The following is a 48,247-nucleotide window of genomic DNA, read 5'->3' on the forward strand; positions in this document are numbered from 1 at the left end:
CTATTTTTATCCATATACCAACAGATAAATGACATATCTTTATAACAATCCCCTTGCCCTACCGTAAAAATTGTTAGCGTACCAAATTTACTTTTTGAAGGGCGCATCGCCTGTAGATTATAAGCACTTGTACCATCTTCACCCCCTGTACTATATACAAACAAACACTCCTTAAAAGGGATGGTGATATTTTTTTTCCATAAAACCCCTGTCATAGTGATCAACCCATCTTTACGATTTAAAATATTTTCCTTCTTAGGTTTGGTAAAATAATAAATCGTAAAAAAAGCTAAAGAAATACAACATAAAATATAAGCATACAAACCAAAACCATCAAAAGTATCATCAGAAAACAAGCCGCTAACAACCAAAAACAAAGATATCCCCCCTCCTAAGAATGGAGTAATATTACCCTCAATAGGCATATTAAAAAAGTTATCATCCGCATACCAATTTTTTTTATAATCTGCTTTATCAGCATCAAGAATATCAATATCTTTTCTAAGATTACCAGGTTTTTCAATAATTTTTTTTTCTACCCGATGATAATGTTTCTTTAATTTCTCAGCATTTTTATACCCTGTATGGGTGACAGGTCTGGTAAAATCTAGTTCCATGTTTTGCTATCTTGTAAGGTGTATAATGGTGCTAATTTAACATCTTTATTTTGTATAAAACGGGTAAACAAAATCCCTTTTCGTTTTACTCGGATCAAGGCACCCAACCAACGTTCTTCCCCCTTAAGCGAATACGGAAAATACATATAGGCAGAGGCATCTAGTGCCAAACGAGTAGTAAACAATATTTCTGATCTGGTGGTAATTAATGCCATTGAATCTGTATCTATAGTAAACCTAATCTGTACTGCCTCCTTCCCCCAGGTATTGGTTACTGTTTGTACATCACGTTCTGGGGTAAGCTCATGGGGTTTCCTTCGCCAATCCCTTTGGGGTATAAAAATATTCGATATCCTACCTGATCAGGATCACTAAAGAGTTGTAAATAGGTCATGGTCACCTTAAAATAGCATACCGTTTCCTCACTTACAGTAAATTGATCCATCCCATAATAAATAGTCTCATGCTCAATACGATCTGGGGCTATAGGGGCAAACTCCATTTTTTTGCATACAATAGCATCCATCAAAGCTACTTCTGCTTCTATAGGATTCATAAGCGTATCTCTATAATCATCATCGGTCAGCGCATATCGATTATCCAGTACACGCTGTATATATACCATAGGGGATTCTCCTGCTTGTTTAGGAAACTTTTTTGTATCACTAAGCAAAAAGTTGCTAAAAAACTCTTCCAGCTCACTATCTGTCAACAAAGAAGCGATGACCAATAAGCCCACTCCCACCCCTGCGGCAATCCACCCTACAGGCCCTGCCAAAGCCCAGGTAGAGAAATAAGACAGTGACATTGCTGTAGAAACCCCAAAAGCAGTACCCGCAAAGGCTAGAGCCACCCCAGCATCTACATCTCCTTTATCCATCGCCTCTACACTCTCCCAAAAACACATTCCTGCTGTAAATGCACCGCCTACAATACTTAATCGAGAAGCCCATCTTGTATATGGAGCAAGAGCTTCTCTAGTTACTCCTCGAAAAGTTTTTTCTGCTTTTATAACATTTACCAGCGCTTCAGAAAGTTTGACCGAAGCCCCTACAAAATTAATTCTTGATTTCCAACTTCCTTTCTGAAATAAATTATATCCTGCTGCACTAAAATTAATCAACTCTAATCCTGCAAACACCCCGTTAAAGGCGCGCCCATTGATCATTTTTGCAATTTTTACATTGGGTTTATTGGCTTCTATCTCTGCACTGGTAACCATTTTGCGCACTCGTGCCTTTATCTTATTTTGTTGATCCCCACGATGTACGCTTTCTACAATTTCTATATTTTCTATATTTTCTTCACCCACCAGAGCGCGTAGTATTTCTAGTTCTCGCTTGGTGTTTTTAAAACCTGGTTTACGCCGTAACAAATTGCCTTTTTTTGTTCCAGAGTAATTAAATTTTCCTTTTAGGCGGGTATGTTGTGATTTTTGTACATAATCGGTATCTATTTCTACCCCCATTTCGTGTAGTTTCATACGCATCTCCCCATCTCGTACCTCAAACATTTTTTCGCCATACAGAGTAAGGTTTTCATTTATTTTTGCTACTACAAAGTTTTGTTTGTCGGGAATCTCCTTAAACATAGTGCGCCCTACCTTTTTTACGACAAAGGCTTGTCTGGCATGGTGTTTTAATTTCTTTTTATATACTTTGGCAGCCTTATGACTTATACTACGTGATTTATCTATTACCTCAGTTATATTTAATAATGGCGTAAGCAATGCATATAGCGGGTCTAGGGTTGTATAACCAGATGCTGTACTGGTTACAGGGGTATTGGTAAATTGGTCTTGAAACTTACAATTCATTAACTCATATCCCCAATCTATCCATTTATCAGTGGTTTTATACTCTTTTTTAACAAGCATAAATCTATCAAAATCATAGGTATTGGTCATCAACCCCTCTAGTATATCCAGCAATAACCCTCGCCCATCTAGAGTGCGCTCTGCTATATTATGCAGGTAGTCTTCGAGCATATTTTTGAGTCCTTTACTTTTTATATACACTCCCATATCTTCTTTATACTCTCCTACTTCTGCCCTCAATGCGGTACGCTCTTTGACCCCCAGTATGCCTTCTATTTTTTGGTAATCAAGCCCATAGCCTATAGCACTGGTTACTGGTAGAGTGTGGGTAGTGTGTTTACCATAAAAGGTTTGGTTTTTGGGGCGGGGGTCTAGCCCATAGCGATCAAAGAGATGAGCTCCCGGCGATCCGCCATCGTATGTTTTGATAGACTCAGGGTCATTATATACCAGTTGATGGCAAGTAATTGCCAATGATACCAAGGCTTGGTATTCTTTATCGGGTTTTGGCCCCTCAAAACATCCTTCGCTCATTCGGGTATAGGCATCTGCTACCGTTTCACCTGTTTGTATAGCATCTATCAGCGCTTTAAACTCCAATATTTTTTTAGACAACCCCTCATTGATATCTATGGCACAGCCTATAGGGTCTTCTAGAGTGATAAACATATCGGTCATCACCTCAGGCTCTTGGTGATTAGGATTGGTATCGCGGTTTTCTGCTCTTTGCTCTTCTTGCTGTTGTATGGCATTGATTTTTCTTTGCAAATGGCTACAACGTTTTTTGTTGTCTGATGAGAAATAGGCAGTAATACAGCTATAGGGGTCGTAATCGTCTGTACCTTCTACTGCTCCCAGCTCAAAACCATTTGCCGTGATTTGGGTCATACGATCCTTGCGTTTTTGCAGATCTGCTACCAGAGAGTCATAGTACGCTTGGGTCCATTGCACGGTAGAATAAGCCGCCCAAACCACTGCCCCATAAGTTGCCTCATAATACCCATTGGTATTGGTATGGCCATCTGGTGTACGCACATCAGGAAATCCCTCTGGCCCAGATTGCCAGGAGATCGATTTAAAATTGCCATCGCCATCTACCGCAAACTCTATAGGCGTATCGGGCATGCTCTCATCTATAATATATACATACCCAGGATTTATACCAGTTCTTACCGTACTGTAATGTTTCAGTTTGGGGCTGGTTATAATCACTTCTTGCAAAAGGATATTGCCGTTTTCGTCTTTTTGGGTGGCAGTCGCCTCGGTCTGCATACTAGCTTGCAGGTGGCTCTGTCGGGGCTCATTGAGTAATTTGCCATCCCGCAGAAAATGTAATTTTATAGCAGGAGCCTCTTTGCCCTCTATAGTCAGCATTTGGTTACTATAATCAAAGGTTCTTCCCTCGGCCTCTATTTCCAAAATCAATCGTCTTGTTCTGCTCATACCCTATGCCTGTTGTGTTTCTTTGTTCCAGTCTTCTCCTGTTTCTAGTAATTGCAGTGTGGCAGTACCATCTGCCTGTACTGTTCCTGAGTATACCAATTTGTTTTGCACCCCATCGATTTCTTTTCCATCTTTTTCAGACACATTTACCTTGATAGTTTTACCAGGAGCTATATTCTCGGTCAATACATAAATGGCCGCTTTCTGGCCATAGTGTAACGTATCTATCTTGTTGGTGGCATGCTCATCCATCCAATAACACTCTACTACTTTTGGGGCTTTGTCATTACCCAGCATCGCCCCGGGCATAATCATTGCAATTTGCTTAAACTCTTCTATCGTACTGCCCATTGTATTGATCTGCATAGGCTGTAAAATGGTAACTTTGCCCCCCGTAACACAACTACACTCAGAGTCTTGATACAAGAATTTTTTACCCCCCATAGATGCTTTTTGCGAAGTCTTGGTCCACGGTTGTAGCCCTGGTATACATGGCAAATACCCGCCATTGGTGGGTTTAAGCTTGCATTGCCCAAAGGTTTGTGGTACTTGCACATCTCTATCGGTCGCCTTAAACTTGCCTTGTATTTTTACTTTTTGATTTTCGGTAACCAATAATTTTGCGGGAGTAAACCCCTGGTCGCATGTTACCAATGCCCCATCTAGTACATAGATTTTACTACTCATCGTTGGCTAATTAATTGTTGCTAAAATTACACAAAATTTTGAAACAAAAAAACTAAAGTCTTCCTACACACTATTTTACAAAAAAAAGTATCTTTACCACTTCCTACCCATACAAGCGTTTTTTATAGAACCTTACCCATTTCTTATATAAAACGCTATACAGTATATCATATATCCTTTTTCTAGGCATACGCAAGCATTGATAAAAGATGCTCGGCACTCTATAAGGAATACTCAGGCATCGTGAAGCAATGCTCGAGCATCGTGAAGCAATACTCGGGCAACGTGAAGCAACGCTTGAGCATCATGAAGCAACGCTTGAGCATCATGAAGCAACGCTTGAGCATCATGAAGCAATGCTTGAACATCGTGAAGCAATGCTTGGGCATCGTGAAGCAACGCTTGGGCAACATGAAGCAATGCTTGGGCAACATGAAGCAATGCTTGGGCAACATGAAGCAATGCTTGGGCAATCATAAGATGTATATACTGTAGTATCGTTGATTTTTGAATATTATCTAAAACCATAAAACAATACGTATATGACAAGGTACACCGCATCAGAAGCAGCAATTTTAGAACAATACAGGGTAGCTCTACAAAATGTAAAAGACCATCCTGAGATCGCAGAAGAAATGGCAGAACTAAACTATGATGATGCCAAAATAGAAGAAGGCAAACTACTCTTGGATCAAACCAGAACGGCCTATGACTATAACAAACAAGAGGATGATGAAACGCTGGAAGCCTCTGCTGTTTTTAAAAAAGAAAAAGAAACCCTAGAGTTACAATACAGAAAACACCGCAAAAAGGCCAAAGTGGTATTTCGCAAAGACCTCGAAACCTTAAAAAAACTACACCTTACAGGTAGCAAACCCAAAGCCTACAATAATTGGATCGAGACGATTCGTAAGTTTTATAGCACCACAGATCAGGAAACCCTTACTCAACTGGCAAGTTTAAGAATCACAACAGAAGATATCACCGCAGGAATAGAGCAGATAGCAAAAGTAGAAACCGCCCGCACCGCTTATTTATTAGAAATCGGAGAATCACAAGACGCAACCAAACAAAAAGATGCCGCTTTTACCAAGATGGAAGATTGGATGCAAGAATTTTATGCCATTGCCAATATTGCTCTAGAAGACAAACCCCAACTGATAGAAGCATTGGGCAGAAAAAGAAAAAGCTAATTACAAAACGGTATCAATATAAAATGATACCATAATCCTGAATACCGAATACCGAACACTCAATACCAAATAAGTGACGCTATTCGGTATTCTTATACATGTAAAAAGGAATTTTCGAATATCAACCAAAGAACATCGAACACCCAATACTGAATATAGAAGTCAGAACCAAAAACTAAAGTACCTGCCATCCTCCCAGCGTAGGCAAAAAACCATATACAAGAAGGAATGTAAAACCGCAAAATTCTAAATGTAAAATGTAAAAGTAATTTTGAATAGCGAACACCCAATACTGAACACTGAATGTTGAAGTTTCTCAATACTCAATACTAAATATAGAAGTTAGAACCAAAAACTAAAGTACCTGCTGTCCTCCCAGCGTAGGCAAAAACCATATACAAGAAGGAATGTAAAACCGCAAAATTCTAAATGTAAAATGTAAAATGTAAAAGTAATTTTGAATAGTGAACACCCAATACTGAACACTGAATGTTGAAGTTTCTCAATACTCAATACTAAATATAGAAGTTAGAACCAAAAACTAAAGCACCTGCTGTCCTCCCAGCGTAGGCAAAAAACCATATACAGGAAGGAATGTAAAACCGCAAAATTCTAAATGTAAAATGTAAAAGTAATTTTGAATAGCGAACAAGGAGTGTCGAATATCGAATACCCAATACTAAATATAGAAGTTAGAACCAAAAACGAAAGTACCTGCTGTCCTCCCAGCGTAGGCAAAAAACCATATACAGGAAGGAATGTAAAACCGCAAAATTCTAAATGTAAAAGTAATTTTGAATAGTGAACACCCAATACTAACTACTAACTACTCATTACTCATTACTCATTACTCAATACTAACTACTAAATATAGAAGTCAGAACCAAAAACATAAAGTACCTGCTGTCCTCCCAGCGTAGGCTGGGAACCATATACAAGAGGGAATGTAAGACTGCAAAATTCTAAATGTAAAAGTAATTTTGAATATTGAACACCCAATACTAACTACTCAATACTCAATACTACATAAACTAACCATCGCGCAACAATTTCAAAATACAACAGTTTTTCTAGTAAGTGATTTGCAGTGATACCATATACATGGTAAGTTTTATTATAGCAAACTCAAAATGTAACTGGTATTAAACAATCATTAGGTACAATTTTCGTTAATTTGCATACAAATTTGAAACCCTTTGAAAAATAATTTCTTCTATATACTAGTATTCGTTTTAGGCACTCTAGCCACTTATGGGCAAGAAGCAAAACAAATCAAAGTACAATCTGATCGTACGATCAAGGATCAAAATCGATTTCCTGGAGCCACCATTCTTGCCAAAGTAGACAAGCAAGTATATATGATGCATGAGGGAATAGAAATCTGGTGTGATCAAGCCATTCACTATGGCGAAGATAAGTTTGTAAAAGCCCTGGGGAATGTAAAAATGAAACAGGGAGACACCATTACTATGACCAGTAAATATGCAGAGTATAATGGTAACACACAATTCGCCTATGCCCGTGATGATGTATTTATGGAAACCCCCTCTAATACACTACGCACAGACACCTTATTTTTTGATCGCGTAAGACAACAAGCATATTATCGTAGTGGTGGTACAGTCAAAGATTCATCAAATACACTGACCAGTAAAATCGGACGCTATTTTATGGATCGAAAACAATACTCCTTTAATACCAAGGTAAAAATTGTAAATCCCGAGAATACCGTAGACTCTGATCGACTGGATTATTATTCAGAAAACGGGCACACCTATCTATATGGCCCCTCTACCGTAAAAGGAAAAGAAAGTACCCTCTACTGTGAACGTGGATTTTATGACACCAAAGCCAAAACAGGATATGCCATAAAAAATGCAAGAATCGATTATGACAAACGTACCGTTTTTGGCGACAGTATCTTCTATAATAGTGCCAATCAATTTGCCTCTGCAACCAATAATATAAGAGTACTAGACACTGCAAATAACTCAGTGATTACAGGGCATTATGCAGAGGTTTTTAAAGAAAGAGATTCTGTATTTATTACCAAAAGAGCGCTGGCGGCTACACTACAAGAAAAAGATTCTATCTATATTCACAGTGACACCCTTATGGTAACTGGTAAACCCGAACATAGGATTATGAATGGTTTTTATGATGTAAGAATCTACAAAAGCAATATGAGTGGTAAGAGTGATTCTATCAATGTAGATCAGGTTACAGGATATACCAAGATGATAGGCTCTCCCATTATCTGGGCACAGAGAAATCAAATGACTGGCGATACCATAAAAATTATATCAGATACCAAAACAGATAAACTAGACTCTCTTGTTGTCTATCAAAATGCATTTCTGGCACAAGAAGACACCCTAAAAGCAGGCTACAATCAGGTAAAAGGCCAATCGCTCTATGGACTATTCAAGGATAACGAGATTTATCAAGTAGACATTGATAAAAACACAGAAACCATCTTTTATCAACGAGAAAGTGAAGGAGACCTAAAACTTATCGGGATCAACAAAGTGCTTTCTAGCTCTATACGATTACTCCTCAATGATAGAGAGATAGAAGATGTATACTATTATCAAAACGTAGACGGAGTTCTATATAGAGAGATCGATCTGCCAGAAAATGCGCGTGAGCTATCAGGTTTTCATTGGCGGGGGGAAGAGCGTATAAATAGTAAAGCAGACCTGTTTAGAGGTGAAACACCGCCAAAACTAACTAAAATCAAAGGAATACCACTGCCAAAAGACGAAGCCGATTTCTTTGATGAAGAAACCGTAAAACGATTAGAAGAAAACAAAACAGAAGGCTCCAGACTACTAGAGCAAGAGCTCAAAGATGCAGAACTCAAAGAAACCAACGAGCAACTAGACTCTATACCCATACAACAACCAAACAAAGAAGAACTTTCTACCGATGCAAAGAAAACACCAAAAAAGACAGCTCAAGTAGACCTTGATCTTATGCGTACTGCAAAGCAACGAGACAGCGTAACGGTGACCACATTGCAATACCCAGAAGAAAAAGTAAAAGACAGTATCAAGATAAAATAATACGATCATAGGTAGGCTTCTACAAGATAGTATCAAATTATAACACTAACAAACAGGCTATATACCGCGTTGAAACAAGATTTTTTTACATATCAGGCACAGACCACACCGCACCCACTGGCACTAGAAATTTCGCACGCTACAGGAAGCTATATCTATACCACAGATAACAAAAAATATTTAGACTTTATTGCTGGAGTATCTGCCTGTAGTCTGGGGCACAGGCACCCCAGAGTAGTACGTGCTATAAAAGATCAGTTAGACAAATACCTGCACGTTATGGTATATGGTGAATATGCACAACAAACCCCCGTAGCACTCACCAAGCTATTAGCCGCACACCTGCCCGATCCTTTAGAAAAAACATACCTTACCAACTCAGGCACCGAAGCCATAGAAGGTGCCATCAAACTGGCTAGAAGAGTCACAGGACGTAGCGAGATTATTGCCGCAAAACTAGCCTATCACGGTAATACCATGGGATCTATGAGTGTAATGGGTTATGAAGAGCGCAAACAAGCATTCAGACCACTACTACCTGGTATTGGTTTTATACGCTTTAATCAAGAAGAAGACCTGCAACAGATAACCACCAAAACCGCCGCTGTTATCCTAGAAACCATACAAGGAGGCGCTGGTTTTATAGTACCAAAAGACGGATACCTAAAAAAAGTAAAACAACAATGCCAAAAAGTAGGAGCATTACTTATTCTAGATGAGATACAACCAGGTTTTGGCAGAACTGGTAAATTGTTTGGTTTTGAAAACTATGAGGTAGTACCCGATATCGTAGCAATGGGCAAAGGAATGGGAGGCGGTCTCCCTATAGGTGCATTTACAGCGGCTACTGCCATGATGGATCAACTGCAAGATCACCCAAAACTTGGGCATATCACTACCTTTGGCGGCAATCCCGTTATTGCGTCTGCCGCTTTGGCAACATTACAAGAAATCACAGAAAGTGACGTAATGACAGCCACCCTGCAAAAAGAAAAACTTTTTAGATCATTATTAGTACACCCCCTAATAAAAGAAATACGAGGATTAGGACTCATGCTTGCCATTATCACTCCTAGTCCAGAGATAACCAATCAACTTATTTTAAAATGCCAAGACTACGGGTTACTCTTATTCTGGTTGCTGTTTGAACCCGCTGCTATACGCATCACACCACCACTTACCATATCTGAAAAAGAAATAAAAGAAGGTTGTGACATCATTCTTAAAGTACTCAATGAGATACAATTATCAGAAAACACACCCCAATAAATTGATCTTTAATTAAAAAAATGTATCTTTAATACACTTCTTTTCACATATCAATTATAGATATTCGGCTTTCTTCAAAAGAAAAACTATACCATTATAAACCATGATGGTACGTATTTTGTTAATTAGTTTGTTAAAAACAATATAGGTATACAAGTATCACGATACGATATCATTTGTAATTTTAATACTGAGGAAATCAATAATGCGAAAATAAATTAAGTATTGTAATAAGTAAACCCGTTTTACCTACTAGAACCTTGTTATAAAGGTTGAAAAAGTAATACCACAGGTTGAATACGATTCTTGCTTAAGACAATAAAGAAGTGCTTTTATTGTTTTATGTATGATTTATCTAGCATCTATAATCAACGTGTATGAAATTTAACCACGAAGAAGAAAATAATTTCTCTATAACTCGATATGAGTCTATGCTGAGATCTAATGATGTTAAGTTTTTTGATTCTGATGAATTTGAGTCCATTATTCATCATTATCTAGAAAACGGAAAAATTGCTAAAGCTAAAAAAGCAATTTCTCTGGGGCTTTCTCAGCACCCTTCATCTGTCAATCTAAAACTTCTACAGGTTGAAGTACTGGTTTTTGAAAACCGCCTAGATAAAGCCGATAACCTCTTGGCACAACTACATGCCATAGAACCCGAAAACGAAGAAATATATATACAAAAAGCAAATATTCTTTCTAAACAAAATAAACATATCAAAGCTATCGAATTATTGATGATGGCACTAGAATATACAAATGACGAAGCAGATGTATATTCTCTTATAGGCATGGAATATCTTTTTATGGATGATTTTGAAAATGCCAAAATCAATTTTATGAAATGCCTTGAGACCGATAATCAAGATTATTCTGCATTATACAATATCATATACTGCTTTGATTTTCTAGAACAGCATGAAGAAGCGATAGAATATCTAAATATATTTTTAGATAAAAATCCGTACTGTGAAGTTGCATGGCATCAGGTAGGAAAACAATATTTTGATATCAAAGACTATAAAAAAGCACTTGCCGCATTTGATTTTGCAATCATAAGTGATGAGTATTTTATAGGCGCTTATCTAGAAAAAGGAAAAGTACTAGAAAAACTAAAACGCTATGCCGAAGCTATAGAAAACTATAAAATAACACTGGAGCTAGACGACCCCACTTCCTTTGCTTTACTTAGAATAGGAAAATCCTATGAAAAATTGAATAGTGATGATCTGGCAATCCAGTATTATTCTAAAACAGTGCATGAAGACCCTTTACTAGACAAAGGATGGATCGCTATTACCGATTTCTATATGCGTAAACGCAATTACCAAAAAGCACTCTATTATATCAATAAAGCCATAAATATTGATAGTGAGAATGTATTGTACTGGAAACGATATGCAAAAATCAATAACAGACTTTCATTTTATGAAGAAGCCGAAAGAGGCTACAGAAAAGCTATTGAATTAGGTAACTATGAGTTAGAAACTTGGCTAAACAGATCAGATATCCTTAGGTTTCTAGGAGAATCAAATGCTGCTATACAGTGCCTATATCAAGCAATTGAGTTTTATCCTAGTAATGCAGAAGTACATTTTAGAATAGCTGGTTTGCATTTTGAAGGATTAGACTATGATAAAGGAGAAGAACACCTGAGAAAAGCGTTAAAAATCGATTATGAATACCACATAGTTCTAGAAGAACTATTTGAGCAAGTATTTAATCGTGCACTGGTAAAAAATATTATTTCAGAGTATAAATAATAGCTACTCTCTAAATGAATCCCCCCCCCTAACCTGAATTGAATTATGTTCTGATTCAGACAAAAAGAAATAATTGTGGTCAATAATTTCTTTTGGGGAGATCCGCCTAGAAAAAGACTCCTTTTTTCTAATAGATTTACATTACAAAAATCCATACATTTGTTTTGATCATTAATATCAAAACATCACACATGCAAAGAAAGCTTAAGGATTACCTTATCATTGCAATAAAGGGAATAGCTATGGGGGCGGCAGATGTGGTTCCTGGAGTTTCAGGAGGAACGATTGCATTTATATCAGGAATCTATGAAGAATTGATAGAAACCATTAACAATCTCGATTTAGGTTTTTTCTCGCTCTGGAAAAAAGAAGGATTTTCTACTGCATGGAAACATTATAATCTGTCCTTTTTATCAGCTCTTTTTTTAGGAATATTGATCAGTATCCTCTCTCTTGCCAAGCTTATAAAATGGCTTTTACACCACGAACCACTATTACTTTGGGCATTTTTCTTTGGACTGGTACTTGCCAGCATTGTCTATATAGGTAAACAAATAAACTCTTGGAAACCAAAAACGATCCTAGGCATTCTTCTAGCTGCAATAGTATCCTATTATATCACCATTGCAGAACCACTAGCCTCACCAGATAGCAATTGGTATCTTTTATTTTGTGGTTTTATAGCAATCATAGCCATGATACTTCCTGGAGTATCTGGCGCATTTATCTTGCTTATTCTGGGAGCATACCAAACCGCTATCGACCTAATAAATCAATTACGCAACGGGATTGTAAATTTAGATGTTGATTTATTGTGGGGGGCCATCTCCAAAATAATGATTATGGGCGTTGGTGCATTAATCGGTTTGAAACTATTCTCTAAAGCATTGAACTGGATGTTTAAACATCATAATAATATGACATTGGCAATACTTACAGGCTTTATGATAGGTTCTCTTAATAAACTATGGCCATGGAAAAAAGTACTGTCCTGGAGAACAAATTCTGAAGGAATCGAAGTTCCTTTTATCGAAAAAAGTATTCTCCCCTCTCAATATGAAAATGACCCACGAATACTATGGGTTTTACTCTTTATAGCTATTGGCTTTTTATTAATCCTGATACTAGAACGTCTTTCTGTAAAAAAAACAAATTAACCCCTGCCAATGCCGCACAGTACCCGTACCCTCACCGATAAATTTTTCCTTATTATTAAAGGGCTAGCCATGGGAGCAGCCAATAAAGTTCCTGGAGTTTCTGGAGGGGTCGTTGCTTTTGTTGCTGGATTTTATGAAGAGTTTATCTATTCGCTTCAAAAAATTAATTTCAAAGCTTTTAAATTATTTATCAATTTTAGATTCAGAAGCTTTTGGAGATATATCAATGGACGATTTCTAGGGCTTCTTATTTTAGGAATGCTGATTAGCTATTTTAGTGTTTCTAAAATTCTGGATTACCTGATTATTCATTTCGAGCTATATGTTTGGGCTGCTTTTTTTGGAATGATTATCGGTTCTATATACTATATAGTAAAAGATTTTGATGATTGGAGTAAAAGAAACATATGCCTCATCATTATCGGTACTATAATCGGTGTTGGAATCAGCTTACTAGATCCTGCCAAAGAAAATGACAATCTATGGTTTGTCTTTGTTTGCGGTATTATTGGAGTCTCTGGTATGACACTTCCTGGATTATCAGGTTCTTTTATTCTTATCTTATTAGGCAATTATGTCCTTTTACTGGTAGATTCTGTAAATGCCTTATATGATACTATGGCAGATCTTATACGTTGGGATTTTTCTTTTGTAGCAAATTCTCAAAGAGTTAGGTTACTTAAAGTTCTGGTTGTTTTTAGCCTAGGCTCATTAACTGGTTTGGTAACACTTTCGCACTTTTTGGGATATGTACTAAAACATTATAAAAATGCCACCTTTGCAGCAATAATAGGCTTTATCACAGGATCACTGGGTGTTGTATGGCCCTGGAAACACAAAATATATAAAACCGATACTCTAGGAACCACACTATTTGATGGACTGGGCAATCCTATCTTGGATAATTATGATCGCTATTTCCCTGACATTACCTCTATAGAAACCTATTTGGCCATTTTCTATATTTTTATAGGTATAGCCATTATTCTAGGATTAGAATGGTACGGTAAACAAACACAAAAAACTTCAAAATGAAAAAAATATACGGATTATTAGGTAGAAACATTGGCTACTCTTTTTCTAGAGGTTTTTTTTCTGAAAAATTTAAGTCTGAAAGCTTAGATTGTGAATATACCAACTTTGATATTCCACAAATAACAGAGATCACAGAAGTTATCAAAGACACAAAAATACAAGGTCTTAATGTTACCATACCTTACAAACAAGAAATCATTGAATATCTGGATAGTCTTGATCCTATTGCCAAAGAAATTGGTGCCATCAATGTTATTAAATTTGACAAAGAAAAAGGCCTCATAGGGTACAATAGTGATTATTATGGGTTTACAGAATCACTAAAACCTTTGCTTAATAATACGGTGAAAAAAGCATTGATCCTAGGTACTGGCGGGGCATCAAAAGCAATTGCTTATGCATTACAACAGCTACACATTGAATATACATTTGTATCTAGAAACTCAGGCCATAATAAGCTTAGTTATAAAGATCTTGATAGCCTTATTATGGCAGATCACACATTGATTATAAACTGCACCCCATTAGGAACACACCCCAATATCCTTGATTGCCCTGATATTCCTTATCAATACATTACTAATGACCATGTATTATATGATTTGATTTACAACCCTCCTGAAACCACCTTTATGCAGAAAGGGAAAGAAAAAGGAGCTACTGTCGCTAATGGACTACAAATGTTAAAACTACAAGCAGAAAAAGCTTGGGAAATCTGGAACACCTAATTTTAGTGGGTTTTGTATTAAAATTCTTACTTAAATCAAAAGAAAGTAATCTTAAAACCCATCAATAACTTTGAGTTTTTCTAATATGTTAGTATCTTAGTCAGGCTATTATGCTCAGAAAATAAAAAAGCTCACACAATGTCAACACGCGATAACCTGTCTCAGACAGATGGAAACGAAGAGAACAAAACCAAAGTTTTAGATATAAACTCTGAGGTTGAAAATCTAGAAACGACTACACAAGAAACAGCACAGCAGCAATCAGATAGTACGCTTGCTACTGTAGAAACATTAAAAAAGTCTGATCAAGAAACTCCTGTTGAAGTAGTGAACCCACAAATTACCGATGCTGAACAAACATCTTCTGAAAATGAAGAAAATGACGCCAATCCATCTACCGTTGCAACAACAGATGCTTCTAAAGAAACGACAGCCCATAAAGAAGAATCTACAAACGAAACTGCATCAACAAACAAAGATCAGATTCAAGATCAAATGGATGAAGCGGTAGCAGAACATAGTGAAGATGAAACGACTATGGAACGCCACAATATAGAAAAAAAGGATTACCATGCCTTGACCAAAGAAGAACTGATCAAAGAACTACAAAACTTGATCAAGAATGAAAAAATTCAGGCAATAAAAGAGCATGTTGATGAAATTAAAAATGAATTTAATGCCAAATTCAACGAAGAAGTAGAACAGAAAAAAGAAGAGTTCTTAGCAGATGGAGGTGATATTATTGACTTTTATTACTCTACACCTATAAAGAAGGAATTCAATTCTGCTTATTTTGATTACAAAGAAAAACGTAATGCTTATTATCAAAATCTGAAAAAAGATCATCAAGATAATCTAAAAAGAAGACTCGAATTAATAGAAGAATTAAAAGGATTACTGAATGTGGATGAAAACATCAATACCACATATAATCATTTTAAAAGTATACAAGAAAGGTGGCGTAATGCAGGGCCTATTCCTAGAGACAAATATAATACTGTCTGGAATACCTACCACCACCATACAGAAAATTTTTATGATTTCTTACATCTCAATAGAGAGTTTAGAGACTTAGATTTCAAACATAATCTTGAACAAAAACTCAAAATCATCGAAAGAGCTACAGAACTAGCTCAAGAAACAGATGTAAATAGATCATTTAGAGAACTACAATTACTCCACAAAATGTGGAAAGAGGACTTAGGACCTGTTGGAAAAGAATTTAGAGAACCTATCTGGGAAAAGTTTAGTGCTTTGACCAAACAGATTCATGAAAATAGACAAAACTACTTTAAAGATTTAGATAAAGTATATGAAAAAAATCTAGAGGTAAAACGTGAGATCATCACAAAAATCATTGGTGTTAGTATAGATCACCCAAAAAACCATAACGGATGGCAGCAAAAAATTAAAGAAATTGAAGCACTAAGAGATGATTTTTTTAAAGCAGGAAAAGTTCCTTCTAATGTAAATGAACAAACTTGGAGCGATTTTAAAACCGCTGTAAGAGATTTTAATCGTAACAAAAATACATTCTATAAAGGCCTTAAAAAAGATCAGTTTAACAATCTAAGTAAAAAGATGGAACTGATTCAGATAGCTGAAGACAATAAGGATAGTGATGATTATGAGGTGACCACCCCATTGATGAAAAAAATTCAATCGGACTGGAAAAAAATCGGGCATGTTCCTCGTAAAGATAGTGACCGCATATGGAAACGTTTTAAAGATGCTTGTAATGCGTATTTTGATAAAATCCATGCAGAGAGAGATGAAGCTAATAAAGAGGAAATAGTCGCATTAGAAAACAAACAAAAACACCTAGAAACAATAAAAGGAATAACACTTTCTGGTGATCCAGATGCAGACCTTAAAACTATAAAAGAAGATATCGCTGTCTGGAAAACACTGGGAAGAGTACCGTATAAAAAGAAAAACATAGAATCTGAATACAATAAGATTCTTGATAAACTTTTTCAACAACTTAATTTAAGCCGTAAAGAAACAGAACTTATCAAATATGAGAATAAATTAAATACTTTATCTTCTCAAACAGACGATAGAGCTCTTAGAAATGAACAAAATTTTATTCGCAAAAAAATTGATGAAGTAAATGGTGAAATTCGTCAATTAGAGAATAACCTTCTATTTTTTAAACACGCAAGTGACGATAATCCTATGGTAATGGATGTAAATAAAAATATAGAAAAGCATAGAGAAACCCTAGAAGTCTGGAAAGCCAAACTCAAAAAAATAAAACAACTATAATCAAAATGACATGCTCTCTTTGTGCTTCAGAAACAAAGCTGTTTTCTGAGGTACAAGGACGTGCTTATTTTGAATGTTTACAGTGTAAGGGTATATTATTACATCCTGCTCATTTCCTTACACCAGAAGAAGAAAAACAACGATATCAATTACATCAAAATGATGTCAATGATCTTTCTTTTCAAAAGTACGCACTACCTATTGTAAACAGAATTCAAAAAGACTACACCCAATCTCATAAAGGTCTCGACTTTGGATCAGGAAGCGGACCTGTTATTTCGCATTTACTCAAACAGAAAAACTATACCATCACAGAGTATGACCCTTTTTTTTACAACCATGTAAATGCTCTGGAAAAGAAATATGACTATATCGTTTGTTGTGAAGTGATAGAGCATTTTTACACCCCTTACAAAGAGTTTGATTTACTACACTCTTTATTACTCCCTAATGGAACACTGTATTGCAAAACTAAAGTTTATGACCCACGTACAGATTTTGATTCCTGGTGGTATAAAAACGATCCTACTCACGTGTTTTTTTATACAATGGATACAATACACTGGATCAAAAAGAGATTCAACTTTAAATCAATAGAAATCGCTGATAATGATCTAATAGTATTTACTAAGTAATTTTTTATAAAATACAAAACCCCTGTCATATAAATTGACAGGGGTTTTGATTTACCTAATTATTTTAGGTTAAATACTATATTATAAATACTACTTAGTAACCAGGGTTTTGCTGTTTAGCTATAGTAGAATTTGCATTGATCTCACCAATAGGAATTGGAAACTGAAATCTAAAGTTTCCTGCAGGTAAAGTTGCCTCTGTAGGAGGAGTTCCTGTACCATCAATGATATCCCCATTTGTTGCGTTTCTATTAATGCCTTCACCTCTTCTTTTAAGGTCAAAGAATCTATGTCCTTCATAAGCCAATTCAACTCTTCTTTCAAACTGAATAGCATCTTCAAGAGCTACGCCAGTTTCTGTTCCAGCTACGTAAGGAGAATATCTAACTTCTCTCAACTCATTTAAAGAAGCTAATGCATCTGCTTCTAAACCAAGTTCAAATTGAGCTTCTGCCTTATTTAGAATTACTTCTGCCATACGAAGAACCTTTACATCAACTAAACCGTTCGTCTGTCCTTCTTCACCTAGAAACTTTTTGATTGCATTGTACTCAATATCGTCATTAATTCCAACAAATTGTAAAACACTTTTTCTTACATCTGTAGCATCAATACTATTAAAGAAATCAAAATCCATCACATATTCAGAAACTGTTTCTCCTCTTGAAGACTGACTATAAAGTACCCCTACATTATTACCTCTTGACTGAGAAGAAGTATTAATAGATAACTCAATCACTACACCTGCATTAGTGTTATCAATATATACATCAGGAAGTTCTTCTGCAGTAGCTAAACTAGCTGTCACCTTATTTGCAGCATCTATTACTTTTTGATATTCTCCGTTATACAGGTACACTCTAGATAACAATGCTTCTACACCATTTTTATTTAATGTTCCTTCACCATTGCTATCCTCAGAGATTAAAGTACTTGCACGTTCTAAATCTTCGATAATCTCTTCATAATTTGAAGCTATAGTCTCTCTCGCTGGTTCAGCAAGGGCATCTTCTATAGTACTACCAGTATCTCCATCTTCAGCTTTAAGATAAACTGCCCCTAAAGTACCATTAGCACCTGCACTTTGCGTTGGGATTTGCCCATATATTCTAGCAAGGTCAAAATGTGCCCATGCTCTTGCCGCTAATGCTTGTCCAAGAATATTATCTTGTTCAGTAGTACCATCTATATTACTTATGTTTTCAATAATCAAATTTGCTCCATTTATCGCCTCATAAGCTTCACTCCAATATAATGGAATCGCTCTTAAAGTACTTGCAACATATCTTAGGTCATAATAATCAGCATTAGATCTTCTTCCAGTCTGAGCTAGAATTACATTATCAGATATTATATCAGGAATTCCCTGTAAGCCACTTCCTGGATCAGAATAGTACAGCCATAGCTGTCTATAGACACCATTCATAACAATCTCAAAATTCTGAGGTGTTGTTAAAAAAGCACTTGGTTCAGCCTCTGTAAAAGGTTCTAAATCATTTAATTCATCATCACAGGCAAAGAACCCTAATGATAAAAATAAAATACCTATTATATAAAATTTATTGTTCATCTCTTTTTATTTTATTAAAATCCTACTTCAACTCCAAACGTATAAGATTTAACCTGAGGGTAACTAAACAAGCTAAACTCCCCTGGTACAAAACCTGCATCTCCCTGTTCTCCAGATTCAGCAGAACCGATCCCTATTTCTGGGTCACCATTATAATCAGTTATTGTCCAGATATTCTGACCTGTAACAAAGAATCTAAGTGCATCTAATTTGATAACATCCAAGAATTTTCTTGGCATATTATAATCCAACGTCAATGTTCTTAATCTAATAAAGTCACCTTTTTCTAAAAATCTAGTAGTTCCTGCCTGATCAGCGGTTGTTCTAAACAATGGGCTAGGCAAAACATTTGTATCGCCTGGCTCTTTCCAATAATTAAAGGCATCAGTTCTTAGATTTCTATTAATATTCCCAATTGCCTCACCTTGTTGACGCTGGCTGTTTAAGATATAGTTTCCTCCTCTATACACAAAGTCTCCTCTTATACCAAAACCTTTATATTTTAACGAAGTAAAGAAACCACCTTGTAAATCAGCTATTGGTGTTTTTCCTTTTTGAATTTTCTGGAAACTATCACTATATGTTTCTGTTATATTTCCATCTAAATCTACATATTGTGGTGCTCCATTAGCAGGGTTTACACCAGCATATTCTACTAGATAATACGAGTTTATATTTTCTCCTTCTCTCAAAATAATATTACCAAACGTTCCTCTAACAATGTCTTGGCCGTTAATTAGTTTTTTAACTTTGGTATCTAATATTGTAAGATTTCCTCCTAATGACCAAGTAAAATTTTCAGTTCTTATTACATCTGCATTTAATGAAAATTCAACTCCACTATTCTCAACCTCTCCAATATTTTGGAATATACCATTATCTTCATCTCCTACTGTAAAAGAAATTGGTCTGTTAAGTAATAAATCTTTTGAATTCTTTTTAAAATAATCTACAACTCCATTTATTCTATTATTAAAGAATCCAAATTCTACTCCTATATCCAGAATAGCTTGAGATTCCCATTGAATTAAAGGATTTGCAGCTCTCAAAGGAGATCCTGCTGAAAAACCATTATAAGAATTCTCAAACCCTAATGCTGGTAAATACTGAAAATCTGGAATATTTTGATTACCTGAAGTACCGTAAGAAGCTCTCAGTTTTAAATCATTAAAAAATGAGCTATCCATAAAACTTTCTTTTGCAATATTCCAAGCAACACTACCACTTGCAAAAGTACCATATTTGTTATCTGGTCCAAATTTTGAAGATCCATCACGTCTAACCGAGAATGAAGCTATATATCTACCATCATAATCATAATCAGCAAAAATTGCTTGAGAAAATAAAATTCTTCTATCTTCTTCAGACCCAGCTCTTGTTGGTTCTGCTGCTACTTCTATATATGGAATATCTGGTGAAGGAAACCCTCGTGCATTAACGAATAAATCAGTTCTTATATTTTCATTATATTCTAACAAGAAACTTGCAGATATATTATGAACATCATTAAATGTATCATTATAGCTAAATAAATTCGCTATATTATATTCAAAATCAATTGCTGCATTCTCAGTTTGTGTTCCAGGAAATTGACTATCTCCAACAAACCCTTGAAGTACTCCTCCTTGAATTGATCTCCTTGTACGGTTTAAACGGTTACTTACAAGACCAACAGAAAAACGGTTTGAAAATTTGTCTGATAATGTAAGATTAGCGGCAACATTACCAATAATTAAAAAATCACGTGTGCTATCAGTCTCTGTCTGTAAAGCTCTAGCAATTGGAAAAGATGTTGATGTTGGGTTATACACAGGATTCCCTTGAGAATCTAATAAAATTCCTCCATTTGCATCTCTAGAAAAAAGTGGTTCATAAGGATTATAATCATACACTCCTCTAAATGGATTTTGAACATTGTTTCTATCTCTAGGTAAATCTGTAGTACTTCTTGCAAAAGAAATATTAGTGTCAATCCCTAACCAATCTTTTGCCTGGTAAGAAGTATTCAAACGAGCAGTTATTCTCTCGAAACCATCTATCCTATCAATTATACCAGTATCTTTATTATAACCTAGTGAGAAAAAGTAGTTTATTTTATCATTTGCTCCTGATATAGATAAAGAGTTAGACTGAATTACAGATTTTCTTAACAATTCTTCTTCCCAATCAGTATCAAGTGCGATTAAATCTCTTAATTCCTGAGGGGATGATGTTGCTCCTGGCAATCTTGTAGCAACTGCAACACCTAATTCAGCATACTGTCTTTCTATCTCAAGTTTCTGTTCAGCATTCATAAGATCAAAAGGATCAGCAATTCGTTGTCCAAAACCATAAGAAGAAGTGAACTTAATTTTAGCATCACCTTTTTTACCTTTTTTCGTTGTAATCAAAACAACCCCATTTGCACCTCTAGAACCATATTTTGAAACAGAAGCCGCATCCTTAAGTATAGAAAGAGATTCTATATCATTAGGATTTAAATTACTTAAAGGGTTTAAACTACGAGTTGGGTCATTATCTGTAATTGGAATAGGTACACCATCAATTACATATAGAGGAGTGGTACTTGCATTAAGTGATCCTACTCCACGAATTTGAACAAAAGCAGTGTTTCCTGGTCGCCCATTTGAAGCAGTAACCTGTACACCTGCAGCTTGACCTTGAAGTATATTATCTATACTTGTTGAAGGAACAAAATCTTGTAAGTCCTCAGATCCTACAGTTGAGATAGCAGATGTTACACTAGATTTTCTAGAAACTCCATATGCTGTTACAACAACCTCTTCTAGTTCTGCCGCAGAAGCAGCCAACTTAATATTTATAGTAGTATTGTCACCTACAACCACATCATTGGTTGTAAACCCAACATAACTAAAAGAAATTACAGCACCTCTATTTGCAGAGATAACGTAATTACCATCAAAATCAGTTTGTGTTCCTTTACTGGTATTCTTGATAAGGACGTTTACACCTGGTAGTGGTAATCCCTTATCATCTGTAACAGTTCCTGAGATATCCTTTTCTTGAGCGAACGAAACGCTGCAGATAAAAAAGAATAACATCAGTAGCTTGTAATAATGTACTTTCATAAATTAAAGATTTCAAAAAATTAATACTTAAACATAGTTATTAGATATAACCACAAAAAGGAAGAGCAAGAATATCTTGATGGCTAATTCAAACATACTTTCACAAAACTTGAACAAAGTTTATATGGAAAATACTAACGCTTACCCTTTCCTTATTTATGGTTACTTAGGCTCAAAGAAACATTTTGATCACTTAAAAAGGGGTAACCCCTATAAGTTCTTACCTGATCCGAAGAAGTTTTACCCTTACTTTCAACTTATTTAGTTGCTAAAATTTGATATACTCAGAAGGAGTAATCTTATTGTATTTCTTAAAAGATTTATTGAACGTAACTTTGTTATTAAATCCTACCTCATATGCTACATCTATAATATTTCCGTTTTTAAAACGGTGATCTATTAAAAGTATTTTTGCCTCTTGTATCCTATATTGATTTATGAGTTCAAAAAAATTAAGGTTAAAATGTTCATTTATTATTTGAGAAGTATTATGCCTAGTTGTACCAAGTAATTCTGACAATTTCTGAAGATTAATATCATTTTGTTTATAGGCTTTTTCTTCATTCAACAATATCAGTAATTTTTCTTTTAACTCTATAGATAGTTCTTTTGTAAGACCCGAATTTATGTATTTATCCTCCCCCTTCTTTACCCTACGTTTTACATTTATAACTTTTTCATATATCTCTGGTTGCGTATAAGCTATATAACTGACATATAAAATTAATACTATAGCAAATATAATCTGAGAAAATACAATAAAATCGTTTTTTACAGCTAATTGTATGGCAACTACATCATAAACAACATAATTAGTTACATACATAGCGTACAAAATTATAATATTTCGCACCCAATTATTCAATTTCTTCGCCCTAATAATCCTTTTTTTGTAAAACTCAACAAATAACTGCATTACTAAAATCATATAAATTAGTATAGAGAATAACCTTATATATGAATACTTAGCATAAAGTATTGTTACGATTTTTTCTCTATCCTCTAATTGATATAAAAAGAGAAGTACGCACATAGGCATCAAATGCAAAAGATCTAAAAGAGTAAATTTATAAGCTACTAATACCCTTTTACAATAAAAATAAACTAATGGACCACATAAGAAAAGTGAAAATAGGTTCAAATTATATGAAAAACTATAATCATTAGTCAATACACCACCCATATTGATTATAAAAACAGCATACTGAAATAAAAACATACCAATCAACAAATTAGCAATTCTATCAGATTTTTTTTTAAGATTTAAGAAAACAGAAATAAAGACCCCAACAAAACCTACATAAATACAGAATATTCTCCATGCTACCTCTCTTCCATTAATTCTATTTTTAGATTTTTCTAAAGAATTTGAATTATTTGTAAAGTCAAAAACCCTACTTTCAAAATTAGCCCATTCATACAAAACCTCTGGTCCAAGGCTTGAACTATCTTTTATAGGAAATTCAAGATCATAAATAGTATTACCATCATCATTTTTGATAGAACTATAATTATCATAAACAAATACCCCAAAAATGAATGTTAGAAAAAATAATACCTGTATTACCTTCATAATCTTTATCGCAACAATTATGTTTCACAAAAACACAACAGTTTTATTAAAACATTAATCTATAAACAAAGTTATAAGAAAGTCGTTTTTAGCAAATAAAAATTACATTGAAAAATAGTACAGGCTCTTTTTTTAATATAATATTATTATTAATTAACATATTTTATTAAAGAAAAACTACGCTACATAACGCTTTTGATATTCTGAAGGGGTAATTTGATTATATTTTTTGAATGATTTATTAAAAGTCACTTTATTATTATAACCCACTTCATATGCTATATCTATAATATTGAAGTTTTTATACTTTTTTTCTTGTAATAACTTTTTAGCTTCATCAATTCTATATTTATTAATCAATTCAAAAAAGTTAAGGCCAAAATGTTCATTTATAATTTGAGAAGTATTATGCCTTGTTGTTCCCAATAATTCTGAAAGTTTTTGAAGAGTGATATCATTTTGCTTAAATACTTTTTCTTCTATTAGAAGTTGTATTAAATGCTTTTTAAGCTCTAATGACAAACCTGTAGTAAGTCCAGATTTCTCATACTTCCCATTTCTACTTACATCTTTCTCCTCTTCCTCTTCTGATACTATATCTTGGGATTTCACAATTCTAAGCCTTCCAAATAATGATGGTTGAACAAATGCAGAATAACTTACATACAACACCATTAAGGCAATTGAAATCACTTGAATATTAAACAAAACACCACTTCCTATATGACTCATGTTCAACACCCCATATATTGCATAAGACAGTATATACACTGAACAAAAGACAACTATATTTCTTTGCCATTTATGTGTTGCTTCTGATATATATAAATCATTTCTAGGAGGTTGAATATATGTTTTAACCACTAATACTCCATAAATTAATAATGAAATCAGTTTAGAAACTGAAATTAATGTAAGATAAGGCCGCTCATAATGAATCACCATCCTTAATTTTTCTTCTCCTGGTAAAAGATATACGGGAAATAGCAATGCAATAAGAAATATTGTTGGAAGTAAATGTAATATGTCTATATATTTGAACTTATACTTTTGAGTAACCCTTTTGAAGTAAAAAAAGATCAAAGGCCCATACAAAAAAGCAAATGTAGAAAACAAATACAATGTGTGAGGCAAGTAATACTCATAATTCATAAAATACAACCCCATATGGGTCATAAAGCAAGAATTCAACAATACAAAAGCTCCCATCAAAATATTTGCAATTGTATCTGATCGCCTTCTTAAATTTAATACTACTGCTACAAAAAAGCCTATAAAAGCAACGCAAAAACATAGAACTGCTCTCCAGTCGAATTGTTTAAGATATTTATCTACTAATCCTTTATAGCTTTCAGATTCTTTGATAGAATCAAAATTACTATTCGCAACAAAAGTTACATCTAAACTAGACCCAATATATTTCTCTATAAAAACACACGCTTTTTCTGGTTGGTTTCTCTTGGCATATTGAAAAGCAAATTCCTTAAAGATACAGGTAGAGTCTTTTTCTTTATTACCTAACACCATTTGATCCTTACGCTTATTAGCCCCTCCATTAGAGTTATCATTTGAAAACGAAAAGCAATAAGAGAGCATGCCCTTATTTTCTATACTCAAAACATCAAATGCACTATACATGGCATTAGGAGAAAAAAATAAAAAAAGAGCAAAAAACAAAGATCTGACTATAACACTTTGAGTTAACCTCACGATTGATTGATTGATTGATTGATTGATTGATTGATTGATTGATTGATTGATTGATTGATTGATTGATTGATTGATTGATTGATTGCTAATTTACGACATGTTTTTGTTAAAAATTTGTTATAAATAGATTGTCCGATAATATCTTACCTAAAAAGTCAGTAAAAACAGTAGTAAAGCTAAAACATCAACCCTATACAGATAAGGTAAAACCTTACTTTTACTACTGCAAAGCAATGAAATTTTACTTTATTAAAAAAAATAATAACATAAAATTATCAAAAGAAATAACAGGTATAAACTATAGTTTTTTTGCTTCTTCCCAAAAAACATCCATTTCACCTAACGTCATATCTTTCAATTCCTTATTTACTTCTTTTGCTTTTTTCTCAAGGTACTGAAATCGCTTTATAAATTTCTTATTAGTACGCTCTAATGCATCTTCTGGGTTTACATTTAAGAATCGTGCATAATTCACCATAGAGAAAAGAACATCTCCAAACTCAGCTTCAATTCTTTCTTGATTTTGCATTCTGATTTCGTGTCGCAACTCCCCTAGTTCCTCTTCTAATTTTTCAAATACTTGATTAGGTTCTTCCCAATCAAAACCAACTCCTGCAACCTTATCTTGTATCCTACTAGCCTTTACCACTGCGGGTAAAGATTGTGGTACTCCTTCTAACACGCTTTTTTTACCTTCTTTAAGTTTTAAGTTTTCCCAATTACGCTTTACATCTTCTTCGTTATCAACAACTACATCGCTATAAATATGAGGATGCCTATAAATTAATTTTTCACAAATCTCATTTGCTACATCTGCAATATCAAAATCTTTCGTTTCACTACCAATTTTAGCATAGAAGACAATATGTAGCAATAAATCTCCTAACTCTTTTTTTATTTCGTTTAGATCATTATCCAAAATTGCATCTCCCAGCTCATAGGTTTCTTCTATAGTTAAATGCCTTAATGATTGAAACGTTTGCTTTCTATCCCAAGGGCATTGCTCCCTTAATTCCTCCATGATAGTCAATAACCTATCAATCGCTTTAAGTTGTTCTTGTCTAGAATTCATTGTATATCACTTAAAAAGAAATGTTACCCATGTTTTCTTTAGTTATCTCAAATTCTTTGATCATATCATCAACAATATTTTTTGCTGGCTTAATATCGTTTATTAAGCCTGAAACTTGCCCTATTTCTAGTTCTCCTTCGATAAGATCTCCTTCAAACATACCTTGTTTAGCTCTTGCTCTTCCCAATAATGTTTTTAACTCTTCTACAGAAGGCCCTTTGGCGTACAATGTTGCTACATCATTATAAAATTTATTTTTAAGCATACGAACGGGTGCTAGCTCTTTTAAAGTGAGCTGTGTATCTCCTTCTTTCGCCTCAACGACCATTTTCTTAAAATCCGTATGAGATGATGCCTCTTTACTTGCAACAAAACGACTTCCTACTTGAACTCCATCAGCTCCCAATGCCATTACTGCATACATAGCAGTTCCTGTAGCAATACCTCCTGCTGCAATTAATGGAATATTCATTTTATTTTTCACCATTGGAATCAATGCTAGTGTTGTTGTTTCATCTCTTCCATTATGCCCCCCTGCTTCAAAGCCTTCTGCTACCACAGCATCAACCCCTGCATCTTGGGCTTTTAAAGCAAACTTCAAACTACTTACTACATGCACTACCGTAATACCTTTTTCTTTTAAATATGATGTATACGTCTTAGGGTTACCTGCAGATGTAAATACAATCTTTACTCCTTCTTCAATTATAATTTGTATAATCTCCTCTAGATTTGGATACAACATCGGTACGTTTACTCCAAAAGGCTTATTTGTTGCTTTTTTACATTTTTGGATATGCTCCCTCAATATATCAGGATACATTGATCCTGCTCCTATTAAACCTAACCCTCCTGCATTACTTACAGCACTTGCCAGCCTCCATCCACTAGCCCATATCATACCTCCTTGGATTATTGGATATTGAATTTTAAATAATTCTGTGATTTTATTCATGTATTTTATTTTTCTTAAAAAAAAGTTATGATATAACTCCAGACCCAATTAATTCGTCATTAATGTACCATGCTACAAATTGACCTTCAGTAATTGCACTTTGATCATTTTCGAAAACAACGTACATTCCAGAATCTACCTTGTACAATAAAGCCTTCTCCAATGGTTGTCTATATCTAATTCTTGCCATTACCTCCATTTCTTCATCGACAATTAGCTTTAGATCATTTCGTACCCAATGCAACTCATCATTAGAGATGAACAATGCTTTTCTATATAAACCAGGATGTTTTTTTCCTTGACCTGTATAAATAGTATTGGTTTCTACGTCTGTTTCTATCACAAAAAGAGGTTCTGGTGTCCCTCCAACTGCCAAGCCTTTGCGCTGTCCTTTTGTATAATAATGTGCTCCTTGATGTTTACCTACTACCCTACCGTCACTAGCATCATATGTATATTTGTTTGACAAAAATTCTAATTCTTCTCTTCTAGATGTAAATTGAGGAAGCTTTTGTTGATACTTTTTCTCTGAAGAAGGAATCTCAATAATGTTTCCTTGTTTTGGTTGTAATTTTTGCTGAAGAAAATCAGGCAATCGTACTTTTCCTATAAAACATAATCCTTGAGAATCTTTTTTATCGGCAGTCACCAAATCCTGTTCCTTGGCTATATCACGTACTTCGGGCTTCAACAATTCCCCTACAGGAAAAAGCGTTTTTGCTAATTGTTCTTGTGATAATTGACATAAAAAATAAGATTGATCTTTATTAGCATCTTTTCCTGCTAATAATCGATGTATTTCTTTTCCTTCTTTTACAATTGTATCTTTTCTACAGTAATGACCTGTAGCCACATAATCAGCCCCTAAAGAAAGTGCAATTTTCAGAAAAACATCAAATTTTATTTCCCTATTACACAATACATCTGGATTAGGGGTACGTCCTTTTTCGTATTCATTAAACATATAGTCAACAATACGTTCTTTATATTCTTTACTAAGATCCACTGTTTGAAATGGAATTCCCAATTTTTCTGCTACTAACAAAGCATCATTACTATCATCTAACCATGGGCATTCATCTGAGATTGTTACAGAATCATCATGCCAATTCTTCATAAACAACCCTATAACCTCATACCCTTGTTCTTTAAGCAAATACGCTGCTACACTAGAATCAACTCCTCCTGATAATCCAACGATTACTCTCTTCATCAAAATCTCTTTTTTATCTTTAAAAATTCTATGCAAAAGTAATAAATAAAAAAAGCAATGCTATAGCATTGCTTTGTGGTTTTATACACTTCTTTAGTATTTTATACAGTGAAATTATCTTTTATTAATCGGAAATATTTTTTGTTCTGAGAGTTTTCCATCCTTATAATACTTCCATAATCCATCTTTACGCCCCCTCTTATAATTCCCTTCTATAAGCAATGTGCCATCTGTATCAAAGTACTTAGTTAATCCTTGTAACTTATCATTTTCGTATGTAAATTCTTTCATCACCACTCCAGAATCAGAAAAAATAAAGCTTTTACCTTCTCGCTTTCCTGCCACATATAAAGTTTTCTCTGTTAACTGACCATTTGTAAAATAAGTAAGTTGTTCTCCATTCAGCTTTCCAGAAGTGTATTGCTCTGTCATCATAATTTTGTTAGATCCTTTATGATAATAAACCCACTTCCCTACTCTTTCTTTTCCTATCATTTGCCCCTGACTTATTACTTTTCCTTTTTGAGTAAAGTATTTAACCCTAACTGTGTCATTGTTTTTGAGAAAAGTTTTTATTGCCGTTGGAGAAGTCCCGCTATTAGGTTTGTAGAATTTAAACTGCCCTATTTCTTTTCCATGATCAAAAGTACCTTCATAACGAAGTTGCTCTGTATTTTCATATTTTTTTTGCCATTTCCCATGTCGTTTCCCATTGACATCAAAGGCATTATATTTTTGCCCTATTAGCGATGTACAGGTAAATATCACTGTACAAAATAAAAATATACTTTTCATAATTATTATTTAATTTGAGGCATTATTTCAACGTATATAACTTCCAAAAAGTATACCACAATACAAGATCAAATTTATAAAACGAAGTTCATATGACAAAAAAAGCTCCTAATCAGGAGCTTTTTTTAAAGAAATTAACACTTAATGCTTATTTTTTCTTTGTTTTTTGTTGTTGCTCGGCTTGCTCCATTAATTCTTTCATTTTCTTCTGGAACTTACCTTGTTTCTTAGGTTTTTTCTTATTCTCTTGAATCTTAGCATGTATTTTATCTTCATTAATTATCACTTTTTTGATAACTAACATAATTCCTATCGTAATTAAATTAGATATAAAATAGTATAGTGATAATCCACTTGCATAATTATTAAAGAAGAACAACATCATCAATGGAGACAAGTACATGATAAACTTCATGTTTGGCATTCCTGGCTGTTGGGTTTGCATTGTTTGCCCTGTTGTCATTGTCATATAGATAAAGATCGCTATAGAAGCTAATATTGGAAACAAACTAATATGATCTCCATAAAAAGGAATGGTAAATGGTAATTCTGCTATGGTATCATAACTTGATAAATCATCTGCCCATAAGAAGCTTTTTTGTCGCAACTGAAATGCACTTGGAAAAAAGTTAAACAATGCATAAAAAACAGGAATTTGCATCACTGCTGGCAAACAGCCACTCATAGGATTGACACCAGCTTTACCGTACAATGCCATAGTCTCCTTCTGTTTTTTCATAGCATTATCCTTATACTTTTCATTAATCTCTGTAATCTCTGGTCGTAGAACCTTCATTTTTGCCTGAGACACGTATGATTTATAAGTTACAGGAGATAGCACAATACGAACAATAATTGTCATTATAACAATTGCTACACCATAAGGAAGGAAACCACTAAGGAATGCAAAAAACGGAATAAACAAATATCTATTTATTACTCCAAAAATCCCCCATCCTAATGGTACAATCTCATCCAGATTACGTTTATAGGTATTCAAAATCCTATAGTCTGTAGGGCCATAATACCAGTCCATTGTATAATTAAGCTCTCCTCCTTGCATTTCTAACGGCATAGATGCAGAAAACTCTTTGGTAATGGTTATATCTTTATCATCTAAATCACTCGAATTAGCAATATTTTTTGATGTAAAGCTCGCTTTTTTAAACGGTGTATCTGTTAAAAGAACTGATGTAAAGAAATGCTGTTTAAATGCTATCCAACTTACATCTTCTTCTTCATCATCGGCAGATTCTCCTTGTCCCAAATAATCATCTTTATCCCCATCATACTCATAGATAACCTCTGTATATCTATTTTCATAAGTTGCACTCTTGGCATGTCTTATTGCTTGTAGTCTCCAATCCAATTTTACTTCTTGACTACTATTGATCACTTGTTGCAATCCTTGAGATCTAATGGTAAAATCTACCATATACTCATTTGATTTTAGCTCATACCTATATTCTAAAAACTTTGAATCAGATACTTTGAGCTTCATAGATAGTACCGTATTTTCTCCATTTTTAGAAACAGTAGGTTCAAAAAATAAATCTTGAGTATTTAAAATTCTATTATCTGTAGTTTTAAAATTAATATTGAAAGAAGCATTTTTTCCATCTTTTATTAAATACAAAGGAACAGAGTCATACGTTTTAAAGTTTTTCAATAACGCTTCAGAAACATATCCTCCACGGTTATTAATCTTTAGGCTTAAAACTTCATTTTCTATTTTTGTATACTCCTCTTTTGCAGAGGATAAGCTTGCAGAATATGCAAATGCTCCCAATTGAGACTTTGCATTTAGTAAAGCTACAGAATCCTGTGGATTAGCAACTATAGCTTCTGTTTCTTTTACAAAAGTTTCTACATTTTGTTTCCCCGTTTCCTTTTCTGCCTCTACTTGTTCTTGCTTTGCTTTTTCAGCTTCAATTTCTTCTGGAGTTGGTTGATTTAAATAAAACATCCAAACGATAATCCCAAAAATAAGCGCAAATCCAATTATTGAATTAAGATCGAATTTCTTTTCTTCCATGTATTTATGTATAAAAAGCCTCTATCTGTGTATTCAGCAAGGCTTTTCTTTGTTTATATTAATTTCCTAATGTCAATTATCTAGCCAATTACTACCCTTGTGACACTTTGGCACTTTTATTATTTTTTGAATACTCAACTGCTGCTTTTATAAAAGCAATAAATAATGGGTGTGGATTGGCAACTGTACTTTTATATTCTGGATGGTATTGAACTCCTACAAACCAAGGGTGATCAGGGATCTCTATAATCTCAACCAATCCAGTTTTTGGATTAACTCCTGTGGTTTGCAATCCAGCTTTTTCTAACTGCTCCTTATACTTATTATTATACTCATATCTATGACGATGACGTTCTGCTATCAATGTCTCACCATAAGCTTCATAAACCTTACTTCCTTCTATTAATTCACAATCCCATGCTCCTAAGCGCATAGTCCCTCCCATATCAGTTATATTCTTTTGCTCTTCCATAATATCAATAACTGGATTCGGCGTATCTTGATTTACTTCTGCAGAGCATGCATCTTTTAAACCTAAAACATTGCGAGAATACTCTATAACAGCCATTTGCATTCCTAAACAAATTCCAAAAAATGGTAATTCATTTTCTCTAGCAAACTGTACTGCTTTAATTTTCCCTTCAATACCTCTTTCTCCAAATCCTGGTGCTACCAAAACCCCATCTAAGTGTGCTATTTTCTTTTCTATTGTATCATCAGTTATATATTCTGAATGAATACTAACGATATTTACTTTTACTTCATTCTCTGCTCCTGCATGAATAAACGCTTCCAAAATAGATTTATATGAATCTTGTAGTTCTACATATTTACCTATAAGTCCAATAGTAACTTGGCATTTAGGGTTTTTATGTCGATGTAAGAAATTATTCCAGTTATCTAAATCAGGCTTATCATGATCTTGAAGAACTAATTGCTTAAGAACTACAGTATCCAAACCTTCTTCTAGCATTAAATTAGGTACATCATAAATCGTTGAAGCATCAATTGACTGTATTACTGCTTCTTGTTTAACATTACAAAAGAGTGCCAGTTTTCTACGTAGATCATCAGAGAGTTCATGCTCTGTTCTACATACTAATATATCTGCTTTGATACCACTTTCCATCAATGTCTTTACACTATGCTGTGTTGGTTTGGTTTTTAACTCTCCTGCTGCAGAAAGATAAGGAACTAGAGTTAAGTGAATAACCAGCGCATTGGTATCTCCTAATTCCCATTTAAGCTGTCGTACTGCTTCAATATAAGGTAGTGATTCTATATCCCCTACTGTTCCTCCTATTTCGGTAATTACAATATCATAAGCTCCGCTTTTTCCAAGTATCTGTATTCTTTCTTTAATCTCATTGGTAATATGAGGAACTACCTGAACTGTTTTTCCTAAAAACTCTCCACGACGTTCTTTTTCTATTACACTTTGGTAAATTCTTCCAGTAGTTACATTATTAGCTTGGGATGTTGGAGAGTTTAAAAAACGCTCATAATGCCCCAAATCAAGATCTGTTTCTGCACCATCATCTGTTACATAGCACTCTCCATGCTCATATGGGTTTAAAGTTCCTGGATCTACATTTATATAAGGATCCAGCTTTTGAATTGTAACTCTATATCCTCTTGCCTGCAATAGCTTAGCTAATGAAGCCGCTATAATCCCTTTTCCTAAAGAAGAAGACACACCTCCTGTTACAAAAACATATTTGGTATTAGCCATGTAAACTAAATATTTGTAAGATTGTATTAAAATTTTGCGCAAAAATACAAAGAAGTCCTGAAATCATACATCGAAAATCAATCTATATTAAATAACTTACTCATTTTCCTTTAACATCCTAAAAAAAATAAAAATAAATTAATAATATTCTTAAAAAAATAAAATCCTGCCATTAGACAGGATTTTTATCATCAATAAATATGTTTTTATTCTTCTTCATCAGAAGTCTCTTCTACTTCTGGCTCAGAGAAATCAGTCATTCCTTTTGATTGCAATATATTATACCACTGTACAACTTTTTTCATATCACTGGCATATACTCTATCCTCATCATAGTCAGGTAATATCTCACTAAAATAAGCTTCTAGCTTATCTTTGGACTCTTTATGATTTATGGCCTGTTCACCATTTTCTTTTTCATAAATCTTTTTAAAGATCTCTCTTAGAGGAACTTCCTCTGTAAATGTATAAATTGCAATTTCACTAAGCACACTTACATTATGTCTTATGCTTACCGATAGGCGTTTACCGTCTAATAAAGATTCTGCCAAAAACCCACTTCGGGTTTGTGTTTTCAACTCGTATAAACCAGGCTTACCCGAGATTGCTAATATTTTATCTAAGCTCATATATATTACTTTATACTATATTCTTTTTCCCTTTTCAAAGATCGCAAATATCCGTAGTTCGTTTTTAAAATCAAATAGCTATCTATATAAATATTTAAAAAAATAAGATTATTACCTCCCTTTTTTCTGCAAAGGAAAACGCATACGATATTCTGAATTAATTTTCCCTTTGGATATATTAGCTAGTTTCCCCTTAATTAATCGTTTCTTAAGACTCGATAATTTATCTGTAAATAAAACACCTTCTATATGATCATATTCGTGCTGAATCACTCTGGCAGCTAATCCTCCATAGGTATCAGTATGTTCTACAAAATTTTCATCAAAATAATTGATTTTTATAGTCTCTTTACGAAAAACATCTTCTCTGACATCAGGTATACTAAGGCACCCCTCTGTAAAAGCCCATTCTTCTCCCGTTTCTTCTACAATAACAGGGTTTATAAATATTTTTTTAAATCCTTTTAATTGTTTTATCTCTTCATCAGATAGTTCTTCATCTTCAGAGAATGGCTCAGCATCTACCATGAACAATCTTATTGGAAGTCCAATTTGAGGAGCTGCCAACCCAACTCCATGTGCATTATACATGGTTTCAAACATATTCTCAATAAGATCAGAAAGATTTGGATAATCTTTATTTATCTCTTTTGCTTTTTTCTTTAGTACCGGATCTCCGTATGCTACGATTGGAAGTATCATATATTATTTCTTGGTTTCTATTATTTATTGATTATACAAATAATCTTGCAGTATAATCGTTGCACTTATCTGATCTACCAGCGCTTTATCTTTACGCTTCTTTTTTGATATACCACTAGCCAACATTGTATCAAATGCCATCTTTGACGTAAAACGTTCATCAATTCTTTTTACAGGAATAGCAGGAAGTACCTTATGTAATTTCTCTAAAAATGGTTGAATCAATTTTTCACTTTCTGATGGTTCTCCATGTAATCTTTTTGGCTCTCCTACAATAAAAAGCTCTACTTCTTCTTTAGCTACATATCCTTCTAGCCATTGTAACAGATCTTTTGTATCTACGGTTGTCAAACCTGAGGCAATTATCTGTGATTCATCTGTAACTGCAATCCCACATCGCTTACCTCCATAATCGATTGCCAAAATTCGTGCCATGTGTTTTTTTTTTGCAAAAGTATGATATTATTATAAAAACACCTTATTTATTAACGGTTTCCTAAAATATCTATAATAAGTACTTTTTTAAAAGGAAGCTGTTATCTTTACCAAAATTTTTATTCAATGAACCGACTACAAGAAACCATAGAAAAAGCTTGGGAAAACAGAGAGCTTTTAAAAGAATCGGAAACACAAAACGCAATAAGAGAAGTTGTTAACCTATTAGACTCAGGTGAGCTTAGAGTTGCAGAACCTATCGATGGAGGTTGGCAAGTAAACGAGTGGGTAAAAAAAGGAGTAGTTTTATACTTCCCCATTCAAAAAATGGAAACTCTTGAAGCAGGAATTTTTGAATATCATGATAAGATTCCATTAAAAAAAGGATATGAAGCCAAAGGAATTCGAGTAGTACCTAATGCTGTTGCTCGTCATGGTGCTTATATTTCTCCTGGAACAATTTTAATGCCTAGTTATGTAAATATCGGCGCATATGTAGATAAAGGAACTATGGTAGACACATGGGCTACTGTTGGTAGTTGTGCACAAATAGGAAAAAATGTACATCTCAGCGGAGGTGTAGGAATTGGTGGTGTTTTAGAACCACTACAAGCTGCCCCAGTAATTATTGAAGATAATGCATTTATAGGATCTAGATGTATCGTTGTAGAAGGAGTACGTGTAGAAAAAGAAGCTGTTCTTGGTGCTAATGTCGTACTTACTGCCTCTACAAAAATTATTGATGTAACTGGTGATACTCCTATAGAAAGAAAAGGTGTTGTTCCTGCTGGATCAGTAGTTATCCCAGGAAGTTACACCAAAAAGTTTCCTGCAGGGGAATACAACGTTCCTTGTGCATTAATCATTGGTAAACGTAAAGAAAGTACTGATAAGAAAACTTCTCTTAATGATGCATTACGTGAGTATGACGTAGCTGTATAATATATTTACAAAAAAAAAGCTGGAGCTTGCCTTCTATTTCAAGACAAGCTCCATTATTTTGACATCTGGTATATGAAAATTCTGGTTATTCAACAAAAAATGATAGGTGATGTACTTACAAGTACTATTATTTGCGAAGCATTGCGAAAAGAATACCCTGATGCAACCATCGATTTTCTAGTGAACTCCAATACAAAACCAGTGATTACAGAGAATCCCTTTTATGATAATATCATAGAGTTTAAAAAAGAATTTCAAGACAATAAAAAAGCCTTGTACTCTTTCTTGGTAGATATACGAAAAACCAAATATGATTATGTCATCGATGCTTACGGGAAATTAGAAAGTAACCTTATTACTTTATTTTCTGGAGCTTCTCAAAAAGTTTCTTTTTACAAATGGTATTCACAATTTCTATATACCAAAACCATTAAAAGAAATCCAAAACCTATTACCAACGCTAGTACTGCAATAGAAAACAGATTGCGTTTGGTTTTTCCTGAAAACAGAATTGCTTCTGAAATCACAAGACCAAAAATATTTTTAACAAAAGAAGAAAAACAAAAGGCTAAAGATTTTTTAGAGTCCAACGGTATTACAGCAAAAAGACCTCTAGTTATGATTAGTGTCTTAGGAAGCGAAAAAAGAAAAACACTACCCTTTGAATATATGGCTAAAGTAATTGACGCTACCGTCAATATATCTGACGCGTGTATACTCTTTAATTACATTCCTAATCAGGAAAAGGATGCTCGTACAATATACAATATCACAATGCCAAAAACACAAAGGCACATCCACTTTGAAGTATTTGCTAAAAGTTTACGGGGTTTTCTCGCTATTCTATCGCATTGTGATGCTTTGGTTGGTAATGAAGGAGGAGCTGTAAATATGGCTAAAGCATTAGATATACCTACTTTTACAATTTTCTCCCCGTGGATCATAAAAAAAGATTGGAACATGTTTGAAGACGGAGAAAAGCACATGTCAGTTCATTTATCAGATTTTCTTCCTGAGTTATTTTTGGATAAAACATCCAAAGAACTTAAAAATAAATCTATAGAATTATACCCCTATTTTAAGCCTCAATTATTCACTGATCAGTTACGTGCTTTTTTAAATAAAAACCTGTAATTTGTATCTTTTAAAAATAATTTATCATAGAAACACATACTTCACATAGACAAAAAGTTACAGCTATAATACCTTGTTATAACGAAGAGCATAACATTAGAGATGTATTAGAATCCGTATCATTTGCCGATGAAATTATGGTAGTAGATTCTTATAGCACAGATAAAACTGTAGAAATAGCAAAAGAGTATACTGATTTTATAATAAAACGAGTTTTTGACTACCCTTCATATCAAAAAAACTGGGCTATTCCACAAGCAAATAATGAATGGATATTATTAGTCGATGCCGACGAAAGGGTTACTCCAGAGCTTAAAGAAGAGGTACTAGAAATCCTCAAAAACCCTGGAAAAGATAATTTTGTCGCTTACTGGATCAAGCGCATGAATCATTTTATGGGAGAACGCATTCACTATAGTGGGTGGCGTAATGATAAAGTTATCCGTTTGTTTCATAGAGACTTATGCAAATACGATAACAGACACGTACACGAAGAAATCGTAACCGAAGGAAAAGTAGGTATGCTTAAAAATAAATTTTACCACAACACATATACTACCTTTGACGCTTATATCAATAAATTAAATCGATATGCAACTTGGCAGGCAGAAGATTATGATAAAAAAACTGGTAAATTAACACCTTATCATTTTGTCATTAAACCTTTCTGGAGTTTCTTTAAACATTACATTGTACAGAGTGGCTTTAGAGACGGTACACCTGGACTTGTTATTGGATACGTGCAGTGTTATGCTGTTTTTATGAGGTATGTAAAACTTTGGCTACTTAGAAGAAATCGAAAGTAGAGTATTAAGAATCTCTATACTTTTTCCTCCAAAAGAAAACCTTCTTTTTCAAAGCTATTTTACCGTGGTATTTTTTCTGAAATGCTTCAGTAAGCTCCCACATTTTTTGATAAATCATAGCCTCATCCTCTCCTGTTAACTTCGCATATTCATTAGCCATAACAACCACCATCTCTTTCTTAGGAGTTAATCTAGAAAAATTACGAATCCTTGTTTCAAAATCAAGAGCCCCAAACTGCATTCTATTAAGATCTACCAAGTAAAACTCATACCCTGAATTTGTTTTAACTATTAAAGTATTTCCTGGTGAATGATCCAGAAACAACACTCCTTTTTCATGCAAATCATAGGTAAACCTTGTAAAAGCTCTAAGAATAGCTTCATGATCAGGATAATCAGGCTCATGAACCAATTCTCTATATGTAAGGTCACATTCTAATAGTTCACTTACATAATAGCTTTTTTTAAACAAAAATGGAGTAGTATACAAATCATAGGCTAACGGAAATGGTGTTTGAATCCCTAAATCTAATAATTTATTTGCATACTTATAAGAGCGTTCTGCTTTTGATTTTCTAAAAAAACGATATGCAATCTGATTGATCAAATTTGGTATCTTGAATGATTTGATTGTATATTTCTTCTCCCCAACATCAACAATTTTTATCACATTTCGCTCAGCATCTCCTAATATATCATGATAGTTATCAAAATTAGAAATAGCTCTCTTTACATCAATTTCTAATGATTTATGGTCTGGATGTATGACAAATTTTTGTTGCATTTCGATAGTAAAATAATAGATAAATTATTTGCGATAATTATCACAAACAACAATTAAATATAAAATTAAGTAAGTACATATTTATCAACCCCATTATCACACCAAACAGTTTTATTCTTGATCGCATCTTTCTGTATAGCATCATTAATAGTTAATTTTTGCTTTGAACTCTCTTTATGCCATATATGATATATGATAGCCTGGTATTTTAATCGTTTTCCTGCAACTCCTTTATTCAACATCCTTATAACCAATTCTGAATCTTCTCTACCCCATCCAGTCATATCTTCATTATACCCATTAACAGCTATAAAATCAGTTTTCCAGTACGACAAATTACAACCTCGTAATTTCCTCGACAATTCATTGTTCTTTTTATACAATATCCTACCTAAAAAAGGCAAGTGAATAGTTCTTCCTCTTTTTTTTATCCCTTTAGAAAAAAAAGAAAACCCTATTCTCTTTTGATCAAATAGAGTATCTAAAAATGATTCTTGAATATTTACCCGAGACCCATAGAGATATATATTTTTCTCAACGCTATTGATATGATCTCCAACAAAGTTTTTATGCACAATACAATCTCCATCTAACTGTATAATATAATCCCCTTTTGACTTAGAAATGGCCAAGTTTAAAACTGCAGACCTTCTAAAACCATCATCTTCATGCCATATATGCACTAAAGGTACAGGAAAATGTTCTTGAAATTTCTCTATCAATTGGCGTGTTTCTTCTGTAGACCCATCATCTGCCACCAACACTTCATACGGCAATACATTTTGCCTTGAAATACTCAATAAAACCAGTTCCAACGCTTTTGGCCAGTTATATGTCGTTATAATTAAGCTAACATTCACCTTATTCATTTCCTTTTATTTAAAAAGATATTTAAAAGATTGACCAAAATTTTTAAAGAATACATATAAAGCAGAATGATACATCCCTTCAACTTTTACACTTTTTGATAATTCTTCTACGGTAGTTCCTTTTAAATACTTTAATGTTTTCCAACTCGATGGTTCCAAATAAAAGAAATCCTGCATTGTGTTGTAATTTTGTTCATTTACAGACTCCCACTTCTCCAAAAACTCCTTTTTATTAATATCTACATCATGTCCCCAATTATCAAGTTTAAACTCAAGTTCTTCTCTTGTTCTGGATAAACATTCATGTAAAATCAAAGAATTATGATATACCGTTTTATGTTTTGTTTTTCTACCCACTTTATAATCTGGATAGTTGGTTGCTGCTCTAATTTTAGTTGCATTATCCACCACCAAAACACCTCCTTCTAATTTTTTATAAATATTAACCAAAAAGGGAGAAACCTCTACAGGTGTCTTTTCAGGATTTTTCAACAAGTGTTTTTTTGATTTCAAGAAATCCACAAAACTTTTAAAATCAATAAAATACTCATCTGCATCTAATTGCACAAGCCAATTTCCTATTCCCATTTTCTCAGCAAGCATTTTTCGCTCTCTTACTTCACACTCCATTGTTGTCAATTCTGGAACATAAAAATCATCTTCATAAATCTCTATTTTATGATCTTTATCAAAATCTTTTATCCAAGAAAAAAAAGAGGCTTCAATAGTAATATCATTTCCTTTCCATGTCTTTCTATTCTTATCTATCGCCAAAAAAATAGTATCTGCATCTTGATACACCAAAGGAATAGAATTTTTCAACAATTTATAATCATAAGATACTAGGAAACCAACTTGAATTTTCATAATAATACCATCCAATTTTAGGAGTACAATGATACAAAAATATATTAAGCATATACCATATCAAAAACTATCTTGATTTCATTCTAAAACAGTATCAAAATATTTTTATGATTATAAAACAAATTATATCAAAAAGCTTTCTCTTACACAAAATATTAAGTTGCATCCCGAATTCAAATATAATACCTTCGTACCCTTAAATTTAATCTGGCACCAATGCAAGAAACGACTAATCTACCTATTATTCAATCTCTTTGGATTGGAGATCAGCTTTCTACTGTAGAACAGCTTTGTATTGCTTCATTTATCAATAACAACCATGAATTTCATTTATATACTTATAATGATATTAAAAATGTTCCTAACGGAACTATCATAAAAGACGCAAATGAAATTATTGCAGAAAAAGAGATTTTTAAACACAAGAAAGGTAGTTATGCTATATTTGCCGATTGGTTTCGATGGGAATTATTGTATAAAAGAGGGAATTTTTGGGTAGACACAGATGTTGTATGCTTAAAACCTTTTATTTTTGATAGTGATATAATATTTGGGTTAGAAGACATGAATATCGCAGGAAATGCGGTAATGAGAATTCCTGAAAATCATTTTTTAGGTTTAGAAATGAAAAATATATGCAAATCCCCCAATACATTTTTACCTTATGATTCTTTAAAAAAGAAGCGAAAAAAATTCTTACGACAAATTTTCAACAATTCCAGAAAAAATACTGGTTGGGGAGAAGCTGGAGGACCTTATGGCTTTACTCAAGCATTAAAACATTTTGACCTTTTTGATTTAGCAAAACCATTCACCTATTTCTTCCCTATTCATTTCTCTAATTGGAATAGTATCTACGACAATACATTAAATGATGATATTGACCTATATAGCAACACCTATGCGGTACATCTATGGAATGAAATGTCAAGAAATACTTCTGGGTTTGATAAAAATGCTCAATTCCCAGAAAATTCCATTTTTGAACAACTCAAAAGAAAACACTTGTAACGTATACTTTATACCACTTTATCAATACCAAAGCTATTACCATGCCTGATCAACAAATAGAATTAGAAAAAACAATTACCATCCTCAAAAAGGGTGGAATTATCCTCTACCCTACAGATACTGTCTGGGGTATTGGATGTGATGCTACCAATGCAGAAGCAATCGATAAGATATATGCATTAAAACAACGAGAAGAAAGCAAATCAATGATCTGTTTAGTAAATGACTTCAAAATGTTACAACAATATGTAGAAGAAGTTCCTGAGGTAGCTTATGATGTATTAAAGTACGCTACAAAACCTACCACTATCGTTTACGATAGACCTTTGCGAGTCGCAGAAAATATTATTGCTACAGACAATACACTAGGAATACGAGTGGTAAGAGATCCTTTTTGTGGAAAATTAATCCGAAAATTTAAAAGGCCAATTGTTTCTACTTCTGCCAATATAAGTGGAGTACCTGCTCCAAAAAACTTTAAAGAAATATCTTCTGCAATTTTGGAAGGCGTGGACTATGTTGTAAATTTGCCCTTACAAAATAAAGGAGCAAAACCCTCTTCTGTTATTAAGATCGGAGGCGATAGCACCGTAAAAATTATTAGGAAGTAATTGATTCATGTCGGAAGTCAAAAATTATAAAGAAGCCTTACAACACCCCATTTTTAACACCATCATTCAAGCGTCTGAAAATTTACAATTGGATAGTTATGTCATTGGTGGTTTTGTAAGAGATCATATATTACAAAGAGGAACAGCCAAAGATATTGATATTGTAACTGTAGGAAGCGGAATAGCATTAGCTAAAGAAGTTTCAAAACTATTACCGCATCGTCCCAAAGTACAGATTTTTAAAACTTACGGGACTGCCATGCTAAAAGCTGACGATATAGAAATCGAATTCGTCGGTGCAAGAAAAGAATCTTATTCTGAAGATAGTCGTAACCCTATTGTAGAAAACGGAACCCTGACAGACGATCAAAATAGACGTGATTTTACAATCAATGCATTAGCTTTACACTTATCTACTAAAAACAAAGGAGATATATTAGATCCTTTTAATGGGCTAGAAGACTTACAATCAAAAATAATTCGCACTCCTCTAAATCCAGATATCACCTATTCTGATGACCCCTTGAGAATGATGCGGGCTATTCGTTTTGCAACGCAACTTAATTTTAAAATACAGTCAACTTCATTAAAAGCAATAACAGACAATAAAGATCGCATTAAGATAATTACCAAAGAGCGTATTGTAGATGAATTACATAAAATATTGTTGAGTAAAAAACCTTCAATTGGTTTTAAACTACTTGAACAAACAGGCTTATTAGCCTATATTCTTCCAGAAATTACAGCTCTAAAAGGTATTGATGAAGTTGAAGGACAAAAACACAAAGACAATTTCTATCACTCTCTAGAGGTTGTAGATAATATTGCTAATAATACCGATGACCTTTGGCTACGATGGGCAGCATTATTGCATGATATAGGCAAAGCTCCCACAAAGAGATTTAGTAAAAAAGTAGGATGGACTTTTCATGGACATGAATTTGTAGGTTCAAAAATGGTATTCAAACTTTTTAAAAGATTAAAAATGCCATTGAATGACAAAATGAAATTTGTTCAGAAAATGGTATTGATGAGTTCTAGACCTATCGTTATTGCATCAGAAGTTACAGATTCTGCCGTAAGAAGGCTTGTATTTGATGCTGGAGATTATATAGAACAGTTAATGACCCTTTGTGAAGCAGATATCACTACAAAAAACCCAAAACGTTTCAAGAAATATCACAACAATTTTAAGATTGTAAGACAAAAAATGATCGAGGTAGAAGAACGTGATCATATTCGTAATTTTCAACCTCCTGTTACTGGAGAAGAAATCATGACCACTTTTAATATCAAACCTTCTCGCGAGATCGGAATTATCAAAGAAGCTATCAAAGAAGCCATTCTAGAAGGAGAAATACCTAATGAGCATGAAGCTGCTTATGAATTTATGATAAGAAAAGGAGAAGAACTGGGCTTAAAAAATAACTAAATGCCTTTTTAAGGTGTAAAAAAATGAAAAAAGACAATAAAAGAGTAATATACTGGCTACTTACAGGGTGTGTATTAATTTTTGTTATGGTTGTTGTAGGAGGAATAACCAGACTTACTCATTCGGGATTATCGATGTCTAATTACAAATTGATCTCAGGAACAATCCCTCCTATGAATGATAGCGAATGGGCTGTTGCTTTTGATTTATATAAACAATATCCAGAATATCAAAAAATAAATCATCAATTTACTCTCGAAGATTTCAAAGATATTTATTTCTGGGAATGGTTACACAGAGTTTTAGGAAGATTTATTGGTGTCGTATTCATAATTCCCTTTGTTTACTTTTTAATCAGAAAACAATTAACCAAACCCACTATCAAAAAATCTATATTATTGATGCTCATGGGGGGATTTCAAGGGTTTCTAGGATGGTTTATGGTAAAAAGTGGATTGATTGATAGACCAGATGTAAGTCATTACCGTCTTGCGATGCATCTTACTGCTGCTTTTATAACTTTTGCATATACATTATGGGTTGCTCTAGATCTTATATATCCAACAAGAAAAACAGTAAATATCAAATTTAGAAACCTGATTAGATGGGGACTTGGTTTTCTTTTACTACAAATTATCTATGGTGCTTTTGTAGCAGGGCTCGATGCAGGTCTTTTACATAATCACTGGCCATTAATGAATGATCAAACATTAATTCATGAATCTGTATATATCGAGCAATCTCCTTTTATAAAAAACTTTATCGAGGGAAAAAGTGGCGTTCAGTTCATACACCGTTATCTGGCATATCTTGTTGTTGGTTTCATTATTTTTATTTGGTATCGAAGTAAAAAGATCGAAAAAAATCATATTCAGTCCAATGCACTCAGCACCTTATTGCTTATCGTATGTCTTCAATTCATACTCGGTATTTTTACCTTGATCTACAGAGTACCTATCACACTAGGAGTACTACATCAAGTTGTAGCTTTTTTCCTATTAGGGACAATGACTTTTTCATTACATCGTTTTAGTAAATAATAATGCTTTTATAGTATCTTTGCATTTCTTAATTAGTAAAAAAATGATATACCGTTTCAGAATAATTCTGGATACAGAAGAAGATGTGTTTAGAGATATTGAAATAGAGCAAGATACGACCTTAGAACAGTTTCACAACGTGATTACTCAATCTTTTGGTTTTGACGGAACCGAAATGGCTTCTTTTTATGTGAGTGATGAGCAATGGAATCAAGGAGAAGAAATATCTCTATTTGATATGAGTGAAGGAAATCAACCAGTGCGATTAATGAATGAGACCACACTTAGTGATGTAGCTAATGAAAGTTCTCCTAGACTAATCTATGTCTATGACTTTCTTAATATGTGGACATTTCTTGTGGAACTAGCGGAAGTAGCAGAATATGAAAACGGAAGAGAATATCCAAACATAATGTATATTCATGGCCAAATACCAGATCAAGCTCCTGAAAAAGAGTTTGTAGCAGATGACGAATATAACGAGGATGATGACAATGATGATTTTATAGACTTTGATGAGTATGGAAATCTTGGTTTTGACGAAAACTGGAATTAACTCTATTTATAAAGAATACCTATAGAAATCAATAACCTAGGAGCTAGTTTACCTGATACGCTTTTTTGAAAAGGTTTTTTGATTTTGAAACAAATCTGAAAATATCAAACCCTCTGTGAGGGATCGAAAACATTAAAATTTTTAAACTAAAAGTGACTTAGTAATAACGCTACTTTGTTATTTTGAAATAATAAGATTATGATCAACTTATATAGCACGCAGATTGAATCGTTATCAGTTCACCAGATAGGAAATAAGAACAAAAACGAAAACATTTTCTTATCAGAGTCTCCATACACACTCAATGATGAATTAACTGCACTACTTAAAGAATACTTCTTCAAACCTTTTAGAGAAAAAGAAGAAAATTATTTTCAGTTTGCCAATGAAGTAGATATAGAATTCAATCCATTATATAAGATTGTATCTGAGATTTTTGACCACCCTTCATCGGTACACGAAAAATCCAAGCGAATTGCCTCTTTACTTTTTGAACAATCACAACACCCTCATATCAAAAGCGGAGAAGTGTATGTTACCTATCTAGATAATGTAACCATTGATAATGAAAAGGTTGATGCTGTAGGTATATTTAAATCAGAATTAAAACATGATTTTCTTCAATTTGGACAAAAAGAGTCTGATATCGAATTATTGATTCAACAAGGGGTAAATCTTAACAAGCTTGATAAAGGATGTCTTATCTTTAATCATAAGAAAGAAGAAGGATATAAAATTCTATCTGTAGATTCCAACAAATATGACACCAAATACTGGTTAGAACATTTTCTTGGAGTAGAAGCTTTTGCAGATGAAAATTTTTACACTAAAAAGTATATGAAATTCTGCCAGGATTTTGCTAAAGATGTAGTACTACCTGCAGAAGATAAGAAAGAAGAAGTAATGTTTATGAACCGTGCTGTAAATCATTTTGCCAAAAATGATGAGTTTGAAGAAACCGCGTTTCTAAACGAGGTAATAGACAATCCAGATCTTATTCCAGAATTTAAGCATTATAAAGAAGAAAAAGCACCTAAATACCACATAGAAGACCTTACTACATTCCCTATTGCCAATAATGCAGTAACAGCTGCTCGTAAGAAAATTAAAAACGTCATCAACCTAGATACCAATGTGCAGATAAAAATGGATTTTATAAATCCTGAATCAGCAGAAAAATTTGTAGAAAAAGGCTGGGACGAAGAAAAACAAATGTATTACTACCTAGTATACTTCAATAAAGAACAAAAAACATAAAATAACCGATATTATTATCAGAAGATAAAGGCATTGAATTTTCTATCTAATTGTGTTTTTATCTTCTGTCAAAAGCATCTATTGTTTTACAATTACTATCCTTTTTAGGATAGTTTTTTTTTGTATTTTTATCATCATTTCCTACCCTACAATAACATCATTATTCACCTAATTTATAATTATGAAGAAAATTGTATTTCTATCAATGCCATGTGCATTGTTATCATTAACTAGTATTGCTCAAAGCACCTTTCCTGTTAACGGTAATAATACAGGGGTTGGAACAGTAAGTCCTACTGCCAGATTTGTTGTTCAATCAAATTCTGGACAAACAGAAGATTTAGCCAAATTCAAAGTATCTGATGCTCCTAATGATTATTTTCAAATTTCCAATGCTACAGGAACTGTAAACCAATTCATACCAACACTAAAAGGGCATCATGAATCAGATAATAGACCATCAATATATGTTATGGGATCCACATCTGACAACAATGATAATGGAGGACACTCTATAGTAACATTTGATGCTCGAAGACCAGCTGGCCCCATACAAACCAGGCCTTTATTTTCATGGACCAGTTACACTACAAAAATGATGACGATGACAGCCAATGGTAAGCTTGGGATAGGAACAACTACTCCTTCTTCAAAATTAGAAGTTAGAGGAGTTATTAAAACATCATACTCTAATGATAGACATGTAAGTCTTTTTAATTCTGGAGATGGCAACAGCTATATCAATATTGTTGGAGGAGCAACTAATTCTCGATTTGGCTTTCAAATTGATGGAGGAAGTAAGATGTCAATATTAAAAAATGGTAATGTAGGAATCGGAACCGCAAGTCCCGACTCTAAACTTGCCGTAAATGGTAAAATACATGCTAAAGAAGTAAAAGTCGATCTGTCCATCTGGCCTGATTACGTTTTTGAACATGATTACAACTTACAAACCTTAGAAGAGGTTGAAAACCATATTATAGAAAAAGGACATTTACCTGATATCCCTTCTGCTCAAGAAGTAACACAAAACGGTATTCAACTTGGAGAAATGAATGCCAAATTACTTCAAAAAATTGAAGAACTCACCATATATATGATTGAACAAAATAAGAGAACGGCAGAACTTCAAAAAGAAGTAACTTTACTTAAACAGAAAAATTTAGAATTAGAAAAGAAATTCAAATAACCTAAAATACAAATCCAGATTTTTTCTCTGGGTTTTCTTTTTTACCCCCTGCCGATAAGGGGGTACCCCCTTATTGGGAGGGTTCGAGCTGATCCCGAGGTGGTTCGAGCTGATAAAGTATCGCTTCGATTTGATAAGTTGATCCTTTGAGCCGATACATTATCAAATCGAGTTGATATGTTGACCCTTTGAGCTGATACATTATCGACTCAATCTGATATGCTGACCCTTTGAGTTGATAAATTATCAACTCGAACCACCTATATAGGTGGTTAGAATCACCTCAACCACGCTTCGAGCTACCTATATAGGTACCTAGAACCACCTTGATGATCCTTCGAACCCTCAGCATGACCCCTCAAAGGGTCTTAGTAAGGGGTAAACCTACTTATTGTTGGGAGTGTTCAATAAAGTATGTCACAAAATCCTATTAAACAATTACTTATACGGTAAATTTTGTAGTAAAACCGTAACAATTATATAAATATCTATAAGCAAAGTAATTCTGTTTGTGTTATATTTACCTCATTATATGTTTTAAACACACAACTCATTAAAAT

The 48,247-nt window shown here is 33.7% G+C and carries 40 protein-coding genes; 20 read left to right on the top strand and 20 right to left on the bottom strand.

All coding sequences use genetic code 11. The features are described from left to right. The 4 genes from DG508_RS13140 to DG508_RS13155 all read right to left on the bottom strand — a co-directional run. On the bottom strand, window positions 1-617 hold a 617-nt coding region (locus tag DG508_RS13140), incomplete at its 3' end, for a hypothetical protein (protein ID WP_159090817.1). Then, window positions 608-832, bottom strand: coding sequence for a hypothetical protein (locus DG508_RS13145; RefSeq protein WP_108868593.1), 225 nt, complete (start codon window positions 830-832; stop codon window positions 608-610). The genes DG508_RS13145 and DG508_RS13140, both read right to left, overlap by 10 nt. Window positions 833-888: 56 nt before the next feature. Further along, window positions 889-3,876 carry a toxin VasX gene (locus DG508_RS13150; protein WP_159090818.1) on the bottom strand — a complete coding sequence of 996 codons (2,988 nt, stop codon included), beginning with the start codon at window positions 3,874-3,876 and terminating at the stop codon, window positions 889-891. A gap of 3 nt (window positions 3,877-3,879) precedes the next feature. Further along, window positions 3,880-4,563, bottom strand: a complete 684-nt coding sequence (locus tag DG508_RS13155) for a DUF4280 domain-containing protein (RefSeq protein WP_108868595.1) — start codon at window positions 4,561-4,563, stop codon at window positions 3,880-3,882. 356 nt (window positions 4,564-4,919) lie between these two features. Here DG508_RS13155 and DG508_RS21385 point away from each other — a divergent pair, with 356 nt between their 5' ends. The 10 genes from DG508_RS21385 to DG508_RS13205 all read left to right on the top strand — a co-directional run bounded on the left by DG508_RS21385 (window position 4,920) and on the right by DG508_RS13205 (window position 17,679). After that, entirely contained in the window at window positions 4,920-5,042 is a 123-nt protein-coding gene (locus tag DG508_RS21385) for a hypothetical protein (RefSeq protein WP_255412564.1), read from the top strand. A gap of 63 nt (window positions 5,043-5,105) precedes the next feature. Further along, window positions 5,106-5,756, top strand: a complete 651-nt coding sequence (locus DG508_RS13165) for a PQLLE family protein (protein ID WP_103866508.1) — start codon at window positions 5,106-5,108, stop codon at window positions 5,754-5,756. 1,196 nt (window positions 5,757-6,952) lie between these two features. Next, the gene (locus tag DG508_RS13170; RefSeq protein WP_108868597.1) at window positions 6,953-8,821 is read left to right on the top strand and encodes an OstA-like protein; all 1,869 of its coding nucleotides are present in this window, start codon (window positions 6,953-6,955) and stop codon (window positions 8,819-8,821) included. Window positions 8,822-8,890: 69 nt separating this feature from the next. Further along, on the top strand, window positions 8,891-10,090 hold the full coding sequence (locus tag DG508_RS13175) for an aspartate aminotransferase family protein (RefSeq protein ID WP_108868598.1): 1,200 nt from the start codon (window positions 8,891-8,893) through the stop codon (window positions 10,088-10,090). Window positions 10,091-10,467: 377 nt separating this feature from the next. Further along, complete coding sequence (locus tag DG508_RS13180; RefSeq protein WP_108868599.1) at window positions 10,468-11,856, top strand: tetratricopeptide repeat protein; 1,389 nt, start codon at window positions 10,468-10,470, stop codon at window positions 11,854-11,856. Window positions 11,857-12,047: 191 nt separating this feature from the next. Next, window positions 12,048-13,013 (top strand): DUF368 domain-containing protein, encoded by a 966-nt coding sequence (locus DG508_RS13185; protein ID WP_108868600.1) that lies wholly within the window; start codon window positions 12,048-12,050, stop codon window positions 13,011-13,013. A 9-nt stretch (window positions 13,014-13,022) separates the two neighbouring features. Further along, the gene (locus tag DG508_RS13190) at window positions 13,023-14,048 is read left to right on the top strand and encodes a DUF368 domain-containing protein (RefSeq protein WP_108868601.1); all 1,026 of its coding nucleotides are present in this window, start codon (window positions 13,023-13,025) and stop codon (window positions 14,046-14,048) included. Continuing rightward, window positions 14,045-14,776 carry a shikimate dehydrogenase family protein gene (locus tag DG508_RS13195; RefSeq protein ID WP_108868602.1) on the top strand — a complete coding sequence of 244 codons (732 nt, stop codon included), beginning with the start codon at window positions 14,045-14,047 and terminating at the stop codon, window positions 14,774-14,776. Before DG508_RS13190 ends, DG508_RS13195 begins: the two co-directional genes overlap by 4 nt. Window positions 14,777-14,914: 138 nt before the next feature. After that, a complete protein-coding gene (locus DG508_RS13200; RefSeq protein WP_108868603.1) occupies window positions 14,915-17,044 on the top strand; it encodes a DUF349 domain-containing protein in 2,130 nt (709 codons plus the stop codon). A gap of 5 nt (window positions 17,045-17,049) precedes the next feature. Continuing rightward, entirely contained in the window at window positions 17,050-17,679 is a 630-nt protein-coding gene (locus DG508_RS13205; RefSeq protein ID WP_108868604.1) for a class I SAM-dependent methyltransferase, read from the top strand. Between the two features lie 94 nt (window positions 17,680-17,773). On the opposite strand, the gene DG508_RS13210 is transcribed toward DG508_RS13205, so the two are convergent. From DG508_RS13210 to ruvX, 13 genes are all read right to left on the bottom strand, one after another. Continuing rightward, on the bottom strand, window positions 17,774-19,249 hold the full coding sequence (locus DG508_RS13210; RefSeq protein WP_108868605.1) for a RagB/SusD family nutrient uptake outer membrane protein: 1,476 nt from the start codon (window positions 19,247-19,249) through the stop codon (window positions 17,774-17,776). Window positions 19,250-19,263: 14 nt separating this feature from the next. Further along, a complete protein-coding gene (locus DG508_RS13215) occupies window positions 19,264-22,338 on the bottom strand; it encodes a SusC/RagA family TonB-linked outer membrane protein (RefSeq protein WP_108868606.1) in 3,075 nt (1,024 codons plus the stop codon). A gap of 268 nt (window positions 22,339-22,606) precedes the next feature. Further along, window positions 22,607-23,911 (bottom strand): helix-turn-helix domain-containing protein, encoded by a 1,305-nt coding sequence (locus tag DG508_RS13220; RefSeq protein ID WP_108868607.1) that lies wholly within the window; start codon window positions 23,909-23,911, stop codon window positions 22,607-22,609. 177 nt (window positions 23,912-24,088) lie between these two features. Next, entirely contained in the window at window positions 24,089-25,549 is a 1,461-nt protein-coding gene (locus DG508_RS13225; protein ID WP_108868608.1) for a helix-turn-helix domain-containing protein, read from the bottom strand. A 370-nt stretch (window positions 25,550-25,919) separates the two neighbouring features. Beyond that, on the bottom strand, window positions 25,920-26,693 hold the full coding sequence (gene mazG, locus DG508_RS13230; RefSeq protein WP_108868609.1) for a nucleoside triphosphate pyrophosphohydrolase: 774 nt from the start codon (window positions 26,691-26,693) through the stop codon (window positions 25,920-25,922). Window positions 26,694-26,703: 10 nt separating this feature from the next. Beyond that, window positions 26,704-27,690: an NAD(P)H-dependent flavin oxidoreductase gene (locus DG508_RS13235; RefSeq protein WP_464115335.1), complete on the bottom strand. Its 987-nt coding sequence runs from the start codon at window positions 27,688-27,690 to the stop codon at window positions 26,704-26,706. Then, entirely contained in the window at window positions 27,674-28,861 is a 1,188-nt protein-coding gene (mnmA, locus tag DG508_RS13240) for a tRNA 2-thiouridine(34) synthase MnmA (RefSeq protein ID WP_108868611.1), read from the bottom strand. Before mnmA ends, DG508_RS13235 begins: the two co-directional genes overlap by 17 nt. 114 nt (window positions 28,862-28,975) lie before the next feature. Next, window positions 28,976-29,656 (bottom strand): toxin-antitoxin system YwqK family antitoxin, encoded by a 681-nt coding sequence (locus DG508_RS13245; RefSeq protein ID WP_108868612.1) that lies wholly within the window; start codon window positions 29,654-29,656, stop codon window positions 28,976-28,978. A 148-nt stretch (window positions 29,657-29,804) separates the two neighbouring features. Continuing rightward, window positions 29,805-31,691: a membrane protein insertase YidC gene (yidC, locus tag DG508_RS13250; protein WP_108868613.1), complete on the bottom strand. Its 1,887-nt coding sequence runs from the start codon at window positions 31,689-31,691 to the stop codon at window positions 29,805-29,807. Window positions 31,692-31,782: 91 nt separating this feature from the next. After that, complete coding sequence (locus DG508_RS13255; RefSeq protein WP_108868614.1) at window positions 31,783-33,423, bottom strand: CTP synthase; 1,641 nt, start codon at window positions 33,421-33,423, stop codon at window positions 31,783-31,785. 206 nt (window positions 33,424-33,629) lie between these two features. Next, complete coding sequence (locus DG508_RS13260; protein ID WP_108868615.1) at window positions 33,630-34,052, bottom strand: DUF5606 family protein; 423 nt, start codon at window positions 34,050-34,052, stop codon at window positions 33,630-33,632. A 111-nt stretch (window positions 34,053-34,163) separates the two neighbouring features. Beyond that, window positions 34,164-34,754: a peptide deformylase gene (gene def, locus DG508_RS13265; protein ID WP_108868616.1), complete on the bottom strand. Its 591-nt coding sequence runs from the start codon at window positions 34,752-34,754 to the stop codon at window positions 34,164-34,166. Window positions 34,755-34,778: 24 nt separating this feature from the next. Next, entirely contained in the window at window positions 34,779-35,189 is a 411-nt protein-coding gene (gene ruvX / locus DG508_RS13270) for a Holliday junction resolvase RuvX (protein WP_108868617.1), read from the bottom strand. Between the two features lie 126 nt (window positions 35,190-35,315). Between ruvX and DG508_RS13275 the strand changes: the two genes are divergently transcribed. The 3 genes from DG508_RS13275 (at window position 35,316) to DG508_RS13285 (ending at window position 38,071) form a co-directional block, all read left to right on the top strand. Continuing rightward, window positions 35,316-36,131, top strand: coding sequence for a 2,3,4,5-tetrahydropyridine-2,6-dicarboxylate N-succinyltransferase (locus tag DG508_RS13275; RefSeq protein ID WP_108868618.1), 816 nt, complete (start codon window positions 35,316-35,318; stop codon window positions 36,129-36,131). Between the two features lie 72 nt (window positions 36,132-36,203). Beyond that, window positions 36,204-37,265, top strand: a complete 1,062-nt coding sequence (locus DG508_RS13280; protein WP_108868619.1) for a glycosyltransferase family 9 protein — start codon at window positions 36,204-36,206, stop codon at window positions 37,263-37,265. Between the two features lie 26 nt (window positions 37,266-37,291). After that, on the top strand, window positions 37,292-38,071 hold the full coding sequence (locus tag DG508_RS13285) for a glycosyltransferase family 2 protein (protein WP_108868620.1): 780 nt from the start codon (window positions 37,292-37,294) through the stop codon (window positions 38,069-38,071). A 4-nt stretch (window positions 38,072-38,075) separates the two neighbouring features. On the opposite strand, the gene DG508_RS13290 is transcribed toward DG508_RS13285, so the two are convergent. From DG508_RS13290 to DG508_RS13300, 3 genes are all read right to left on the bottom strand, one after another. Further along, window positions 38,076-38,855 carry a Kdo domain containing protein gene (locus DG508_RS13290; RefSeq protein WP_199912788.1) on the bottom strand — a complete coding sequence of 260 codons (780 nt, stop codon included), beginning with the start codon at window positions 38,853-38,855 and terminating at the stop codon, window positions 38,076-38,078. Window positions 38,856-38,920: 65 nt separating this feature from the next. Further along, entirely contained in the window at window positions 38,921-39,724 is an 804-nt protein-coding gene (locus tag DG508_RS13295) for a glycosyltransferase family 2 protein (protein WP_108868621.1), read from the bottom strand. Window positions 39,725-39,730: 6 nt separating this feature from the next. Further along, complete coding sequence (locus tag DG508_RS13300) at window positions 39,731-40,591, bottom strand: hypothetical protein (protein WP_199912789.1); 861 nt, start codon at window positions 40,589-40,591, stop codon at window positions 39,731-39,733. A gap of 216 nt (window positions 40,592-40,807) precedes the next feature. Here DG508_RS13300 and DG508_RS13305 point away from each other — a divergent pair, with 216 nt between their 5' ends. From DG508_RS13305 to DG508_RS13335, 7 genes are all read left to right on the top strand, one after another. Next, window positions 40,808-41,602, top strand: a complete 795-nt coding sequence (locus DG508_RS13305) for a glycosyltransferase (RefSeq protein WP_108868622.1) — start codon at window positions 40,808-40,810, stop codon at window positions 41,600-41,602. A 41-nt stretch (window positions 41,603-41,643) separates the two neighbouring features. Beyond that, a complete protein-coding gene (locus DG508_RS13310) occupies window positions 41,644-42,213 on the top strand; it encodes an L-threonylcarbamoyladenylate synthase (RefSeq protein WP_103865277.1) in 570 nt (189 codons plus the stop codon). A 7-nt stretch (window positions 42,214-42,220) separates the two neighbouring features. Then, window positions 42,221-43,645 (top strand): CCA tRNA nucleotidyltransferase, encoded by a 1,425-nt coding sequence (locus tag DG508_RS13315; protein ID WP_108868623.1) that lies wholly within the window; start codon window positions 42,221-42,223, stop codon window positions 43,643-43,645. 23 nt (window positions 43,646-43,668) lie between these two features. Continuing rightward, a complete protein-coding gene (locus DG508_RS13320; protein WP_108868624.1) occupies window positions 43,669-44,685 on the top strand; it encodes a COX15/CtaA family protein in 1,017 nt (338 codons plus the stop codon). Window positions 44,686-44,728: 43 nt separating this feature from the next. Further along, on the top strand, window positions 44,729-45,241 hold the full coding sequence (locus tag DG508_RS13325; protein ID WP_108868625.1) for an IS1096 element passenger TnpR family protein: 513 nt from the start codon (window positions 44,729-44,731) through the stop codon (window positions 45,239-45,241). A 198-nt stretch (window positions 45,242-45,439) separates the two neighbouring features. Beyond that, window positions 45,440-46,498, top strand: coding sequence for a nucleoid-associated protein (locus DG508_RS13330; RefSeq protein ID WP_108868626.1), 1,059 nt, complete (start codon window positions 45,440-45,442; stop codon window positions 46,496-46,498). A 181-nt stretch (window positions 46,499-46,679) separates the two neighbouring features. Beyond that, a complete protein-coding gene (locus DG508_RS13335) occupies window positions 46,680-47,687 on the top strand; it encodes a tail fiber protein (protein WP_159090820.1) in 1,008 nt (335 codons plus the stop codon). Window positions 47,688-48,247: the final 560 nt, after the last annotated feature.

It is taken from the genome of Aquimarina aquimarini, from assembly GCF_900299535.1.
GTDB lineage: Bacteria > Bacteroidota > Bacteroidia > Flavobacteriales > Flavobacteriaceae > Aquimarina > Aquimarina aquimarini.

Excerpts from the sequence above, each read along its gene's own strand:
- DG508_RS13295 (WP_108868621.1), bottom strand. The coding sequence starts at position 39,724 with ATGAATAAGGTGAATGTTAGCTTAATTATAACGACATATAACTGGCCA.
- DG508_RS13260 (WP_108868615.1), bottom strand. The coding sequence starts at position 34,052 with ATGAGCTTAGATAAAATATTAGCAATCTCGGGTAAGCCTGGTTTATAC.
- DG508_RS13190 (WP_108868601.1), top strand. The coding sequence starts at position 13,023 with ATGCCGCACAGTACCCGTACCCTCACCGATAAATTTTTCCTTATTATT.
- DG508_RS13205 (WP_108868604.1), top strand. The coding sequence starts at position 17,050 with ATGACATGCTCTCTTTGTGCTTCAGAAACAAAGCTGTTTTCTGAGGTA.
- DG508_RS13220 (WP_108868607.1), bottom strand. The coding sequence starts at position 23,911 with ATGAAGGTAATACAGGTATTATTTTTTCTAACATTCATTTTTGGGGTA.
- DG508_RS13155 (WP_108868595.1), bottom strand. The coding sequence starts at position 4,563 with ATGAGTAGTAAAATCTATGTACTAGATGGGGCATTGGTAACATGCGAC.
- DG508_RS13335 (WP_159090820.1), top strand. The coding sequence starts at position 46,680 with ATGAAGAAAATTGTATTTCTATCAATGCCATGTGCATTGTTATCATTA.
- DG508_RS13195 (WP_108868602.1), top strand. The coding sequence starts at position 14,045 with ATGAAAAAAATATACGGATTATTAGGTAGAAACATTGGCTACTCTTTT.
- DG508_RS13165 (WP_103866508.1), top strand. The coding sequence starts at position 5,106 with ATGACAAGGTACACCGCATCAGAAGCAGCAATTTTAGAACAATACAGG.
- DG508_RS13320 (WP_108868624.1), top strand. The coding sequence starts at position 43,669 with ATGAAAAAAGACAATAAAAGAGTAATATACTGGCTACTTACAGGGTGT.
- DG508_RS13245 (WP_108868612.1), bottom strand. The coding sequence starts at position 29,656 with ATGAAAAGTATATTTTTATTTTGTACAGTGATATTTACCTGTACATCG.
- yidC (WP_108868613.1), bottom strand. The coding sequence starts at position 31,691 with ATGGAAGAAAAGAAATTCGATCTTAATTCAATAATTGGATTTGCGCTT.
- DG508_RS13310 (WP_103865277.1), top strand. The coding sequence starts at position 41,644 with ATGCCTGATCAACAAATAGAATTAGAAAAAACAATTACCATCCTCAAA.
- mazG (WP_108868609.1), bottom strand. The coding sequence starts at position 26,693 with ATGAATTCTAGACAAGAACAACTTAAAGCGATTGATAGGTTATTGACT.
- DG508_RS13150 (WP_159090818.1), bottom strand. The coding sequence starts at position 3,876 with ATGAGCAGAACAAGACGATTGATTTTGGAAATAGAGGCCGAGGGAAGA.
- DG508_RS13290 (WP_199912788.1), bottom strand. The coding sequence starts at position 38,855 with ATGCAACAAAAATTTGTCATACATCCAGACCATAAATCATTAGAAATT.
- DG508_RS13225 (WP_108868608.1), bottom strand. The coding sequence starts at position 25,549 with ATGTATAGTGCATTTGATGTTTTGAGTATAGAAAATAAGGGCATGCTC.
- DG508_RS13305 (WP_108868622.1), top strand. The coding sequence starts at position 40,808 with ATGCAAGAAACGACTAATCTACCTATTATTCAATCTCTTTGGATTGGA.
- def (WP_108868616.1), bottom strand. The coding sequence starts at position 34,754 with ATGATACTTCCAATCGTAGCATACGGAGATCCGGTACTAAAGAAAAAA.
- DG508_RS21385 (WP_255412564.1), top strand. The coding sequence starts at position 4,920 with ATGCTTGAACATCGTGAAGCAATGCTTGGGCATCGTGAAGCAACGCTT.
- DG508_RS13315 (WP_108868623.1), top strand. The coding sequence starts at position 42,221 with ATGTCGGAAGTCAAAAATTATAAAGAAGCCTTACAACACCCCATTTTT.
- DG508_RS13330 (WP_108868626.1), top strand. The coding sequence starts at position 45,440 with ATGATCAACTTATATAGCACGCAGATTGAATCGTTATCAGTTCACCAG.
- ruvX (WP_108868617.1), bottom strand. The coding sequence starts at position 35,189 with ATGGCACGAATTTTGGCAATCGATTATGGAGGTAAGCGATGTGGGATT.
- DG508_RS13300 (WP_199912789.1), bottom strand. The coding sequence starts at position 40,591 with ATGAAAATTCAAGTTGGTTTCCTAGTATCTTATGATTATAAATTGTTG.
- DG508_RS13210 (WP_108868605.1), bottom strand. The coding sequence starts at position 19,249 with ATGAACAATAAATTTTATATAATAGGTATTTTATTTTTATCATTAGGG.
- DG508_RS13200 (WP_108868603.1), top strand. The coding sequence starts at position 14,915 with ATGTCAACACGCGATAACCTGTCTCAGACAGATGGAAACGAAGAGAAC.
- DG508_RS13275 (WP_108868618.1), top strand. The coding sequence starts at position 35,316 with ATGAACCGACTACAAGAAACCATAGAAAAAGCTTGGGAAAACAGAGAG.
- DG508_RS13325 (WP_108868625.1), top strand. The coding sequence starts at position 44,729 with ATGATATACCGTTTCAGAATAATTCTGGATACAGAAGAAGATGTGTTT.
- DG508_RS13215 (WP_108868606.1), bottom strand. The coding sequence starts at position 22,338 with ATGAAAGTACATTATTACAAGCTACTGATGTTATTCTTTTTTATCTGC.
- DG508_RS13255 (WP_108868614.1), bottom strand. The coding sequence starts at position 33,423 with ATGGCTAATACCAAATATGTTTTTGTAACAGGAGGTGTGTCTTCTTCT.
- DG508_RS13180 (WP_108868599.1), top strand. The coding sequence starts at position 10,468 with ATGAAATTTAACCACGAAGAAGAAAATAATTTCTCTATAACTCGATAT.
- mnmA (WP_108868611.1), bottom strand. The coding sequence starts at position 28,861 with ATGAAGAGAGTAATCGTTGGATTATCAGGAGGAGTTGATTCTAGTGTA.
- DG508_RS13185 (WP_108868600.1), top strand. The coding sequence starts at position 12,048 with ATGCAAAGAAAGCTTAAGGATTACCTTATCATTGCAATAAAGGGAATA.
- DG508_RS13280 (WP_108868619.1), top strand. The coding sequence starts at position 36,204 with ATGAAAATTCTGGTTATTCAACAAAAAATGATAGGTGATGTACTTACA.
- DG508_RS13145 (WP_108868593.1), bottom strand. The coding sequence starts at position 832 with ATGGCATTAATTACCACCAGATCAGAAATATTGTTTACTACTCGTTTG.